Origin of the sequence: Lacisediminihabitans changchengi (assembly GCF_016634425.1) — a bacterium.
Taxonomy (GTDB): Bacteria; Actinomycetota; Actinomycetes; order Actinomycetales; family Microbacteriaceae; genus Lacisediminihabitans; species Lacisediminihabitans changchengi.
The window spans coordinates 1-55060 of the sequence record NZ_JAEPES010000004.1; the positions used below are offsets into that span (position 1 = coordinate 1).

Annotated in this window: 62 protein-coding genes and 1 tRNA gene; 28 read left to right on the forward strand and 35 right to left on the reverse strand. The window is 66.7% G+C overall.

The genetic code is table 11. The annotated features are described in order from the left end of the window. The first annotated feature begins 285 nt into the window (after positions 1-285). Positions 286-1350, forward strand: a complete 1065-nt coding sequence (locus IV501_RS11135; protein WP_200556419.1) for an IS110 family RNA-guided transposase — start codon at positions 286-288, stop codon at positions 1348-1350. An 11-nt stretch (positions 1351-1361) separates the two neighbouring features. On the opposite strand, the gene IV501_RS11140 is transcribed toward IV501_RS11135, so the two are convergent. Both IV501_RS11140 and IV501_RS11145 read right to left on the reverse strand, forming a co-directional pair. Then, the gene (locus IV501_RS11140; RefSeq protein ID WP_200556420.1) at positions 1362-1970 is read right to left on the reverse strand and encodes a hypothetical protein; all 609 of its coding nucleotides are present in this window, start codon (positions 1968-1970) and stop codon (positions 1362-1364) included. Between the two features lie 118 nt (positions 1971-2088). Further along, on the reverse strand, positions 2089-3162 hold the full coding sequence (locus IV501_RS11145) for an HNH endonuclease family protein (protein WP_307812255.1): 1074 nt from the start codon (positions 3160-3162) through the stop codon (positions 2089-2091). A 143-nt stretch (positions 3163-3305) separates the two neighbouring features. On the opposite strand from IV501_RS11145, the gene IV501_RS11150 reads away from it, so the two are divergent. Further along, positions 3306-5246, forward strand: a complete 1941-nt coding sequence (locus IV501_RS11150; RefSeq protein WP_200556422.1) for a cation:proton antiporter — start codon at positions 3306-3308, stop codon at positions 5244-5246. 137 nt (positions 5247-5383) lie between these two features. On the opposite strand, the gene IV501_RS11155 is transcribed toward IV501_RS11150, so the two are convergent. The 3 genes from IV501_RS11155 to IV501_RS11165 all read right to left on the reverse strand — a co-directional run bounded on the left by IV501_RS11155 (position 5384) and on the right by IV501_RS11165 (position 8404). Beyond that, positions 5384-6598, reverse strand: coding sequence for a Fic family protein (locus tag IV501_RS11155; RefSeq protein ID WP_200556423.1), 1215 nt, complete (start codon positions 6596-6598; stop codon positions 5384-5386). Positions 6599-6877: 279 nt separating this feature from the next. After that, a complete protein-coding gene (locus tag IV501_RS11160; protein ID WP_200556424.1) occupies positions 6878-7375 on the reverse strand; it encodes an HNH endonuclease in 498 nt (165 codons plus the stop codon). 321 nt (positions 7376-7696) lie between these two features. Beyond that, a complete protein-coding gene (locus tag IV501_RS11165) occupies positions 7697-8404 on the reverse strand; it encodes an iron-dependent transcriptional repressor DtxR (RefSeq protein WP_200556933.1) in 708 nt (235 codons plus the stop codon). 100 nt (positions 8405-8504) lie between these two features. Here IV501_RS11165 and serC point away from each other — a divergent pair, with 100 nt between their 5' ends. Both serC and IV501_RS11175 read left to right on the forward strand, forming a co-directional pair. Continuing rightward, positions 8505-9611, forward strand: a complete 1107-nt coding sequence (serC, locus tag IV501_RS11170) for a phosphoserine transaminase (RefSeq protein WP_200556425.1) — start codon at positions 8505-8507, stop codon at positions 9609-9611. Continuing rightward, entirely contained in the window at positions 9612-9854 is a 243-nt protein-coding gene (locus tag IV501_RS11175; RefSeq protein WP_200556426.1) for a DUF2530 domain-containing protein, read from the forward strand. On the opposite strand, the gene IV501_RS11180 is transcribed toward IV501_RS11175, so the two are convergent. Together IV501_RS11180 and IV501_RS11185 are read right to left on the reverse strand one after the other, a co-directional pair. After that, positions 9759-10517 (reverse strand): DUF3027 domain-containing protein, encoded by a 759-nt coding sequence (locus IV501_RS11180; RefSeq protein ID WP_234698506.1) that lies wholly within the window; start codon positions 10515-10517, stop codon positions 9759-9761. The two genes, IV501_RS11175 and IV501_RS11180, sit on opposite strands and share 96 nt — an antisense overlap. Continuing rightward, complete coding sequence (locus tag IV501_RS11185) at positions 10510-10890, reverse strand: cold-shock protein (protein ID WP_200556428.1); 381 nt, start codon at positions 10888-10890, stop codon at positions 10510-10512. Before IV501_RS11185 ends, IV501_RS11180 begins: the two co-directional genes overlap by 8 nt. Before the next feature lie 68 nt (positions 10891-10958). Here IV501_RS11185 and IV501_RS11190 point away from each other — a divergent pair, with 68 nt between their 5' ends. Then, positions 10959-11252, forward strand: a complete 294-nt coding sequence (locus tag IV501_RS11190; RefSeq protein ID WP_200556429.1) for a hypothetical protein — start codon at positions 10959-10961, stop codon at positions 11250-11252. A gap of 63 nt (positions 11253-11315) precedes the next feature. Beyond that, complete coding sequence (locus IV501_RS11195) at positions 11316-13202, forward strand: helicase-associated domain-containing protein (RefSeq protein WP_200556430.1); 1887 nt, start codon at positions 11316-11318, stop codon at positions 13200-13202. Between the two features lie 11 nt (positions 13203-13213). Here IV501_RS11195 and IV501_RS11200 read toward each other — a convergent pair whose 3' ends face one another. Genes IV501_RS11200 through IV501_RS11210 form a run of 3 tightly spaced genes read right to left on the reverse strand, consistent with a single transcriptional unit; the run spans position 13214 to position 14636 of the window. Continuing rightward, a complete protein-coding gene (locus tag IV501_RS11200) occupies positions 13214-13510 on the reverse strand; it encodes a hypothetical protein (protein WP_200556431.1) in 297 nt (98 codons plus the stop codon). Beyond that, the gene (locus IV501_RS11205; protein WP_200556432.1) at positions 13507-14094 is read right to left on the reverse strand and encodes an Asp23/Gls24 family envelope stress response protein; all 588 of its coding nucleotides are present in this window, start codon (positions 14092-14094) and stop codon (positions 13507-13509) included. Before IV501_RS11205 ends, IV501_RS11200 begins: the two co-directional genes overlap by 4 nt. Then, positions 14091-14636, reverse strand: coding sequence for an RNA polymerase sigma factor (locus IV501_RS11210; RefSeq protein WP_307812256.1), 546 nt, complete (start codon positions 14634-14636; stop codon positions 14091-14093). Before IV501_RS11210 ends, IV501_RS11205 begins: the two co-directional genes overlap by 4 nt. 134 nt (positions 14637-14770) lie before the next feature. Here IV501_RS11210 and IV501_RS11215 point away from each other — a divergent pair, with 134 nt between their 5' ends. From IV501_RS11215 to IV501_RS11240, 6 genes are read left to right on the forward strand one after another with little or no spacing between them, the layout of a single operon-like run. Next, a complete protein-coding gene (locus tag IV501_RS11215) occupies positions 14771-15226 on the forward strand; it encodes an Asp23/Gls24 family envelope stress response protein (RefSeq protein ID WP_200556434.1) in 456 nt (151 codons plus the stop codon). Further along, positions 15223-15411: a hypothetical protein gene (locus tag IV501_RS11220; protein WP_200556435.1), complete on the forward strand. Its 189-nt coding sequence runs from the start codon at positions 15223-15225 to the stop codon at positions 15409-15411. The genes IV501_RS11215 and IV501_RS11220 overlap by 4 nt, the downstream gene beginning before the upstream one ends. Next, positions 15411-15740: a hypothetical protein gene (locus tag IV501_RS11225; RefSeq protein WP_200556436.1), complete on the forward strand. Its 330-nt coding sequence runs from the start codon at positions 15411-15413 to the stop codon at positions 15738-15740. Before IV501_RS11220 ends, IV501_RS11225 begins: the two co-directional genes overlap by 1 nt. Further along, complete coding sequence (locus IV501_RS11230) at positions 15737-16297, forward strand: hypothetical protein (protein ID WP_200556437.1); 561 nt, start codon at positions 15737-15739, stop codon at positions 16295-16297. The genes IV501_RS11225 and IV501_RS11230 overlap by 4 nt, the downstream gene beginning before the upstream one ends. Continuing rightward, a complete protein-coding gene (locus tag IV501_RS11235; protein WP_200556438.1) occupies positions 16294-16815 on the forward strand; it encodes a hypothetical protein in 522 nt (173 codons plus the stop codon). The genes IV501_RS11230 and IV501_RS11235 overlap by 4 nt, the downstream gene beginning before the upstream one ends. Positions 16816-16866: 51 nt before the next feature. Further along, positions 16867-18579 carry a DNA repair helicase XPB gene (locus tag IV501_RS11240; protein WP_200556439.1) on the forward strand — a complete coding sequence of 571 codons (1713 nt, stop codon included), beginning with the start codon at positions 16867-16869 and terminating at the stop codon, positions 18577-18579. Here IV501_RS11240 and IV501_RS11245 read toward each other — a convergent pair whose 3' ends face one another. After that, the gene (locus IV501_RS11245) at positions 18580-19317 is read right to left on the reverse strand and encodes a pyrimidine reductase family protein (protein ID WP_200556440.1); all 738 of its coding nucleotides are present in this window, start codon (positions 19315-19317) and stop codon (positions 18580-18582) included. 2 nt (positions 19318-19319) lie between these two features. Then, on the reverse strand, positions 19320-20183 hold the full coding sequence (folP, locus tag IV501_RS11250) for a dihydropteroate synthase (RefSeq protein WP_200556441.1): 864 nt from the start codon (positions 20181-20183) through the stop codon (positions 19320-19322). A gap of 129 nt (positions 20184-20312) precedes the next feature. Here folP and IV501_RS11255 point away from each other — a divergent pair, with 129 nt between their 5' ends. From IV501_RS11255 to IV501_RS11265, 3 genes are all read left to right on the forward strand, one after another. Then, a complete protein-coding gene (locus IV501_RS11255; RefSeq protein ID WP_200556442.1) occupies positions 20313-21005 on the forward strand; it encodes a response regulator transcription factor in 693 nt (230 codons plus the stop codon). 111 nt (positions 21006-21116) lie between these two features. Continuing rightward, entirely contained in the window at positions 21117-22784 is a 1668-nt protein-coding gene (locus tag IV501_RS11260) for a sensor histidine kinase (protein WP_200556443.1), read from the forward strand. Between the two features lie 80 nt (positions 22785-22864). Beyond that, on the forward strand, positions 22865-23155 hold the full coding sequence (locus IV501_RS11265; protein ID WP_200556444.1) for a WXG100 family type VII secretion target: 291 nt from the start codon (positions 22865-22867) through the stop codon (positions 23153-23155). A gap of 139 nt (positions 23156-23294) precedes the next feature. Here the strand turns inward: IV501_RS11265 and groL are convergent, their stop codons facing one another. The 7 genes from groL to IV501_RS11300 form a co-directional block, all read right to left on the reverse strand. Further along, positions 23295-24923 (reverse strand): chaperonin GroEL, encoded by a 1629-nt coding sequence (gene groL / locus IV501_RS11270; protein WP_200556445.1) that lies wholly within the window; start codon positions 24921-24923, stop codon positions 23295-23297. 141 nt (positions 24924-25064) lie between these two features. Continuing rightward, complete coding sequence (locus tag IV501_RS11275; RefSeq protein ID WP_200556446.1) at positions 25065-26039, reverse strand: hypothetical protein; 975 nt, start codon at positions 26037-26039, stop codon at positions 25065-25067. Beyond that, positions 26036-26383 (reverse strand): GntR family transcriptional regulator, encoded by a 348-nt coding sequence (locus IV501_RS11280; protein ID WP_200556447.1) that lies wholly within the window; start codon positions 26381-26383, stop codon positions 26036-26038. Before IV501_RS11280 ends, IV501_RS11275 begins: the two co-directional genes overlap by 4 nt. Positions 26384-26535: 152 nt before the next feature. Then, the gene (locus IV501_RS11285) at positions 26536-26742 is read right to left on the reverse strand and encodes a cold-shock protein (protein WP_200556448.1); all 207 of its coding nucleotides are present in this window, start codon (positions 26740-26742) and stop codon (positions 26536-26538) included. A gap of 233 nt (positions 26743-26975) precedes the next feature. Then, complete coding sequence (locus tag IV501_RS11290; protein ID WP_200556449.1) at positions 26976-27530, reverse strand: LytR C-terminal domain-containing protein; 555 nt, start codon at positions 27528-27530, stop codon at positions 26976-26978. Between the two features lie 37 nt (positions 27531-27567). Continuing rightward, complete coding sequence (locus IV501_RS11295) at positions 27568-27873, reverse strand: DUF3263 domain-containing protein (RefSeq protein WP_307812258.1); 306 nt, start codon at positions 27871-27873, stop codon at positions 27568-27570. Positions 27874-27980: 107 nt separating this feature from the next. After that, positions 27981-28964, reverse strand: coding sequence for a DUF2332 domain-containing protein (locus tag IV501_RS11300; RefSeq protein WP_200556451.1), 984 nt, complete (start codon positions 28962-28964; stop codon positions 27981-27983). Positions 28965-29011: 47 nt separating this feature from the next. Here IV501_RS11300 and msrB point away from each other — a divergent pair, with 47 nt between their 5' ends. Continuing rightward, complete coding sequence (msrB, locus tag IV501_RS11305) at positions 29012-29443, forward strand: peptide-methionine (R)-S-oxide reductase MsrB (RefSeq protein WP_200556452.1); 432 nt, start codon at positions 29012-29014, stop codon at positions 29441-29443. 8 nt (positions 29444-29451) lie between these two features. Next, the gene (locus tag IV501_RS11310; RefSeq protein WP_200556453.1) at positions 29452-29997 is read left to right on the forward strand and encodes a nitroreductase family protein; all 546 of its coding nucleotides are present in this window, start codon (positions 29452-29454) and stop codon (positions 29995-29997) included. Here IV501_RS11310 and IV501_RS11315 read toward each other — a convergent pair. Further along, positions 29966-30949, reverse strand: a complete 984-nt coding sequence (locus IV501_RS11315) for a DMT family transporter (RefSeq protein ID WP_200556454.1) — start codon at positions 30947-30949, stop codon at positions 29966-29968. The genes IV501_RS11310 and IV501_RS11315 overlap by 32 nt on opposite strands. 61 nt (positions 30950-31010) lie before the next feature. Between IV501_RS11315 and IV501_RS11320 the strand changes: the two genes are divergently transcribed. Both IV501_RS11320 and IV501_RS11325 read left to right on the forward strand, forming a co-directional pair. Then, positions 31011-31087 (forward strand) — tRNA-Thr (locus IV501_RS11320). Between the two features lie 133 nt (positions 31088-31220). Then, positions 31221-31388, forward strand: coding sequence for a hypothetical protein (locus tag IV501_RS11325; protein WP_200556455.1), 168 nt, complete (start codon positions 31221-31223; stop codon positions 31386-31388). 84 nt (positions 31389-31472) lie between these two features. Here the strand turns inward: IV501_RS11325 and IV501_RS11330 are convergent, their stop codons facing one another. The 5 genes from IV501_RS11330 to IV501_RS11350 form a co-directional block, all read right to left on the reverse strand. Beyond that, complete coding sequence (locus IV501_RS11330) at positions 31473-31901, reverse strand: hypothetical protein (RefSeq protein ID WP_200556456.1); 429 nt, start codon at positions 31899-31901, stop codon at positions 31473-31475. A 207-nt stretch (positions 31902-32108) separates the two neighbouring features. Next, positions 32109-33104, reverse strand: coding sequence for a phage major capsid protein (locus IV501_RS11335; protein WP_200556457.1), 996 nt, complete (start codon positions 33102-33104; stop codon positions 32109-32111). A gap of 312 nt (positions 33105-33416) precedes the next feature. Continuing rightward, on the reverse strand, positions 33417-33755 hold the full coding sequence (locus tag IV501_RS11340) for a YciI family protein (RefSeq protein WP_200556458.1): 339 nt from the start codon (positions 33753-33755) through the stop codon (positions 33417-33419). 175 nt (positions 33756-33930) lie between these two features. After that, positions 33931-34104 (reverse strand): hypothetical protein, encoded by a 174-nt coding sequence (locus IV501_RS11345; protein ID WP_200556459.1) that lies wholly within the window; start codon positions 34102-34104, stop codon positions 33931-33933. Positions 34105-34513: 409 nt separating this feature from the next. After that, a complete protein-coding gene (locus IV501_RS11350) occupies positions 34514-35470 on the reverse strand; it encodes a DsbA family protein (protein ID WP_200556460.1) in 957 nt (318 codons plus the stop codon). Between the two features lie 242 nt (positions 35471-35712). Here IV501_RS11350 and IV501_RS11355 point away from each other — a divergent pair, with 242 nt between their 5' ends. Both IV501_RS11355 and IV501_RS11360 read left to right on the forward strand, forming a co-directional pair. After that, on the forward strand, positions 35713-36807 hold the full coding sequence (locus IV501_RS11355; RefSeq protein ID WP_200556461.1) for an ABC transporter ATP-binding protein: 1095 nt from the start codon (positions 35713-35715) through the stop codon (positions 36805-36807). A 161-nt stretch (positions 36808-36968) separates the two neighbouring features. Next, complete coding sequence (locus tag IV501_RS11360) at positions 36969-38249, forward strand: DUF4032 domain-containing protein (RefSeq protein WP_200556462.1); 1281 nt, start codon at positions 36969-36971, stop codon at positions 38247-38249. 58 nt (positions 38250-38307) lie between these two features. Here the strand turns inward: IV501_RS11360 and rlmB are convergent, their stop codons facing one another. The 4 genes from rlmB to IV501_RS11380 are packed head-to-tail and all read right to left on the reverse strand — an operon-like array spanning position 38308 to position 42543. Further along, positions 38308-39333, reverse strand: a complete 1026-nt coding sequence (rlmB, locus tag IV501_RS11365) for a 23S rRNA (guanosine(2251)-2'-O)-methyltransferase RlmB (RefSeq protein ID WP_200556463.1) — start codon at positions 39331-39333, stop codon at positions 38308-38310. Continuing rightward, positions 39333-40775: a cysteine--tRNA ligase gene (cysS, locus tag IV501_RS11370; RefSeq protein ID WP_200556464.1), complete on the reverse strand. Its 1443-nt coding sequence runs from the start codon at positions 40773-40775 to the stop codon at positions 39333-39335. The genes rlmB and cysS overlap by 1 nt, the downstream gene beginning before the upstream one ends. A 57-nt stretch (positions 40776-40832) precedes the next feature. Beyond that, positions 40833-42065, reverse strand: coding sequence for a 2-C-methyl-D-erythritol 4-phosphate cytidylyltransferase (ispD, locus tag IV501_RS11375; protein WP_200556465.1), 1233 nt, complete (start codon positions 42063-42065; stop codon positions 40833-40835). After that, a complete protein-coding gene (locus tag IV501_RS11380; protein ID WP_200556466.1) occupies positions 42046-42543 on the reverse strand; it encodes a CarD family transcriptional regulator in 498 nt (165 codons plus the stop codon). The genes ispD and IV501_RS11380 overlap by 20 nt, the downstream gene beginning before the upstream one ends. Positions 42544-42704: 161 nt before the next feature. Between IV501_RS11380 and IV501_RS11385 the strand changes: the two genes are divergently transcribed. Then, positions 42705-43262 (forward strand): hypothetical protein, encoded by a 558-nt coding sequence (locus IV501_RS11385; RefSeq protein ID WP_200556467.1) that lies wholly within the window; start codon positions 42705-42707, stop codon positions 43260-43262. Between the two features lie 143 nt (positions 43263-43405). On the opposite strand, the gene IV501_RS11390 is transcribed toward IV501_RS11385, so the two are convergent. Together IV501_RS11390 and IV501_RS11395 are read right to left on the reverse strand one after the other, a co-directional pair. Next, a complete protein-coding gene (locus IV501_RS11390; RefSeq protein ID WP_200556468.1) occupies positions 43406-44086 on the reverse strand; it encodes a winged helix-turn-helix domain-containing protein in 681 nt (226 codons plus the stop codon). Beyond that, entirely contained in the window at positions 44086-45252 is a 1167-nt protein-coding gene (locus tag IV501_RS11395; protein ID WP_200556469.1) for a sensor histidine kinase, read from the reverse strand. The genes IV501_RS11390 and IV501_RS11395 overlap by 1 nt, the downstream gene beginning before the upstream one ends. Before the next feature lie 167 nt (positions 45253-45419). Between IV501_RS11395 and phoU the strand changes: the two genes are divergently transcribed. Then, entirely contained in the window at positions 45420-46079 is a 660-nt protein-coding gene (gene phoU, locus IV501_RS11400) for a phosphate signaling complex protein PhoU (RefSeq protein WP_200556470.1), read from the forward strand. Between the two features lie 55 nt (positions 46080-46134). Here phoU and IV501_RS11405 read toward each other — a convergent pair whose 3' ends face one another. Further along, positions 46135-46878 carry a phosphoglyceromutase gene (locus IV501_RS11405; RefSeq protein ID WP_200556471.1) on the reverse strand — a complete coding sequence of 248 codons (744 nt, stop codon included), beginning with the start codon at positions 46876-46878 and terminating at the stop codon, positions 46135-46137. A 26-nt stretch (positions 46879-46904) separates the two neighbouring features. Here IV501_RS11405 and IV501_RS11410 point away from each other — a divergent pair, with 26 nt between their 5' ends. Continuing rightward, positions 46905-47690 (forward strand): class I SAM-dependent methyltransferase, encoded by a 786-nt coding sequence (locus IV501_RS11410; RefSeq protein WP_200556472.1) that lies wholly within the window; start codon positions 46905-46907, stop codon positions 47688-47690. A gap of 376 nt (positions 47691-48066) precedes the next feature. Here IV501_RS11410 and ygfZ read toward each other — a convergent pair whose 3' ends face one another. From ygfZ to IV501_RS11425, 3 genes are all read right to left on the reverse strand, one after another. After that, positions 48067-49104 (reverse strand): CAF17-like 4Fe-4S cluster assembly/insertion protein YgfZ, encoded by a 1038-nt coding sequence (ygfZ, locus tag IV501_RS11415; RefSeq protein WP_200556934.1) that lies wholly within the window; start codon positions 49102-49104, stop codon positions 48067-48069. 43 nt (positions 49105-49147) lie between these two features. Then, positions 49148-49762 carry a heme-binding beta-barrel domain-containing protein gene (locus IV501_RS11420; protein WP_200556473.1) on the reverse strand — a complete coding sequence of 205 codons (615 nt, stop codon included), beginning with the start codon at positions 49760-49762 and terminating at the stop codon, positions 49148-49150. Between the two features lie 138 nt (positions 49763-49900). Then, entirely contained in the window at positions 49901-50182 is a 282-nt protein-coding gene (locus IV501_RS11425) for a hypothetical protein (RefSeq protein WP_200556474.1), read from the reverse strand. Between the two features lie 77 nt (positions 50183-50259). Here IV501_RS11425 and IV501_RS11430 point away from each other — a divergent pair, with 77 nt between their 5' ends. Genes IV501_RS11430 through IV501_RS11445 form a run of 4 tightly spaced genes read left to right on the forward strand, consistent with a single transcriptional unit; the run spans position 50260 to position 54966 of the window. Continuing rightward, the gene (locus tag IV501_RS11430) at positions 50260-50952 is read left to right on the forward strand and encodes a response regulator transcription factor (protein WP_200556935.1); all 693 of its coding nucleotides are present in this window, start codon (positions 50260-50262) and stop codon (positions 50950-50952) included. Then, positions 50930-51781, forward strand: coding sequence for a mycothiol synthase (mshD, locus tag IV501_RS11435; protein WP_200556475.1), 852 nt, complete (start codon positions 50930-50932; stop codon positions 51779-51781). Before IV501_RS11430 ends, mshD begins: the two co-directional genes overlap by 23 nt. A 60-nt stretch (positions 51782-51841) precedes the next feature. Next, positions 51842-54016 (forward strand): RNA degradosome polyphosphate kinase, encoded by a 2175-nt coding sequence (locus IV501_RS11440; protein WP_200556476.1) that lies wholly within the window; start codon positions 51842-51844, stop codon positions 54014-54016. Further along, positions 54013-54966, forward strand: coding sequence for an NUDIX hydrolase (locus IV501_RS11445; RefSeq protein WP_307812260.1), 954 nt, complete (start codon positions 54013-54015; stop codon positions 54964-54966). Before IV501_RS11440 ends, IV501_RS11445 begins: the two co-directional genes overlap by 4 nt. Positions 54967-55060 lie beyond the last annotated feature (94 nt).

Here is a 55060-nt window from a genome sequence, read left to right on the forward strand (position 1 = left end):
CAACACTCGTAGGCTTCACTCGAGCCTCGGCTACGTCACACCCGCCGAATTCGAACAAGCCCACTACGCGACCCTCAACCGAGAGCCGCAACCCGCATAGGAGCGGCAGAAAACCTGAGGCGCTTCAATCTGGCGTCGGCGGCACGCTCAGATCGGGAGACCGAGCCGGGCGCTGGGACGTGACCTAATAGGACTTTGTCCGTCTGCACGACTACTCAATGTTGTGTCCGCCCGGCCCGGTGAGGCCATCCACCCGATCGTTACCGATCAGGAGGAGACATCATCATGCTATTGACTTCCACCCCCACCGACCAGGCCACCATGGTGGTTGCCGGAGTGGATACCCACCGCTCAACTCACCACGCCGCAGTCCTTGATAGGCAGGGCCGTCTGCGCGGTGAGCAACAATTCCCGGTCACCGCGGCGGGATACCAGGCGCTGCTTGCCTGGGTGGAATCGCATGGCACTATCGACCGGATCGGGGTGGAACTGACCGGCTCCTACGGGGCGGGACTGACCCGATATCTGATCGGTGCCGGAGTCAGCGTGGTGGAGGTGAACAGCACCGACCGGGCTACCCGGGCCAGGCGCGGGAAGACGGATCTCCTCGACTCGATCGCTGCAGCACAAAAAGTCCTCGCCGGGATGGCCACGGCAACACCGAAAGACACCACCGGAACAGTGGAAACGATCCGAATCCTGACCATGGTCCGCGATTCCGCGGTCCGCACCCGCACCCAGGCGTTGAACCAGCTCAAAGACCTCCGCATCACCGCCCCCGCGACACTGCGAGAAACCCTCGACGGGCTCCCCCTTCCCCAGCTCGCCCGCACCGCAGCAACCTTCACCCCCGACACGGCCACCACCCCCACCGAGCGGGCGACGATGACAGCGATGACACGCCTGGCCACCCGGATCATGAACCTGGACCACGAAATCCGCGACGCAGACCACGACTTGGAACCCCTCGTCGCCGCCACCGCACCCACCCTCGTCGCCGCTGCCGGGATCGGCACCCACACCGCCGCGAGGCTACTGATCTGCGCCGGCGGGAACCCCGACCGGGTCGGATCCTCCGCCGCGTTCACCCGCCTCTGCGGAGCCGCACCCATCCCCGCATCCTCCGGGAAAACCAACCGGATGCGACTGCACCGCGGCGGCGACCGCCAAGCCAACCGGGCACTCCACATGATCGTCATCGGACGGATGAAAAACCACACCCCAACAAAAACCTTCGTCGACCGCAAACTCGCCGAAGGCAAATCAAAACGCGACGCCATCCGAGCACTAAAAAAATACGTCGCCCGCGAAGTCTTCACCGCCCTCAAAAACGACCACAACCTCACTTGACATCCATAGGACTATCCGACGGATGTGATGGTCGTCGTCACGTCGACGATCTGCGGGGTTGACGGCGCGCTGGAGAAACCGAAGCGGACCGGGGGCCAAAGCGGAGCCAGAGAGCCCAGGTCGCGGTCTTGCCAGGTGGCCGCGGCATCCATGATCGTGCGAGCTCGGGTCACTCCGTAGAACTCGCGGCGGCCAGCGTTGGCGGAGCCTGCGGTTCGGACACTGGGGACTAGGAGGCGGGCGATCGGATCGATCGCGCGGAGCCAGGCGGTGTTGGTGGCGAAGGATGGCGGGACTATTCGGAGCAGGCGGCCCAGCGGGGAGATGCTGCCTACGCCGAAGGTGAGGCTGAGGCGTGGCGCGGTAAGGGTGACGCCGGCGGTGGTTCGGCGGAAGGTCACGGGCACGACTCGCACCTCGTCGAAGGTGTAGGTCGTGGCGATGAAGTCCGCGGTTTGGTCGGTCGGGGCTAGGAGGATGCGGTGACCGCCCGGCTCCTCGAGCATGACGTCGGCGAACGGGCCGAACGGGGTTGTTTCCCACATCCCTATTACTAACCGCACGCCTGAGGTGGTGCCCAGGCCGGCGATTCGGCCGGTGAAGGTGTGGCGTTGGGGCATGGGGTGCAGGGTACGCCGCCCTTCGACAAGCTCAGCCCTTCGACGAGCTCAGGGACCGGTCGGCGGTTTCGATACGCGTACGCCGTAGACGGCGTGCGCTACTCAACCAGCGGAGGCGTTAGGCGTTCCAGCGGTAATGACCGTGGGCGTCCGCGCCCTTACCGCCACACACGTAGGTCTTGCCGTTGGCAGCTACACCGGACTGGCCGACCAGCGCATCCGGGCAGAACGCCCCGGGCGACACTGCCGCTGGCGCGACCGGGGCCGCGACCACGACGGGGGCAGGGGTGAAGGTCGAGGTCATCGCCTGCGCGTCGGCGCAGCTGTCGAGCACGCGCGCCATGGCGTCGTGCTCGGCCTGGGTGACCCAGAGTCCGTAGGTCGCCTTCACCGAAACCTGGCGCGTGACGTAGTCACAGCGGAACGACTTCTTCGCCGGCAGCCAGGTCGCCGCGTCGCCGTCGCTTTTCTGCAGGTTCGAGTGCGCATCGACCGCGAGCAGGTTGAGCGGGTCGTTGGCGAGCGAGATCCGCTGCGCCTGCGTCAGTTGCTGCGCTCCGGTCTGCCAGGCATCACCGAGCGCGACGACGTGATCGATCTGCACAAACGCCGAGGTCGTGTTGCCGCGAACAAAGGAGATGGTCTGGTCGACGTACGGGTCGGCCAGCTCGCCGGTCATCACCCGGCACGGGCCGGAGCGCGTGATGGAGGTTAGGTCGCGAGCGAGGATGTCGTTGCGCGTGTCGCACCCGTTGTGGTCGACATCCAGCCAGGCGGCTCCGAACTGCGCGGTGCGGACATAGCCCGTCATCGGCGCGCGGCCCTTGATGGGCAGGGTGGCGAGGAGCGCCACCGTGGTCATCTTCGTGCCATCGGTGCTGGCGATCGCGACCGCGGCCGAGCCATCGGCGGCGACGGTGATGGTCGGGTCGCCCGGGTCGTCATCCGTGAACTTCGGCGTGGCCACGGTCGGGGTCGGAGACGGGGTGGGCGACGGGGACGCGGAGTGGGTGGCCCGCACATTCGAGGCGGCTGAGGTGTCGACATCCGTCGGCGGGGCGATCGCGCTGCCGAAGATGATCGCGACCAACGCTGCGACTGCGATCGCTGCCAGGCCGATTCGGGTCGAGAGCCGGAGGCCGAGGAACCACTTCTTGGCGGCGGCCCGGGGCGTCAACGCAGATTTGCTCACGGATGACGACGTTAGCGGTATGTCGGTGGATAACTTGAGCCCCATTGCAGGGGTGGAGGAGGGGAGGGTCTCGATACGCGTCCTCGCGCGGACGCTCGGGCTACTCGACCGGCGGTTGTGGCGGCGTTCGGTACCCTGGGCGGATGGAGAGCACCGAGCTCGTCACACTGGTCGTCGTCGCCGTGGTGCTGGTCATCGGGGTGGTCTCGTTCTTCGCCGGGCGCATCGGCGTCGCGGCACCCCTGGCGCTCACCGTCGTCGGCGTCGTCGTGGGGGCCATCCCCGCGATCCCGCACTTCGAGATCGAACCCTCGATCGTGCTCACGGTCGTGCTGCCGCCGCTGCTCTACGCGGCCGCGCGCAAGGTGCCGTTCGTCGACTTCCGGCGCAATCTGCGGGTCATCGGATTTCTCGCCATCGTGCTCGTCGTCGTCTCTGCCGTGCTGGTCGGCGTGCTCGTGCACCTGCTCTGGGCGACGGTGCCCCTCGCGCTGGCGATCGCACTCGGCGCCGTGGTCGCACCACCCGACGCCGTCGCCGCGACCAGCCTCGGCAAGCGGCTCGGCCTGCCGCCGCGCATCGTCACCATCCTCGAGGGCGAAGGTCTGGTCAACGACGCGACCGCCCTGGTGCTGCTGTCGACCATGCTCGCGATCGTCACCACCTCCGTGCAATCCCCCAGCGGCTGGATGATCGCCCTCACCTTCCTCTGGGCCGTCGTCGGCGCCGTGCTCATCGGCGGCATCCTCGGCGTCGTCGCCGTCACCCTCCGCAGCCGCGTCACCGACCCGGTTCTGGATGCCGCCATCTCCCTCGTCATCCCCTTCGTTGCCTACCTCGCTGGCGAGTTCGCCCACTCGTCCGGGGTGGTAGCGGTGGTCGTCGCCGGTATCGTCGTCGGCAATCAGGGTGCGTACCGCATCCGTGCGTCCTTCCGGCTCGCCGAATCGGGCACCTGGCGCATCGTCACCCTGCTGATCGAAAACGCGGTCTTCCTCTTCATGGGCTTTCAGCTGTGGCCGATCGTCGCGACGGTCGCGCGCGGGGATGAACTCCTCAGCACCCTCGGCGTCGCTGGCCTGGTGATCGTGCTGCTGGTCGGCATCCGTTTCGCTGCGATGCCGCCGTTGCTCTGGACGATCCGCCGCCGGTACCGCACGCGGGCGGCCCGGGCGGATGAGACCAAGGGTCGGTTCGACAACGTCACCGAAGAGGACTTTCAGCGGAGGGCCGCGAACTTTCGGCAACTGGGCATCACCCAGTCACCGGCGCACAGCGCCATACGCGGCCTGCGGGCCCGGTTCGGCATCGTCACCACGAGAGACAGGGCCGCGCGCGATCGCATCGCCGCCCAACTGGCGGAGCTCGAGAAGAACCCGCAACCGGTCGTCGAGGTCGACGAGACGACGCGGGCGCGGTTTTCGCGCACGTTCCAGAACTTTCGCAAGCGCCTCGACCAGCAGAACAACGACCTCACCGCCGAACGCGATCAGGCACTCGGATGGCGCGACGGCGTGATTCTCGGACTCTCCGGCATGCGCGGCGTCGTGACGGTCGCCGCGGTACAGACCATCCCGGAGGTGCAACCGATGCGCGAATCGCTGGTGCTCGTCGCCTTCGCGGTCGCCATCATCACCCTGGTCGTGCAGGGTCTGCTGCTGCCGCCGGTCGTACGCCGGCTGCGGCCGGCCGCCGACTCGACGAGTGGCGAGCGCACCGAGGTGTACGAGCTGCGCAAGCTGATGAAGGATGCGGGCGATGTAGCAGTGTCCGCCGCGGTGGCGGAGGCCGAGGCATCCGGAGTTCCGGTGCGACCGCAGGTGCTCGACGAGGTGAACGCCGCGGGCGACGCCTGGATCGGGCGGCTCGAGATCTGGGCGAAGGCCGATCTCACCGATCCGGCGAACGAGGTGGCGCAGTATCAGCAGCTGCGGCGGGTGCTGCTCGCCGCCGAGCGGGATGCTCTGCGCGACGCCTACGAGCGCGGGGCGTTCTCGTCGGAGGCGATCGATCGCCTGCGGGCCACGCTCGATGCGGACGAGATCTCGATCGACTCGGTCGACTCGGACGCCGCGGGGCGCTAGGCGCGGGTGGAACCCCGCTGATTGAGTAGCGCACGCCGTCTACGGCGTACGCGTATCGAAATCGAAGTCTCGAACCGCGTCCTCGCGGGGGCGCTCGGGCGCTACTCAACCGCCGGGGGGCGGCGCGGGGCGGTAGGTCAGCGGCCCCTCCTCGCCCGGGCGGCGAACCTATCGAGTGCCGTCAACACCTCGCGCGCCTCGTACGCCCGGTTTCGACTGCCGGAACCGATCTGGGTGAGGATACCGTCGTCGACCAGGCGGTCAATTCCGTTCTGCGCGTTCCGACTATCAATGCCCAGCTCGTGCGCAGCAAGCTTGGCGTCGATCACCGGCTGACGCTGCAGCACATCCAACAGGCGCCGGCCCGCGCTCCCCGTGCGCGCGCTCGTCGCTTCATCCCAGCGCGCCCGTACGTGCGTGAGGTCGGCAACGAGTTGCCGTCCATCGATGATGGCATCGGACGACGCCCGTGAGAAGGACTGGATTATCGGCTGCACGTTGCCCGCTCGATACTCCGTGAGTGCGGCGAAGTACCCACGGGTGTCTCGAAGTAGCCCGGCAGAGACAGGGACCGTCACGTTGTTCGTCACTCCGAGCCGCCGCAGCATTGCCTGAACGAGGGCGCGGCCGGTTCGTCCATTGCCGTCGGGGAAGGGGTGAATGGTCTCGAACTGTGCGTGAGCAATGGCGATCTGGGGTAGCGCCGGAAGGTCGGTGCGACGAGCGAACTCCACCAGATCGTCCATCAAATCACCGACGCGCTCGTGGTGCGGAGGAACGAACGATGCATTGTGTGGGCTGTTGCCGAATCCGCCGCCGATCCATACCTGCCGCGTGCGCCAGTGGGCCGTGTGTTCCGGTTGGTCCTCTCGCAGTATCTCGGCCTGCATGGCGATGATGGTGGATGCGTCGAGATCTTCGGCCATGCGAACCGCGGCTTCCATCGCCCGAACGTTGCCCACGATCAAACGCGAGTTCTGCCCCGCACCGCGCCCCAGTTCTGCCAAAGCGATGCTCTTTGCCGACGCTGTCAGCTGCTCGATCTCAGAACTTGCCGCGCTCTCACTTCGCAGGAGGATCGCCGAGAACGGAGCTGCGATGGAGCCCACTTCGCCATCGAATCGGCCGAGCCCGACCAGGGCGTCTTCTGCCTCGACCATCGTGTCTGCATCGAGGTGAGGCAGGGTGAGCTTCGCGATGAACGGAGGGATCGCTGCTTCGTATGGCCCTCGCGCACGAAGAGAAGCACGACGGGACTGTGCGTCGTCGGTCTCGCCATGCCACTCCCGCGGCTCCGAGGTCGTCGAAGGCCACGATGTAGGCACGCCGGAGTTCTTCTTATTCGTCGCCATCGAGAAATCATACCGATGGTTACTTTGATAAACATCGGTATGGCGATTTCTTATTCACACTTACGCGACCCGAACGGAAGGTGATGCGCGGGCGTCATCCGACCGCCCAAGGAGAGGTCCGCGATTTCGTGATGTCAGTTCGCGCTAACACCAGCCCGAACTGACAATACGAAAACGGAACTCTGCCCGGCAGACCCAGCCCTTCGGCAAGCTCAGGGACCGGTCGGCGGGTTTCGATACGCGTCCTCGCGCGGGCGCCCGGGCGCTACTCAACCGGCGTTACGCGGCGGGGGCCAGGAACTCTTCCCAGTGCGGCTCCGTGCGCTCCACCCCGCGCACCAGCCAGGACGTGCCGTGCGGGGCGCGCGGGCGGAAGCGCAGGTTCCAGCCCATCTCGCCGGGCGTGCGATCGCCCTTCACGTTGTTGCACTTCAGGCAGCAGGCCACCAGGTTCTCCCAGCTGTCCGCTCCCCCGCGTGACCTCGGCAGCACGTGGTCGATCGTGTTCGCCGCACCTCCGCAGTACCCGCAGCGGCTCGCATCCCGACGCAGCACGCCACGACGCGACACCGGAATCAGCCGCGACGACGGGATCTTCACGTACCGCGTGAGCAGAATCACCGACGGGCGGTCGTAGGAACCGCTCGACCCCCACACCGGATGCTCGGCATCCGCCGCGACAATCGTCGCCTTCTGATTCATCACGAGCACCAGCGCTCGCTTGAACGACACCACGGCAAGGGGCTCGAAGCCCGCATTGAGGACCAGCGTGCGCATTCTCATCCTTTCGACGAAGCCCGCACGGCTTGCGGGCTGATCGATGCACCTTGGGTTGCTGAAAGCAGGAGGTGGGGAACAAAAAAGGCACCGTCCGAATGGACAGTGCCTAGATGGTGCGCGCGGGTATGAAAACCGCGCAGTGTTCCCCGCGCCCTATGGCACAGTCGCAGCGCGCATCCGTGGTTTGGATGGTGCTTCGACTCGACATGGGGCTCTCCCGAAATACGACTCTCAGAATTGCAAGTACGGAAAGAGTAACCCACAAAGGCGGAACGGATGTCCGCGACAGCGAGCCTGTTACCCAGCGTTTACCGAAGGTTAGATCCCCACGTACACGTGGATGGCCACCTCGTTGGGCAGCTCTATGCCCTCGGGCGCCTCGGTGTCACCGTCGCCCTCGACCTGCACCAGCACGTACGACCCGGCGCGCGAGAAGCTCGCCTTGGCCCCGGGCATGACCCCGGCAGTGCGCAACTGCTCGAGCAGCTCCACCTCGTACTGCACCGGCTCGCCCAGGCGACGGATGGTGCCCTTCACCGGTCCGACCGCTCCGAGCACGTAGTTGACGATGTTCACGACGCCGTCGCTGAAGTTGCCGGCGCCGGCATCCCCCAGCTCCTCGAGCCCGGGGATCGGGTTGCCGTACGGACTCTGCGTCGGGTGCTCGAGCATCTCGATGATGCGGCGCTCAACCGACTCGCTCATCACGTGCTCCCAGCGGCATGCTTCCTCGTGCACGAGAGCCCAGTCGAGACCGATCACGTCGGCGAGCAGGCGCTCGGCCAGACGGTGCTTGCGCATCACGTGCACGGCCTTCGAGCGACCCTCGTCGGTCAGCGCGAGATGACGGTCGCCTTCGACCACGACCAGGCCATCGCGCTCCATGCGGGCGACGGTCTGCGACACGGTCGGGCCGGAGTGGCCGAGACGTTCGCTGATGCGTGCCCGCAGGGGGAAGATGTTCTCTTCCTCGAGCTCGTAGATGGTCCGCAGATACATCTCAGTGGTGTCGATGAGATCGGTAATTGTCGCCTCCTCGCGCGCCGAAAAGCATGTCAGGCTAGCCTAACCTGCGCCGACCATCCGCTCGCCGTAATGCGGGCGGCCGCGCTAATAGACTTTGCAGATGCCCGACGTGATCATCCCCAGCGAACTCCTGCCCCTCGACGGACGATTCGGCTGCGGCCCGTCCAAGGTGCGGCCCGAGCAGCTGGCATATCTCGCCGGTGCTGGCGCCGAGATCATGGGCACCTCGCACCGCCAGGCGCCCGTGAAGAACCTGGTCGGGCGCGTGCAGTCCGGGCTCGGCGAGCTGTTCCGCCTGCCCGACGGCTACGAGGTCGTCATCGGCAACGGCGGCTCGACCGCCTTCTGGGATGCCGCCGCCTTCGGCCTCATCAGCCAGCGCAGCGAGAACCTCACCTTCGGCGAGTTCGGCGCCAAGTTCGGCCAGGCCGCCGCGGCCCCCTTCCTCGAGGCACCGCACATCGTGAACGCCCCGGCCGGCTCGCGCAGCGAGGTCGAGATCCTCGACGGAATCGACGTCTACGCCTGGCCGCACAACGAGACCTCCACCGGCGTCATGGCCCCGGTTCGGAGAGTGGATGCCGACGCCCTCACCGTGATCGACGCGACCAGCGCCGCGGGCGGGGTCGACTTCGACGCCGCGCAGGCCGATGTCTACTACTTCGCACCGCAGAAGAACTTCGCCTCCGACGGCGGCCTCTGGTTCGGCCTGTTCTCCCCCGCCGCCATCGAGCGGGTCGAGCAGATCCACGCGAGCGATCGCTGGATTCCCGAGTTCCTCAGCCTCAAGAACGCCGTCGACAACTCGCGTCTCAAGCAGACGCTGAACACCCCGGCGATCGCCACGCTGCTGCTGCTCGAGAACCAGGTCGAGTGGATCAACGGCAACGGCGGGCTGGCCTGGGCCGACGCGCGCACCAAGGAGTCGTCATCCGTTCTGTACGACTGGGCGTCGTCGGTCGACTACGCGACGCCGTTCGTTACGAACCCCGACCACCGCTCGCAGGTCGTCGTCACCATCGACTTCGATGACAGCATCGACGCCGCCGCGATCGCGAAGACGCTGCGGGCCAACGGCGTGGTCGACACCGAGCCGTACCGCAAGCTCGGACGCAACCAGCTGCGCGTCGCCACCTTCACCGCGATCGAGCCGGATGACGTGCGCAAGCTGGTCAGCTGCATCGAGTATGTGGTCGGTGCACTCTAGATGAAGCTGTTCCTCAAAGACTCCGAGCGGCGCGCCGACCCGGAGCCGTTAGAGACGGATGACCGCAAGGCCGTACTCGTCGGCCTCGCGGCCTGGCTGGTCGCCTTCGTCGTGCTGCTCGTGGTGTTCGGCGGCACGATGATCGACTCAGGACGCGGCTGGCTTCTCTGGTGCTGCGTCGCCGGGCTCGTCATCGGAGTCATCGGCCTCGTCTATACCCAGATCACTCGACGACACCTCTAGCTCGTCGGAGTCGTCGTCTTCGAACTCGGTCTCGTCGTCGTCGATATCGTCGTCATCGATCGCGTCGATGTCAATGGCGTCGATGTCGATCGCATCGATGTCCACACCGTCGAGGTCGCCGCTGTGCAGGATGTCGCTGCCTAGCGCGTCATCATCGTCATCGTCATCGTCATCGTCGTCGTCGTCGTCATCGTCGCCATCAGCGCCGGCTTCGTCATCGAAGTCGTCGTCAGTCGACCCATCGAGGTCGTCCTCGGACTCGTCGTCGTCTTCTGCGGATGCGCCCGCGGCATCCTGAGCCGCCCGGTAGTCGGCAAGACGGTCGACCCACGGAATCCAGGCGGGAGACAGCAGCGCGGTCTCGCCGGGCGTGAGCTCGGTCTCGAGCACGCTCGCCTGTTCGCCGTCGAGGTGGGCCAGGCTGACCGTCCAGCGCCAGCCCGGGTAGCCCGAGAGCAGGGTGTCGAAGTAGACCGTGACCACGCCGTCGCCCCCGTCGGTCGAGCCTGCTGGCTCACCGATCGACTCTGCGCTGGTGATCTCCAGCAGCGCGCGGCGGGCGATCGTGATGTCGGCCTCGGAAGCGCCTCGAGGTTCCGAGGGAGTTACCTCTGCAGCGACATCCGCCGGCGTGGGGTCCTCAACGGGCGACGAATCAGGCATCGAGCTCATCCGCTACCTTGCGCAGCATCGCGGCGATCGTCTTGCCGTGCTTGCTGTCGGGGTAGCGTCCGCGCTTGAGGTTGCCCCCGATGCCGTCGAGCAACTTGACCAGATCTTCGATGATGATTGCCATGTCATCCGCCGGCTTGCGGCTCATCTTCTGGAGGCTCGGGGGTGCTTCGAGCACGCGCACCGAGAGTGCTTGGGCGCCGCGCTTGCCATCGGCGATGCCGAATTCGAGCTTGGTGCCGGCCTTGACCGTGGCACCCGCGGGGAGGGCATTGGCGTGCAGAAAGACCTCTTGACCGTCATCAGAACTGATGAAGCCGAAGCCCTTCTCCTCGTCGTAAAATTTGACCTTGCCGGTGGGCATGGCAGTACCTCTTTCGCTCGGTGCTCGTATCAAGCCTACGGGCACGCCGCTGCTCTAGTCTTGTGCCTGTGGCAAATGACACCCCAGTGACTGTTCATCGTAACGAACGCGCGCTCGCCTACATGATCGCGGCGATCATCGGTCTGTCGATCATCGCCATCATCGTGGTCATCGTGGTCTCGGGCGTCTTTCACGTGAAAGATCTGTGGGCGCCGATCGTGCTCTTCCCCGGCATCGCGCTGCCGATCGGGTTCGTGCTGATCGTGATTCTGCTCATCATCAGCACCCGCCGACGCTCGCGGGAGGCGCGGGAGGCAGAAGCCGCCGCCGCGCTCGGTAATACTAAGAAGAACAAGAAGTAGCGCGAACCCGGTAATGATGCCGGGCACGAGACCGGGCGAAGAACTGGGCCCGCAAAGGGGACGATGAGCACCACGCAGGCTCTCGCCACGCAAACCCTGTCGGTCGTGTTGCGCTCGCTCACTGACGCCGAGCTCGTGGCCACCATTCGGGCGCGCGAACTCGTGATCCACGGCAGCGGCTCGAACGCCATCCGCGACTACTTCGACCTCGCCGAGGCGTTCCTCCACCCCGACGCCATTCAGCAGACCCTCACCCGGCTCGACCGCACGACGCTCACGGTGTTGTCGGCCATAGCCTCCGGAGCTTCCAGCGCTGCGGATGTCGCGGCCCGGGTCACCTCCGACGGCGGAGAACCCCTGCCAGAGTCGACCGTGCTCGAGGTCGCGGAGCGTGCCCGCGCGCTCCTCCTCCTGGCACCCGACTCGCTGTCCCTCTACGAACCCGTGCGCGCCCAGCTCGCCGCCTGGCCGAGTTTCGGTCTGCCGAGCCTCGAGCAACTCGTCACCGCCGCCGCGCCCGCCGCGCTCGAACCGGTGCCGGATGTCGACCAGCGCATCATCGACCGCCTCGCCGCCGAACGCGCATTCACCGCCACCGCCGCCGTCACCGAGTTGCTGGCCGAGATCGAGCGGGAGCCTGCCCGCGAACTCGCCAAGGGCGGCGTCTCCCTGCCAGACACCAAGCGGCTCGCGAGCGGCATGTCGGTCGACCTCGAGTCGGTCGCGACGTTTGTCGACGTCGCCGAACGGGCCGAGCTGCTGGCGCGGGAGTCCGGGTACACGATGATCACCGAACTCGGGCGTTCGTGGTTGCTGCTGCCGACGGGCGCACGCTGGGGCGCGCTGGCTGGGGCCTGGCACGAACGGCTGCCCGCGGACATCCGTCGCCTGCTCGGTGAGCGCACCCACGCGCTCTGGGGCCAAGGGCTGCGCGGCTACATCGACTGGCTCTACCCGGCCGGCGGCGACTGGATGGACCAGCGCATTGCCAGCGGAACCCGAGACGCCGAGTTGCTCGGCATCACCGCGAACCAGGCGCCGAGCACGCCCGGCGCGCTGCTGCTGTCGGAGGGCGCGCCCGAGGCGATCGCCGCGATGGGCGCGCTGCTACCGCCCGAGGTTTCGCAGGTCTACCTGCAGCACGACCTCTCGGTGGTCGCGCCAGGGCCGCTGACGCCCGAGGTGGATGCTCGCCTCCGCGGCATCGCGGATGTCGAGAGCCGCGCGCTCGCCTCCACCTACCGCGTCAGCACCTCCAGCGTGAACCGGGCGATGGCCGCGGGTGAGAGCGAGCAGTCGATGCTCGACTTCTTGCGGTCCATCTCGCTCACCGGCATTCCGCAACCGCTCGCGTACCTGCTGCACGAGGCCGCGACGCGGTACGGGCAGGTGCGGGTCGGGGCACTCGATTCGCCAGATGCGCGTTCCTACGTCTCGTCGGATTCCTCGTCCGGCGGCGACGAGCACCTGCTCGGCACCATCGCCGTCGACCAGAACCTGTCGGCGCTGGGGTTTTGGCGCTCCGAGGGTCGGCTGCTGAGCCGCTTTACCTTCGATGTCGTGTTCTGGTCGCTGAGCGATGCCCGGTATCCGGTGGCGGCGGAGGATTCGTCCGGCGCGATCATCGCGCTTCGTCGGCAGCGCACGGCCCGGCCGGTGAGCACGGACACGACCGACCCGCTGGATGCTCTCATCGAGCGCCTGCGGATCGGTGGAGCCGCCGAGCCGCAGGAGGAGGGTCAGGCCTGGCTGCTGCGTCAGCTAGACATTGCGATCAAATCGAAGGTCGAGCTGACGGTCACGGTGAGGATGCCGGATGACTCCGAGGTGTCGTACGTGCTCGAGCCGACCAGCGTGTCGAGCGGGCGGGTACGGTTTCGCGACCGCAAGTCCGCCATCGAGCGCACGCTCCCGCTATCGAGCATCGCCTCCCTCGGCCCCGCCACGTAGGTCTCGAAGACTCAGGCCGACGTCACCCGGCTCACCCGCACGTGAATCTCCGCCGGGCCGTCGACCGCGGCCCGCACCGCGTCGGAGACCAGGCGCGCGGTCACCGGGGCCTGGGCATCCGCGTCTACACCGACACTCACCGTGATCATGAGGCCCGAATCATCCGAGCCGACCTCGATCAGCGACGTCTCCCCGGCCGTCAGCGCTCGCACCGACTGCACCAGCGCGGGCGAGGCGGCGAACAGCGTGACGACCCCGGGCACCTGCCGCACCACCGCATCCAGTTTCAGCGCCAGTTGCGAACTCATGACCCCTCCTCGCTGACCCACAGGTGAACATCCACGACGGTCACATCGATCGCCCCCACCCGTAGTTCGGTGTGCTTGAGCAGTTCGGTTCGCACCCGGTCTCGCACCGCCTGCGCCAGCTGGGTCACCGGCGCGCTCAGCACCACGCTGATCGTCAATGCCACCGTCACCTCCGCGCCCGGCACGGTCACGTCGCCCGATATCGAGCAGCTTCCGACCAGCACGCCCTCGACCGAATCCCCGGCGGCCCGCACCAGCTCGCGCACGGCACCCTCCGTGATCGAGAGCCGGGTGCCCGGGTCCGATACCGCGTACGGGATGTCGCGTCCCGCCCGCAACTCGCGCCCGATGGTTCCCAGCAGCGCGCCAACCCACCCGTCGTCGACCGGCGGGGCCTCCGCGGCATCCCGCACGACGAGCTGGCGAGACAACCCGGCCACCCGTTCGAGCGAGGCGAGCATCGCCTGACATTCCGGGTTGTTGTCGATCGCCGCAATGGCCGGCTGCCGACCGCGGTCGAGGTAGTCGCTCAGGTCGGCGAGCGAGAATCCCGAACCGCCGATGTCATCGTCGTCGTCAGTCATCGCCAGGCCTCCATTTCTCGCACCACCGTCACCCTGGCACGAGCGAGCTTGCCGCGCACCGTCGTCACACTCATCCCGAGCTGTTCCGCGATGTCCTCATACGAGTACCCGCCCATCTCCTTGAGCACCCAGCACTGCCGCTGCCCCTCCGGAAGCGTGTCGAGCACCGCCGCGAGGGCGTCGAGGCGGGATGACGCGATCGCCCGACCCTCCGGACCCGCGCTCGCATCCTCGTCCCGCTCCTGATCCAGCTCCACCGTCGGCTTGCGCGAACGGATGCGGTCGGTCGCCTTGCGGGAGACGATGCTGAACATCCAGGAACGTACCTTGCTCGTATCGTCGAGGGCGGGCAGTGCGCCCCACGCGGAGATCAGGGCCTCCTGAACCGCGTCATCCGCGTCGACCGCAGAGCCGGTAAGCCGGGTGGCGAATGCCTTCAGTGCCGGCGCCAATCGACGCACCAGCACACCGAAGGCGACCGTATCTCCGTCCGCGGATCGCGCCGCAAGCAGCCCGTCGGACGCAGCCTCGAGTGACGTCACGAGCCCCCTTCGCGCATCCGTCAAAAGCATCCGCCAAAAAAGTTCTGCGGAAAACCGTGACGTTTTACCCGTCACCCGCGTCTTCCCTTTCGAACGATACCCGCGGGTATCAACCCCAACGAAAGAGGAACATCATGGCTGAGAGAGTGCAGACCGGAACCACTACCGGAACCGCCAGCGCCACCACCGCATCCACCTTGGGCCTGTCCGGCGCGTCGGCCGGCAAGACCGTGATCGTCGATCCCGTCGTCGCCAAGATCGCCGGCATCGCTGCCCGCGACGTGCCCGGCGTCTACGCCCTCGGCGGCGGAACCGCCCGCGCATTCGGTGCAATCCGCGACGCGATGGGCAACACCGACCTCGCGCAGGGCGTCAAGGTCGAGGTCGGCGAGACCCAGGTCGCCGCCGACGTCACCATCGTCGTCGAGTATCCGACGCCGCTTCACCAGGTGGCTGCGGATGTCCGCGCCGCCGTCGCCGACTCCATCGAACGCCTCATCGGCATGGAGGTCGCCGAGATCAACGTCACCGTCAGCGACGTGCACATCCCCGGCGACGACGACACCGTCGAAGAGTCGCGCGTCTCATGAGCGGCTGGCTCATCGGAGCGATCGCCGGCGCAGTGCTGGCCATCGTCGGCCTCGCCTTCGGGTTCTGGGGCTTCCTGCTGGTGCTGGTCCTCGCGATCGTCGGCGGGCTTGTCGGCGCGATCATCAGCGGACGCCTCAACGTCGCCGCCGTGGTCGACGCCGCCCGCGGTCGCCGGAGCGCGTGATGTCCGACATCGTGCCTGGGCGAACGGATGTCGCGGCCCGCGCCCTCGAGCGCACCGTCGCCGCGACATCCGCCCGCCACCTGCGCGTGCCACTGCGCGACGTGCACGTCACGCTCACCGACGCGGCTGGGCTGCTCGCGATCTCCGTCGTCGCTCCGCTGCGATTGCCGCCGCTGAGCGGAGCCTCCGCCGTGCGGCTCATGAAGCGCGGAGACGATGCGCGCAGCGATATCCGCGTTGACGTCGAGGCGCAGACCGGGCGCACGGTCGGACCGATCGCGCTGCGACTCACCCGCGCCCTCGTGCTGCATGAGAAGAGAGTGAAATGACCTCCCTCTATCCCCGCATCTTGCGCCGTGAGACCCATCGATCCCGGTCGGTCGCGGTGTCGGTGGCGCTCGCGTTGTTCATTCTGGTGGCGGCATACGTCGGCCTGGAGTGCGGCCTCGCCGCCTTCGGGGCCGGCCCGCTGCTCGTCTCTCCGGCCGCCGCCATCGATTGGCTCGGCTCGAAGGAGATCATCGTCTACGTAGCCGCCGGGGTCGCCGCGGTGCTCGGCATTGCACTGCTTTTGCTGGCGATCCTTCCCGGCCGCCGCGCTCGCCACGCGGTGCCGAACGAACGGATGGCCGTGGTCGTCGACGACGGAGTGCTCGCCGGGGCGCTCGCTCGCGACGCCCGCCGCGTCGCCGACGTCGCCCCCGACCGGGTGCACGCCGACGTCTCGAAACGCCGGGCGCGGATCGTGATCACGCCGACCAGCGGAGTGCCGGTCGACGCCCCCGCGGCACAGGCGATCGCCGATGGGCTGCTCACCACGCTTGCGCCGAGGCCGTCCGTTCGCGCACGGGTTGTGGTTTCGACACGAGGGACGGTGGGAGCATGACGCGCAGTAACCGGATCTTGAACCGGGTAATCCTCGCGGTGCTCGGGCTGGTGTTGATCGCCGCGGCAGCCTATGTCGCTGGCGGCTCTGGGCTCGGGCTGCCGAACATCCCGAAGCCGTCGGTCGGCGTGCTGTGGGCGATAGTCGGGGGCGCCGTCGTCGTGATCGTGCTGTCGCTGATCTGGATTCTCAGCCGCGGCCGCGGGCGCATCCGTCACCTGATCGAAGCCGAGAGCGCCGACGGCTCGGTCACCATCGACGCGCTCCTCGTCGCCGATCTGGTCGGCGACGCGCTTGCCGACCAGCCCGACGTCGTCGCCGTCTCGTCGACCGGATTCCGGATGCGCCGGCGCTCGGTGCTCTCGCTGCGGGTCACCGCGCGGCGCGGGGCCGACCTGGCCCGGGTGATCCGTGCGGTCGACACCGCGGTCGAGCAGCTCGACGGCGTGCTCGAGCAGCAGCTCCCGGTGCTGCTGCACGTGACCGGCGCCGTGCGAGCGACGCGGCAGGTGCGCTGAGTGCCGGCGCTACTCGACTAACCCCGTGCACGCAGGTCTAGGCTGGGTCGGATGACCGGCGTCTCTGAAACCGCCCCCCTGCCCAGCACGTCCGCGCCCATCGGCGGCCCGCTGATCGTGCAGAGCGACCGCACCGTACTGCTCGAAGTCGCGCATCCGCAGGCCGAAGACGCGCGTCACGACCTCGCCGTCTTCGCCGAGCTGGAGCGGGCGCCCGAGCACATCCACACCTATCGCATCACCCGCCTCGGCCTGTGGAACGCCCGCGCCGCCGGACACACCGCCGAGAACATGCTCGAGACCCTGGAAAAGTACAGCAAGTTCCCGGTGCCGCAATCGGTAACCATCGACATCGCCGAGACCGTCAGCCGCTACGGCCGACTCGTGATCGAGCGTGACTCCGAGAACAAGCTGATCCTGCGGTCGACGGATGCTGCGGTGCTCAACGAGATCGTGCGGGCCAAGCGAATCGCGCCGCTCCTCTACGTTCCCGAAGACCTGCGAGGGCTCGGCAAGCTGCCCGACCGCTACGAGATCCAGGCCTGGGCCCGCGGACAGGTGAAGCAGGAGCTGGTGAAGCTGGGCTGGCCTGCGGAGGACCTCGCCGGGTACACCCCCGGCACCCCGCATCCGATCTCCCTCGACAATGCCGAGTGGAACCTCCGCCCGTACCAGAACGACGCGGTGGCGAGCTTCTACGACGGCGGTTCCGGGGTGGTCGTGCTGCCCTGTGGAGCCGGCAAGACGCTGGTCGGCGCCGGCGCGATGGCACAGGTGAAGACGACGACGCTCATCTTGGTGACCAACACGGTGTCGGCCCGGCAGTGGCGCGCGGAGCTGCTCAAGCGCACGACGCTGACCGAGGACGAGGTCGGCGAATACTCCGGCACCGTCAAAGACATCAAGCCGGTGACGATCGCGACCTACCAGATCCTCACGGCCAAGCGGAAGGGCGAGTACGCGCACCTCGCACTCCTCGACGCGCTGGACTGGGGCCTCGTGATCTACGACGAGGTGCACCTGCTTCCCGCGCCCGTGTTCAAGCTCACCGCCGACCTGCAGGCCCGCCGACGCCTCGGCCTCACCGCGACGCTCGTACGCGAAGACGGCCGCGAGGGCGACGTGTTCAGCCTGATCGGGCCGAAGCGCTTCGACGCCCCATGGAAAGAGATAGAGGCCCAAGGCTTCATCTCCCCCGCATCCTGCTACGAGGTGCGCATCGACCTGCCGCAGCAGGAGCGGCTCGAGTACGCGGCCTCCGCCGACGACGAGCGCTACCGCCTCGCCGCGACGGCACCAGCCAAGCTCGGTGTGGTCAAAGAACTGGTGAAGAAGCACCAGGGCGAGCGCATCCTGATCATCGGGCAGTACCTCGACCAGATCGACATGCTCGCCGAGGCTCTGGATGCGCCGCAGCTCACCGGGGCCACGCCGATCGACGAGCGGGAGCGTCTGTACCAGGCCTTCCGCGAGGGCTCGATCACGGTGCTCGTGGTGTCGAAGGTGGCGAACTTCTCGATCGACCTGCCCGAGGCGACGGTCGCGATCCAGGTCTCGGGGAGCTTCGGTTCACGCCAGGAGGAGGCTCAGCGCCTCGGCCGTCTACTGCGCCCGAAGGAGTCAGGACTCCCGGCCAACTTCTACACGCTCGTCGCCCGCGACACCGTCGATCAGGACTTCGCGCAGAACCGCCAACGCTTCCTCGCCGAGCAGGGCTACAGCTACACGATCCTCGACAGCGACGCGCTCGACACCGCCGCGTAGCTACCGCGCGCGGGTGTAGCGCAGCAAAAGCGTGCCATCGGAGTGCAGCACCCCGGCCAGCTCCATCGCCCGCGAGTCGCCCGTCGCCGAGTGCGCGATCCTTCCCGAGTCACCCGCCTCGAGCAGCGGGCTGAGCGTGAGGCACAGCTCGTCCACGACATCGGCGTCGAGCAGCGCCCCGAACAGCGACGGCCCACCCTCGCAGTGGATGCGCCCGAGCCCGCGAAAAGCCAGCTGCTGCACCATGGCCGCCGGGTCGAGCTCGCTTTCCCCGCAGATCAACACGTCGGCGACCTCCGCGAGCGCGGCGCGCGGGCCCATTGGCGACGAACCGGTGGTCACGACGATCGGCCGCACCGGGGCATCCGTGAAGATCGCGGATGTCGGGTCGAGGTCGAGCCGCCCGCTCACGATCGCGAACACCGGCTGCGCCTGCAGCCCGTGCGCCACCCGCCACGCGGCCGACTCGTCGTCGACCACCATCGGGCCGTAGCCCTCCGCCTTCACCGTGCCCGACGCGACGAGCACCATGTCGCAGAGTCGGCGCAGGATGTCGAAGACCCGATGGTCCGCGTCGCCCCCGAGCCCGGCGGACAACCCGTCGGCCGTCGCTGCCCCATCGATCGACGAGACGAAGTTGACCCGCAACCACGGACTCCCCGCGGCATAGTGCGCTGCGATCGCCTCGTCGTCGAGGTCGGCAACCGGCGACGGCAGCACTGCGTCGATCCGAACCATGGCTACTCCCTGTTGTGGATGGCGTACGCGGGTTCGCGCAGCCCGAGCACGGCCTCGGTCATCCGCGCCGCGGCGACGGCGGCACGCACGTCGTGCATGCGGATGATGCGCGCACCCTTCATGATGCAGATCACCGCCGCGGCGATCGACCCCTCGAGCCGCTCCCCCCGCGCACGGTCCAGGGTCTCGCCGATGAAGTCCTTGTTCGACACCGCCACGAGGGTGGGTAGGCCGATCGCGACGACCTCCTCGAGCCGGGCCGTGAGCTCGAGCGAGTGATAGGTGTTCTTGTTGAGGTCGTGTCCGGGGTCGACGATGAGACGCTCCAGCGGGATGCCCGCGGCGGTCGCGCGCGCCACGCGATTCTCGAGAAAGGCGATGACGTCGGCCGTGACATCCGTGTACTCGGGGCGGGGCGGTTCGCTGCGGGGTGGCGCGAGACTGTGCGTGAGAACGAGGGTGGCTGCACTGGCCGCGACCACCGGGGCCATGTCGACATCCCAGAGTCCGCTGGTGTCGTTGATCACGCCGGCCCCGGCCAGGATGCTCTGCCGCGCGACCTCCGCGCTGAAGGTGTCGACCGAGACCACGACATCGGATGCGGCGCGGATCGCCTCAACGACCGGGATCACCCGATCGAGCTCCTGCTGCACGCTTACCGCCGGGCCGCGGCCGAACGGGACGCCGCCGACATCCACCCAATCCGCTCCCGCGTCGACGGCGGCGAGCGACCTTTCTACCGCGGCATCCAGCGCAAAAGTCGAGCCGCGGTCGAAGAACGAGTCGGGCGTGCGGTTGACGATGGCCATGACGGCCACCTGGCGGTCGAAGTCGAAGCTCCGTGCGCCGATCGCGCGTGACGTCATCCGTCATCCTCTCGGGGTCAAGATCATTGTGCACCGTCGGGCCGGAAGGCGGACGAGGCAGATGATTCGCGCAGCCGCCCCCGACAACGCTCACAGCCTGCGCACAGTCGACGCGCAGATACTAATGCCATGAGTGACGGTCCCAAGATTCTCATCGTCGATGACGAGCCCAACATCCGCGATCTTCTCACCACGAGCCTGCGCTTCGCCGGCTTCGCGGTGCGGGCGGTCGGCAACGGCGCACAGGCCATCTCGGCAGTGCTCGAGGAAGAACCCGACCTCATCATCCTCGATGTGATGCTGCCCGACATGAACGGTTTCGGCGTGACCAAGCGCCTCCGTTCCAGCGGCTACACCTCCCCCATCCTCTTCCTCACGGCGAAGGACGACACCGAAGACAAGATCACCGGCCTCACCGTCGGTGGCGACGACTACGTGACCAAGCCGTTCAGCCTCGACGAGATCGTGGCCCGCATCAAGGCGATCCTGCGTCGCACGATGCAAGACGAAGAGGACGCGATCATCCGCGCCGGCGAACTGACCATGGACCAGGACACCCACGAGGTGACCATCGGCGACGAGCAGATCGAGCTCTCCCCCACCGAGTTCAAGCTGCTGCGCTACCTCATGCTCAACCCCAACCGGGTGCTCTCGAAGGCGCAGATCCTCGACCACGTCTGGGAGTACGACTTCAACGGGGACGCCGGCATCGTGGAGAGCTACATCTCCTACCTGAGACGCAAGCTCGACCAGTTCTCGCAGGAGCCGGTCATCCAGACCAAGCGCGGTTTCGGCTACATGCTCAAGGCCGCCCGAGTCTGACCACCCGAGTCTGAGCATTCGAGTCTGAGCATTCGGTCGAGCGGTGGGTCAGCGGATGTCCGGCTCGGTCCCGGCAATCCACCAGACTCCGAACGCTAGCCTGACCTTCTGATGGAAGACCACGTCACCAGCTGGTGGAGCACGATCTCGCTCCGCACGAAGATCACCGGCGTCACGGTGCTTCTGGTGACCCTCGGACTGATCGTGGCCGGCTTCGGCACCATGACCGTGCTCAAGGTCTACCTCAATGAGCAACTCGATTCGAGCCTTCAGCAGGCCGCGCAGGGCGTGACGTCCTTCACGCCGACCAGTGCCTCGACCTGCAATCAAAACGCGGCGCCGAGCCCGTATTTCTTCGCCGTGCTCAACATCGACGGCGACCTGCTCTGCCACAACATGGCCGGCCAGGATCAGCCCGACCTCGACGGCGCGGGTCTCTCACTGCCCCACGTTCTCTCCATGGAGGGCGAGGCGTTCACCGTGTGGAACTCGAGCCACACCAGCGAGTGGCGGGTCATCGCGCTGTCGAACAACATCAAGGGCTCGTCGCAGATCGTCAACTACGTGGTCGGCGTCAGCCTCGACTCCACGCAGGGCGTGATCAACCAGTTCATCGGTATCTTCCTCGGCTTTGGGCTCTCCATCGTCGTTCTGGGGGCCGCCCTCACCCGGCTACTGGTGACATCCACTTTCACACCGCTGCGCGAGGTGGAGGCCACCGCCGCCGCCATCGCCGACGGCGACTTCAGCCAGCGTCTTCCCGGCGCGACACCGAACACCGAGGTCGGGCGCCTCAACCGCTCGCTCAACACCATGCTCGGGCGCATCGACCGCGCTTTCGCCGATCGCGCCCGCACCATCGGGCAGATGCGGCGCTTCGTCGGCGACGCCAGTCACGAGTTGCGCACGCCCCTCGTCTCGGTGCGGGGATACGCGGAGCTGTATCGGATGGGGGCGCTCCAGACCCCCGAGGCCGTCGCGCAGGCGATGGAGCGGATCGAGAAGGAAGCCATCCGCATGGGTGAGCTCGTGCAAGACCTGCTCGAACTCGCCCGCATCGACGAGGCGAAGCCGCTGCAACTCGCGCCGGTCGACCTGCTGCCGATCGCCCGCGATGCTGCCCTCGACGCCATGGCCTCGGCGCCCAGCCGAGTGGTGACCGTCGTGGTCAGCCAGGCCGAGCTGGTGCCGCAGCCCGGCTCCGATCCCACCGATGAGCCCACCGCACCGGATGTCGCCTCGCGGTCCGCGACGACCCTCACCGGCCCGATCGCCTTCGCCGGTCGCCTGGTGCGCCGAGGACGCAAGACCCCCACTTCCGCAAAGGGAATCGCGCTCCCGCCCGAGGAGACCGTGCCCGCCGCTCCGCGCGAAGAACTCCACGCGGTGGTGTTGGCGGAAGAGAACAAGATCCGCCAGGTGGTCACCAACCTCATGGGCAATGCCATGCGCTTCACCCCCGACGATAGTCCGATCGAGATCGCGGTGAGCGTCGATGGCCAGCGCCGCGTCGCCATCCTCGACGTCATCGATCACGGAGACGGCATCCCGCCGCAGATCCGCGAGAAGATCTTCGAGCGCTTCTGGCGTGCCGACACGTCACGCACCCGCGAAACCGGGGGCAGTGGCCTCGGCCTCGCCATCGTGTCAGGCATCATCGCCAACCATCGCGGAACGGTCGAGGCGCTGGAGACGCACGGTGGCGGCGCGACCTTCCGGGTCGAGCTTCCCCTCCTCCCCGAGGACTACGTGCCGCCGGTCGTCCCCAGCTCGAACTGAGTCTCGCCGCCGTCATCCTCGTCGCACCTAGCGTTGCCCGCGACCCGGACGACGGCTCCGGGCGGGACTCGGAGGACATCATGACCAGGTATCAGGTCGACAGCGAAGCGGTCATCGCCGCGACGTCGAGCGCGCGGGCATCCGTCGGGCGTATCCAGGCCGAGGTGGGCACGCTGCACGGCCAGCTCACCGCGCTGGAGGGCTCGTGGTCGGGCCAGGCGGCCTCGGCCTTCCAGGCGATCGTCGCCGACTGGCGGGCGACCCAGCAGCGGGTAGAGGAGAGCCTCGCGGGCATCAGCCACGCACTCGGTCAGGCGGGCCAGCAATATGCCGAAATCGAGGCGGCCAACGCGCGACTCTTCGCGCGCTGACCACGCGGGGGTTTGTTATCCGCGCGGGGGTTACAACTCGCGCGCGGATAACGAAAAGCAGCGCGGTCGCGGGCTGCCGTTAACGCAGAAGGAGGGCAGCCCCTGATGGGACTGCCCTCCTGCGTAGTGCTGGTCGGACTTAGAAGTCCATGCCACCCGTGGGGTCGCCGGCCGGAGCCGGGTTCTTCTCGGGCTTCTCGGCGACGACGGCCTCGGTGGTGAGGAAGAGGCCGGCGATCGACGCTGCGTTGAGCAGCGCGGAACGGGTCACCTTCACCGGGTCGTTGATGCCGGCGGCCAGCATGTCGACGTACTCGCCGGTTGCGGCGTTGAGGCCGTGACCGGTGGGCAGGTTGCGCACCTTGTCGGCGACGACACCGGGCTCGAGACCGGCGTTGAGCGCGATCTGCTTGAGCGGGGCGTCGATGGCGACCTTGACGATGTTCGCGCCAGTCGCCTCGTCACCGACGAGGTTCTTGAGAGCGTCGGTCGCGAAGGCGGTCTCGCCGGCCTGGATGAGGGCGACGCCACCACCGGCGACGATGCCCTCTTCGACGGCGGCCTTCGCGTTGCGAACGGCGTCTTCGATGCGGTGCTTGCGCTCCTTGAGCTCGACCTCGGTCGCAGCGCCGGCCTTGATGACGGCGACGCCACCGGCGAGCTTCGCGAGACGCTCCTGGAGCTTCTCACGGTCGTAGTCGGAGTCGGTGTTCTCGATCTCGGCACGGATCTGCTTGACGCGACCGGCGATCAGGTCGGCGTCTCCGCCGCCCTCGACGATCGTGGTCTCGTCCTTGGTCACGATGACCTTGCGAGCGGTACCCAGCAGGTCGAGGGTCGCGTTCTCGAGCTTGAGACCGACCTCCTCGGAGATGACCTGGCCACCGGTGAGGATGGCGATGTCCTGCAGCTGAGCCTTGCGACGGTCGCCGAAGCCCGGAGCCTTGACGGCGATGGACTTGAAGATGCCACGGATCTTGTTGACGACGAGGGTCGCGAGAGCTTCACCATCCACGTCTTCCGCGATGATCAGCAGCTGCTTGCCCGACTGGATGACCTTGTCGACGATCGGCAGCAGGTCCTTGATGTTGGAGACCTTGGAGTTGACGATCAGGATGTAGGGGTCTTCGAAGACCGCTTCCTGACGCTCGGGGTCGGTGACGAAGTACTGCGACAGGTAGCCCTTGTCGAAGCGCATGCCCTCGGTGAGCTCGAGCTCGGTGCCGAAGGTGTTCGACTCCTCGACGGTGACGACACCCTCCTTGCCGACCTTGTCGATCGCCTCGGCGATGAGCGCGCCGATCTCGGGGTCGCCCGCAGAAATGGATGCGGTGGCCGCGATCTCTTCCTTGGTCTCGATCTCCTTGGCGCTGGCGATCAGAGCCTCGATGACAGCACCGACAGCCTTCTCGATGCCGCGCTTGAGGGTGATGGGGTCTGCACCGGCAGCGACGTTGCGGAGGCCTTCACGCACGAGAGCCTGGGCGAGGACGGTTGCGGTGGTGGTTCCGTCGCCAGCGACGTCGTCAGTCTTCTTGGCGACCTCCTTGACGAGCTCGGCACCGATCTTCTCGTACGGGTCGTCGAGCTCGATCTCCTTGGCGATCGACACACCGTCGTTCGTGATGGTGGGGGCGCCCCACTTCTTCTCGAGCACGACGTTGCGGCCGCGCGGGCCGAGGGTCACCTTGACGGCGTCGGCCAGGATGTTCAGGCCACGCTCGAGGCCACGACGGGCCTCTTCGTTGAAAGCAATGATCTTTGCCATGTGTGTTTTTCGTCCTTCCGGGACGCAGTAAAAGCAACAGCTATTGGCACTCGCTGGATGAGAGTGCTAAACGATTCTGGCACTCTCGAGTAGAGAGTGCAAGTGAGCAGCTGGGCCTGTCTGCGCGGCGGATTGGCGGGGTCAGCGGCGGATCAGCGCCTCCAACACCGACGCGGCATCGGAAGCGTGCGGGATTGTGATCGCCGTGGGCGCGCCGTTGGTCCTGCCGACCACCAGGCCCTCGGCTCGCCCAGTCACGTATGCCCGACCCGAACCCGAGAATCTCAGGCCCCAGCCACCCCAGCGAAGGGGGTCGATCGTCTCCACCGCCACTCCCGAGACATCTGCCAGCGGAATACGGAACAGCGGGACACGGAACAGAGACGACACCAGCCGAAGACCGCGGCCATCGATCGAGAGCGTCACATCGGCGAGCGAAATGACCGCAAGCCCGGCGATGATGGTCACCGCACCGGCGATCCAGACCTCCCCCGCCTCATTGGCAACACTCAGCACGAGAGCAAGCACGACGCCGCCGATCATCAGCACGACCCCGACCCAGAGGAATAGAACGCTCCCCGATCTCCCGATCCAGGCCACTCGGTCTCCCGGCCGCAAAGGCATCGGTGCCACCGAACGCTCCGACCGGTCGGGAACGCTACTGCCGTCGATGATCCAGAACACCACCGCTCCGAGCGGGACGGCGGCGACCAGCGCAAGCAGACCCCAGCCCAGCTCGGCGTGTTTCGGCTGGGATGCGGAAGCCGTGGCGCCGGCCGAGACCGCCCACGCGAGTGCCAGGATCGCGGCGACGAGCACGGACATCCCGACCCAGATGCGCGCGATGCCCCGGGAGCGAACCCGGAACAGAACAACCCAGCTGCCGACGGTGAGCGCGACGACGATCGCTGCGACGACGACGAAGCTGCTCCAGGTGCCCGAATAGCCGTCGGGGAAACCGAGAGATGACCAGTGCGAGGCGAGCGTCGGGCCGAGTGTCGGGCCGAGCGCGAGCGCTGCGGCCAGCAGTATGACGAGTGGAAGCACGGTGACAGCCAGCGCAAGCGCCCGGCGAGCGCCGAAAATCGATCGCCCGGTGGTTTCGTTGTCGGTCATGACATCCCCCTGATGATGGTGGCGAGCTCGGCGGAGTCGATCCCGAGCCTCCGCGCTTTCGTTACCAATGCGCTTGCCTCCGCATAAATCGACTGCGTCTGCCTCGCGTCACCGAGAACGATGGCGCCACGGCCGCGCCGCAACTCGATGAGGCCAGCGGCGCGGATAATGTCGTACGCCCGAAGCACGGTGTGCATGTTGATGCCAAGCGACGCGGCGAGCTCACGTGCCGCGGGAAGTCGCTCCCCCGCGGCCACCGCACCCTCGACGATCTGGCGTCGAAGCTGGGCCGCCACCTGAGTGGCGAGCGGCACCGCCGATTCGGGGTCGATCGTGATCAGCATGTTCTAGTTGTAATAGAACAATTCACACCCGTCAAGCCTCTTCCGACTCGCATCATTCAGGAGGTCGCGTGACTGGAGTGGGGACGCGGCGGGCCGTTAACGCAGCAACGCCGCCCGGCAGCCCGGACGGCGTTGTTGCGTTACTCGAAGACCTACTGCACGAGCCGCACAGATTCCGCCTGCGGGCCCTTGTTGCCGGTGCCGACCTCGAAGGTCACTTGCTGGCCCTCCTCGAGGACCTTGTAGCCACCCATGTCGATGGCGGAGTAGTGGACGAAGACGTCCTGCCCCCCACCCTCGACAGTGATGAATCCGTAGCCTTTTTCAGCGTTGAACCATTTGACGGTTCCGTTCGCCATTGATAACTCCCTGCTGTGTTCTGTACGGCACCGGCGATGCCCGCGATGCTCTTCAGCCACGAACCCGTCGGGACGGGTTCCCCTGGATCGACTGCGAGCAGCGTGACCCGGAGGGGGCGACTGATCCCAGATAGTAGCCGCGCGACGCGCCCGGGGAAATGGGTTTTGCGCCGTAGAACAACTCCGAAAGCCGATTGATGCGCGGATTAAACATCCGCGTAACACAGGGGCCGTTACGGCAGTGTGTAATCGCTTCCGAGCACCACCACGAGTGGTGACTGCGGGTATGCGTCAGAGAGCTGGATGGTTCCGACCTTGAGCGTCAGCACGAGCGCTTTCGCCGCCGCCTCGTTCGCCGGATCGCCGTAGAAGACCACGGTCTGCTTGATGTCGTGGGTGCTCGCGTTGGCGCGGGTCCCCTTCGGCTCCGCCGCACCACCCCAGCCCTGCGTGACCAGCTCGTCGCCGACCTTGTCGGCGAGTCCGGTCGTCGTGGTTCCGTTGAGAATGGTGATCGCGACAGCCGGGTCGAGCTTGGCTTCGACGGTGGGCGTCGGGGCGGGGGCGGGAGTCTCGCTCGCGGCGGGCGCGAAGAACGGGATGTCGGCGAGCTTGCCATTCACCACGGCGAGGCCGAACAGGCCGCCCGCGACCAGGATGCCCGTGGCCAGTGCGGCCCAGGCGAACGCGATCCAGCCGCGGCCCCTCTTGGCGGGCCCACGGTGCGCGCCGGTGCGCAGCAGATCGTCGGGCACGCTGTCGAAGCGGTCTTTCTGGTACGTCGCCATAGTTCTTCCGGGGTCTGTGTCGAAAAGGGGTGGGAGATCAGTGATCGGTGTCTGGGCGTCCGAGCAGGCGAGCCGATCTGGCCGCCGTCCGTGCATCCCGCATCCGGTGCAGCCGCCTGACCAGCATGGGGTCGAAGGCGATCGCCCCCGGCGCGTCGAGCACCGCGTTCAAAACCTGATAGTAACGGGCCGCCGAGAGTCCGAACTCCGCTCGAATCGCCTCCTCCTTCGCCCCGGCGTGCTGCCACCACTGCCGTTCGAAGATGAGGATGCGCTCGTCGCGTTCGCTCAGTCGAGAATCCCGGCCGGGGTCCGGTGCGTTCACGTCAGCCGCTGCAGCCACGTTCACCCTTCCCGTTGCCTGATCGTTATCCGTAGCGATCCTAGGGTCGACAGTCTGGGAGAGTTCGCAACCGATGCGGGGCGTCCCGCATCTGAGCCGGTCCAGCGTCAGAACCAGTCGAGCGTTTGGCCGTGCGGGCCGGTGAAGGCCAGCGGATGCTCGTCCAGTGCCAAGACGAAGCGCCCGGCCATCCCGGCCGGCGCCACCTCCGGCAACCTGGACTCCACGTCGGGCAGCGCACCGCGCCCCTCGAGGGAGATCCAGCGCGCATCCAGCGCGCGCACCTGCTCGGCGAATCGGGTGCGCTCCGCGGCGGTCAGGTAGACGAGCACCCCGCTCGTGATGATGACGAGGGTCGCGTCATCCGGAGCCTCCGCGGCGAGCGCCGCGACGGCCGTCACGGCATCGCCGGCGACCAGGTGCGGAGGATCGGTCTGTGCGATCTCGATGGCGGCGAGCAGACGTTCGCGGCGATCGTGCTGCTCCGGCCAGACCAGGGTCTCGAGCCAGCGCATGTCGTCGGGGTCGAGCACATCGAGCGGATGCAGATCGACGCCGGCCCGCCAGACGATCTCGGGCAGCGCTTCCGGGATGGGGACGGCGCCGGTCGTCGACGACTCGAGCACGAGCCGGCTGTCGCCGAGCACCGGTCCGTCGTCATAGGAGTAGGCGTAGCGGTCGGGGTAGAGGCAGAGGCCAGCACTCGCTCCGACCTCGAGCAGCGCGATCGGCCCGTCGATGAGGGCCAGCGCGGGCAGCAGTGACGCGCACCGGCGGGCTTCGTTGGTCTGGGTCATCCGGTGTTCCGCTTCGGCGGCGACCGCGGCGAAATTCTCGACCAGCCAGTCGCGAAACGGCCCGTATGCGCCGACGGGGGCGCCGAGCAGACGCGAGGTGGCGAAGATCAGGTTGGGCTGGCGCTTCTGCAGCGGCATCGTCATCAGCAGCGCCTGGATGCCCGGGTCGCCCGCCACGCCGAGCGCCCACTCCTCGTAGACGGCGGACTGGCCGCGCGCCTCCCCCTCGCCGAAACTGGTGTACCACTCTGTGAGGTCTCTGCCGTTCTGGGGTGCTGGCGCAGGTTTCGACACGGGGCCGAGTTTAATGGGAGGGTTCCCGCGGTTTTGAAAGGACCCCCATGTCTGCCAGCAACGATTCGACTCTTCCCGTCACCAAGACCGAGGAGGAGTGGAAGCAGGAGCTCGACCCGACCCGCTACTCGATCCTGCGCGAGGCCGCGACCGAGCGTCCGTGGTCTGGCGCGCTGCTCGACGAAAAGCGCGCCGGCGTCTACACCTGCGGCGCCTGCGGGGCGGAGCTCTTCGCCAGCGGCACCAAGTTCGACTCTGGCTCCGGCTGGCCGAGCTTCTACGAGTCGGTGAACCCCGACGCCGTGAAGTTGGTCACCGACACCAGCCTTGGAATGACCCGCACCGAGGTGCAGTGCGCCACCTGCGGCTCGCACCTCGGCCACCTCTTCGACGACGCCTACCAGACCCCCACCGGCGACCGGTACTGCATGAACTCGCTGTCGTTGGACTTTAAAGAAGCCTCGGTCGAGGGCGAGTAGCCACCCCGATGTCGGTTCTGGATGCGGTCAGCCGTCGCCGCTCGCACTCGAAGGTGACGGCGACCGCCCCCAGCCACGAGGAGTTACTGCCCCTGGTGGCCGCCGCGGGCACGGTCGCGGATCACGCCGCCCTGCGCCCGTGGCGCCTGATCGAGCTGCGCGACGACGCCCGCGTGCGGTTGGGTGAGGCGATGATGGTCGCCAGCGGGCTCGACGACGAGTCCGGTGCCAAGCTCGCCGGCAAGCCGCTGCGGGCATCCCTGTTGATCGCGGTGGTCGCGGTGCACCAGCCGAGCTTCAAGGTGGAGACCTGGGAACAGGATGCCACGGCCTCCGGCGTCGCCCACATGCTGTCGCTGCTGCTCACCGAGGCTGGCTGGGGTGTCATGTGGCGCACCGGACACCTCACCCGCACGCGGCCCGTGCGCGAGATGCATCACCTCGCCGAGAACGAAGAACTGCTCGGCTGGCTCTACGTCGGCGGGATTGCGGACGACGCGAAGGACGGCGCGAAGCGGTCGATCAACCCCGAGGAGTTCGTGACGGTGCTCTGATCGTCCCCGACGGCACCGCCGCCAGAGCGACCGCGCCGAGAGTGAGCAGCGTTCCGGCAAGCGTCGTCCAGGCGAATACGTGCCCGGGAATTGGCAGCAGCAGGTCGAGTACCACCGACGTGACGAGCTGGCCGGCTACCGAGCCGAGTCCAAGCAGCAGCACGCCGGTTGCGCGCACGACCACGACGGACAGGCCGATGAAAATCGTGCCGAGCAGACCGCCAAGGTAGAGCCACGGCTGCGATGGCAGCGCCGCGGGCAACCCGACGATCGACTCGTGAACGATCGCGGCGACTGCCAGCACGATGGTGCCCACCAGGAAGTTCATGAAGGTGGCGGTGAGGGCTGAGCGCGAGATGATCCGCACCTGACCGTTGACCGCCTGCTGGCCGCCGATGCCGAGTCCGGCGAGGAACGGGAGCAGCAGCATCCAGAGCGGGATGTCGCCGACGAGCTGCGACGACACGGCCCAGGTGACGGCGACCAGGGCCAGCACCGTGCCGACCAGGCGCGTGATGGTGACGGGCGCCGGGCCGGTCGCACCGAGCCCGCGGGCGTCGATGGCGAGACCGCTGATGGTCTGCCCGCAGACGATCGCGACCGTGAACAGGGCGACGCCAAGGGTCGCGCCCGTAAGCCCCTGCGAGAGCACGAAGAAACCGCCGGCCGCGCCACCGACGAGGTACCACCAGGGGGTGTCGCCCGCGCGCACGCTCGCGAACACGGTGCGAAGGCCCCGGCGGCCGGGCGCCCAGATCGCGAGAACGATAGCGAGAATGACCAGACCAGACCCGAAGGAGATCAGGGCCGCGAGGTAACCGTCGCTGAGCGCGCGGCCGAACTCCCCGTTGATGCGCGACTGCGTGGCCGTGAGGACTCCCACCAGCACGGCCCCAGCCACACCCAGAGCAACGGATGCCCGGCTCTCGCGATCGGGAGCGGGCGCGGTCATCCGTCCACGGTACCGGCGACGCGGCTCCCACCATGACGGACTGTAATATTGGTGCTCGTTCGCCTCTTTAGCTCAGTTGGCCAGAGCACCGCTCTTGTAAAGCGGGGGTCGTCGGTTCGAATCCGACAAGGGGCTCCATATAAACAAAGGGATCGGCGGCCATTGGCCCCGGTCCTTTTGTCCTTCGTGGGGAATTCGTGGGGAATTCCTCACCAGCAGTTGACTGCAATCCGCTGCGTGGGGACCATAGGTCATGGGGCGAGCTTGCCCTATGCGCGCTGACACTGCCATGATCGGAGACGTGCTCACCGTCATCTTCCTAATTGGCGCCGGACTGGCAGGATGCGTCCTCTTCGGCTGCATCTCTCTGTTCAAGAGCGCGAAGCTAGTTGTGCTGGAAAAGCCATCTGCCCCACTGGGCGACCAGACCAGCGACTAGAGGAACGCTCGCCCCTGTGGCCCAATGGAAGAGCGCTCGCGCCCTAAGCGATCGGCTGGTGGTTCGAGTCCCCCCAGGGGGCGCCTACCAGAACGCGGGGTAGCTCTCTGGGCCGAGCCATGAGTTCTGCGGGCGGAGCTTGGTGTTGACGATCGCCAGCGTGCCCTCGTCTCGAGCGGTGGCGGCGTCCTCTGCATCGGCCTGGGTGACGTAGCTCCGAGCCACCTCGAGCAGATCCTTGCCTTTGCCGAGGGTGTTAATGGCGAAGTCGTCGGCCTTGATCGACTGGCCAGCGATCGTCAACGAAAGTGCGAGCTGCTTCACCAGCACGGAGACGGCGCGGGTGACGCCTCCCCCGCTCAAGTCGAGCGCCGCCTGGATCGCGTCGTCGGAGAAGTAGGCGTAGTCACCCTGGCCGCCAGTAGTGGGCGTGGCCTCAGTGTCGCCAACGACAAGGCGCACTCGGCCGATGTCAGTAGTCGCGTCGAGGGGAGCCGTGCCTGCGTTTGCCATGCCGCCAGTGTATCCGTGCTCCCAGCAAACTCCCAGGAATGGATCAGGCCACCCGGCGGCATGTTCACGCCGGGTGGCCCGCTGCAAGGGTAGGAGGCCCGCTTGCTCTCTCAGGATACTCACAGCCACCATCCAGGACAAATAGTCGGCTAAATGAGGAAGAGCCCCCCGCCGGATTGGCGAGGGGCTCTTCTGTTCGGCTCGTTGTTACGGAGCCGGGGTGAGGGTCGGACGGACGATCGGTCCACCCGTTCCGTCGGAGTGCACGATGTGCAGCTCGGCCCAGAGGACCGCTCCGTCGATGTTCCGCAGGCGGTACGCCAGGGAGTCGGTCTCGAACGAGCCCTCGAAGGGGCTGATCGCGCCGGCACCAACGTACGAGCCCTGGAGGTTCTGCACACGCAGCTCCGGGGTCTCGTAACCGCGGAGCTTGAGGAACTCCAGCACGGGGCGGCGGGTCGACCCCGGAGCCGGTGCCAGGAACCACGAACCAGCCGGGATGCGGTCGTGCTCGACGAGCGTGACGTTCCCCAGCGCGGTGTTGTAGCGGCCACCGTCGAGGACGAATCCACCGTCGTTGGCACGGAGCACGGTGCGCGCCATCTGGAAGTCCCAGAAGCGCTTGGTGCCGATCGGCACGAACAGGTTGTAGCTGCTCGCCTCGCCGATCTTGTTGCCCTTGATCTTGCGCTGACCGCGCTCGTAGATCGCCTGCTCGACAGCCTCTGGGGAGAGCTGCGCGTTGGCCGGGATCTGCGTGCCGTCGGGGGCGGTGTCCGCGTGGAGCGCGCTGACTGCGGTGACGGAGAGGAGCGCGTCGAAGAACTCCGCGATCTTTCCGTCGACGGATACTGCGAGCAGCTCGGTGGGGATCTGCTCGAAGAAGCCAACGGTGTCGTTGACCTGCGCCTCCCAGGTCCAGTCGAAGCGGAGGCCGCGCTTGCGGAGCTTCTGGTAGAAGCTCTCCAGGCCACCGGTCATCGAGACCATCGGGAAGGTGCCACCTTCGGGGATGACGAGGGGCTCGCCGTGCTCGCCGAGACCGGCGCCGCGGAGGTTGCTCTCGTTGTACTCGGTGTCGGGGTCGGTGTTGTCGCCGTCGCCCCAGTAGAGCGAGTACAGGACCGTCGGGCGGAAGTCCTTGACGGTGCGGCTTCCGGCCCAGTTGCCCAGCTCGTGCACTGCCTTGTCATACTGCGGCACGAACTCGATGTTGATGGCGTGAGCCAGGTTTGCCCAGCGACCCGGTTCTCTCCAGCTACGCGCGGGGCATCATCCAGCGGCTCGGCATCCTTCGTGGGGAATTCGTGGGGAATTCCTTGCCAGCACGTAGCGGAATTTGACTGCAATTGGACGACCAGCGAACTCGCAAAACAGCGTGAATTCAGCCTTTTTGCCCAGTTGACTGCAATCGGATGCATGTGGATTTGGTGGCTAAAGCTCACTTGTAAAGCGGGGGTCGTCGGTTCGAATCCGACAAGGGGCTCCACGGGTCGGTGGTGAAACCGGCTGCCACTAGCTCGCCGGGTCGTACATGAACTCGCGCAACTCCTGGGCGCAGCGACAGGCGACCGCGATCTTCTGTGCCCACTCGACCGCATCCGCGCGCGATGGCAGCTCGAGCACGGTGAAGCCGCCCGTGAGGTCGCTGCCGGGATAGGTTCCCGAACTCACCGAGCCGTCTGCAGACACCAGCACGGGGGCGACATCCTCTGCGATCCCACCGCCGAAGACGTATACGCCGGCGGCTTTGGCCTCCTCGATGACGGCGTGAGATTCGATGCCTGCCAGTTCGAACTGCTCCGCCGACAGCACCATTGCTTCGCTCGGAAAGGAGATAAGGAATTTGGTCATGCCCGTTATGGTGCTCCGCGGGCGCGGGCAGTTGCAATAGCCCGCGAGCCCAGGATGTCGTCCACTCACGGCCCGACAGGCGAGAGGCCTTCCGGCCAAAAGTCACCCGGGCGACAAGTCGCTCGGGCAAGAAGTCTTCCGGGCTAGAAGTCACCCGGGCTAGAAGTCTTCCGGGCTAGAAGTCTTCGTCGCCCTCGATCTCTAGGTCGGCGATGGGCTCCAGGTCTTCCAACTCGCCGAGGGCGGCGAGCAATTGCCGGATGAGCCACTCCGATGTCGGAGTTTCGGCGGCGAGAACGTCGGCGAGTTGAGCGATGCGGTGGGTTGCTGAACCTCGAAGATCATCCATGCGTTCAGGTTAGGCGCGGTCGACGCCGCGTTCCATACCCCTGTGCGAGCAACTTTTGCGCCCCGGGCTCGCCGATTGTGCCGCGTCGTGCGCAGTGTGCCTGCTCGAGCGTGCGCAACCTGCACAAACGGGCACAAGTTCGGGCAGAACTAGTCGCGCGGCTCCCGGTCGACGGCGACCAAGAGCCGGATGCGCTCGACCAGTGGCGCGATCTGCCTCCACTGCTCGGTGCGAGTGCTCCATGCGAGGTGCTGCTCCCGCACTGCCGATCATCCTCGCGGCACTGGCATTATCGCGGCACTGGCATTATCGCGACTCCGGCGTCCGAGCGAGACAGGAGCCCGCGCGACTCCGGCGTCCGAGCGAGACAGGAGCCCGCGCGACACCGGCAGCGTCAGGCCGAGCGCTATTACGGGGTGGCAGTCGGCGAGGGCGTGGGCGTCGGCGAAGGCGTCGGGTCCTCGGCGAACGTGTCACCAGCAGCCTTCACGATCGCGGCCGCAAAGTCGCTCGACTTGCTGAGCGAGCCGGAGTATTTGACCCCGTTGACGATCACGGTCGGAGTGCCAGATACCTTCTTGACGTTCGAGTCGGCGATCGGGCCGGTGGTGGCCCGCGCCGTCGCCGAGTTCACCCACGACTTGAACGACACATCGCGGATGCAATCCGTGATCGACGAGATCGCGGTCGGCTGTGCCTGCTGAGCCAGCGCAATGATCTGGCGATCGGTGAGACCGGTCGAGTTCTCCTTGGGCTGGTGTGCGAACAGCAGCGCATTGAAGTCGAAGAAGCTGTTGGGCGAATAGTTCGCCACGCAGGCGGCGGCGTTCGCGGCTCTGGTCGAATACTTCGTGCCCTGGGAGAAGCGGTCGAAAATCGCGATCGGGTGGATCTCGAGCGTGGCGGCACCGCTGCTCACCCAGGTCTTCAACTGGGTCGCGTTCGCCTTCTCGAAGTCACCACAGATCGGGCACTGATAGTCCAGATACACCTGAATGGCGATGACGTCTTTCGCATTCTGCTTCGAGGGCGTCGGCTCCTCTTTTGGCGCCAGAGCCGGTGAAGTGACTACCGTGAATTTCTGCCCGATCTTGACTCCGTCGCTCTGCATGTTGCGCGGGCCCGGGGAGGGCTTCGGCACGCTTCCGACCACGACGGCCGACACGACCGCGACCACGGCGACGACCACGATGGCGACGCCGCCACGAATCAACCAGCGGTTGCGCCGGTCCTTCTTCTTGTGCGTGGCGCGCAGGCTCCGAGCCTTATCGCGAGCTAGGCGGCGACGTTCCTCAGGGGTGAGGCCGTCGTCATCCGTGCCGTCGATACCGGGCGTCGTGCCCTCGGCATCGTTTCCGTACGTCATCGAACCTCACTTGAATCGGGTGGAGTGCTGGGGGCGCCGTCCAATGATCTAGCGCCAAATCCTCTTGAAGAGTAAACGCGCTATCTGGGAAGTGTCTAAACGAATCCTGGACCGCTGAGAGCGAAGCATCCAAATAAAGGCTTGGTCCCCCCACCTTCGGGTGTCATAATGACGGGGCACTACCCATCCATTCACTACGGATCGTCCGGCACGTACCTGCCGGTGAAGGAGTTAGTACCACTATGGCATCTGTCACTTTTGACAAAGCTACCCGCCTCTACCCGGGCTCGACCCGCCCGGCTGTAGACGCTCTCGACCTGTCGGTCGCCGACGGCGAGTTCCTCGTTCTCGTCGGCCCGTCCGGTTGCGGAAAGTCCACCTCGCTGCGCATGCTCGCCGGCCTCGAAGAGGTCAACGACGGCAACATCCTCATCGGTGACCGCAACGTCACCGACGTGCCGCCGAAGGATCGCGACATCGCGATGGTCTTCCAGAATTATGCCCTCTACCCGCACATGACGGTCGCCGAGAACATGGGCTTCGCGCTCAAGATCGCCGGCGTCAACAAGGATGAGCGCGCCACCCGCGTTCTCGAAGCCGCGAAGCTCCTCGACCTGGAGCCCTACCTCGGCCGCAAGCCGAAGGCCCTCTCCGGTGGTCAGCGTCAGCGCGTCGCCATGGGCCGCGCCATCGTGCGCCAGCCGCAGGTGTTCCTCATGGACGAGCCGCTGTCGAACCTCGACGCCAAGCTCCGGGTTCAGACCCGCACCCAGATCGCGTCGCTCCAGCGCCGCCTCGGTGTCACCACGGTCTACGTCACCCACGACCAGACCGAGGCGCTCACCATGGGCGACCGCATCGCCGTGCTGAAGGATGGCGTGCTTCAGCAGGTCGGAACCCCGCGTGACCTCTACGCGAACCCGAAGAACGTCTTCGTCGCCGGATTCATTGGCTCCCCCGCCATGAACCTGTTCACGGCTGACCTCGTCGAGGGCGGGCTCAAGTTCGGCACCGCCGTCGCCGCGCTCGACCGCGCGACCATGGGTGCGACCAACAACACCAAGGTCACCATCGGTGTCCGGCCCGAAGACGTTCGCGTCTCGAACACGGGCGAGGGTCTACAGGTCGCCGTGGATGTCGTCGAGGAGCTCGGCGCCGACGGTTACCTCTACGGTCACACCGACATCGACGGGTCGCGCGTCGACATCGTCGCCCGCGTCGATGGCCGCCAGCACCCGACCGCCGGTGACACGGTCTTCATCACCCCGACCGCGTCGCACATCCACGCGTTCGACATCGAGACCGGCCTGCGCCTCAGCAAGGCTGTCGCCGACTAGTCGATCCGACATCCGATGATGCGGGCGGCGAGATTCTCGCCGCCCGCATCATCGTTTAACGCGTCTCAGATTTCAGATCACACTTTTCGTACGACACAATCGAGGGTGGAGGTCGGCACAGTTGCCGACATCGCACCACGGCATCCGATAGGCGTTTCACCATGAGCGGTTCACTCAACATCACCTCGGCCACGGTCGACCCGGCACTGCTCGATCTGCCCTGGAACCTGCCGCTCGACGTGTGGCCGGAGAGCGTCATCGCCTCGCTGCCCAAGGGCATCTCGCGCCACCTCGTGCGATTCGTGCACCTGAGCGGCTATGTGATCGCGATCAAGGAGACCTCGGCCGAACTCGCCCGCCGCGAATACGACATGCTGCGCACCCTGCAGAAGCTCGACGTTCCCTGCGTGGAGCCGGTTGCCGTGATCACCAACCGCACCACCGACGACGGCGAAGTCCTCAACGCGGTGCTCGTCACCCGGCACCTCAAGTTCTCGCTCCCGTACCGCGCGCTGTACTCGCAGACGCTGCGCCCCGATACCGCAACGCGTCTGGTCGACGCCCTGGCCGTGCTGCTCGTACGTCTGCACATCATCGGCTTCTTCTGGGGTGACGTCTCACTGTCGAACACCCTGTTCCGCCGGGATGCCGGTGCGTTCGCGGCCTACCTGGTCGATGCGGAGACCGGTCAGCTCTACAACGGCCTCTCCAACGGCCAGCGCGAGAACGACCTCGAGATCGCCCGGGTCAACATCGCCGGCGAACTGCTCGACCTCGCCGCGGGCGGTCGTCTCGACGAGGAGGCCGACCCGGTCGAGGTGAGCAACGGAATCGTCGCCGCCTACCGCAGTCTGTGGAAAGAGCTCACCGGCTCAGAATCGTTCTCCTCCTCCGAGCGCTGGCGCATCAACGAACGGGTCGAGCGCCTCAACAACCTCGGCTTCGATATCGAAGAGCTCGCGATCAGAACGGATGACGAGGGCAGTAAGGTGCGCATCCAGCCCAAGGTGGTGGACGCCGGTCATCACCAGCGCCGCCTTCTCCGGCTGACCGGCCTCGACGCACAGGAGAACCAGGCCCGTCGATTGCTCAATGACCTCGACTCCTACACGGCGACGTACAAGAAGAAGGGCGTCGACGAGGAGATGGCGGCCCACGACTGGCTGGCACGGGTGTTCGAGCCGGTCATCCGCGCTATTCCGCGCGATCTGAAGGGTCGACTCGAGCCGGCAGAGATCTTCCACCAGCTGCTCGACCACCGCTGGTACCTGTCGCAGAACGAGAACCGGGATGTCCCGCTCGCCGAGGCAGTGACCTCCTACGTCGACTCGGTGCTACGCCACCGCCGCGACGAGGCGACGATAATCGATCCGCTCACCAGCGCGATCACGCTCCCGACCCAGGTCGTCGACGACGAGGGCGACTGGCGCTCGAAGGTCTAGCCACCGCTTTGTGAGTAGCGCGCGACGAAGGAGCCCGCGTATCGAAACGCGGGAACCGCTACTTCTTCGCGCGCTGCTTCGCGATCTCGTAGAGGGTGACGCTGGCGGCGATTCCGGCGTTGAGCGACTCGGTCGCCGCGCTGATCGGGATCGAGACGACAGCATCACAGGTCTCGGTGACCAGACGCGAGAGGCCTTTGCCCTCACTACCGACGACGACGACGAGCGGCTCCTTGGCCCAGGTGAGGTCGGGCAGCGGGGTGTCCCCGTCCCCGGCCAGCCCGAGCACGAACACGCCGCGCTCCTTGAACGCCTTGAGCGTCTGGGTGAGGTTCGACGCCATGGCTACAGGGGTGCGGGCTGCTGCGCCGGCAGAAGTCTTCCAGGCGGCGGCGGTGAGACCGACCGAACGACGCTGCGGCACGATCACACCCTGGCCACCGAACGCGGCGACCGAACGGATGATCGCCCCCAGGTTGCGCGGATCGGTGACGCCATCGAGCGCCACCAGCAGCGGCACCTTGCCCTGAGAGACGATCTTGTCGAGCAGGTCGGTCGGGTGCGCGTACTCGTACGGCGGCACCTTGAGCGCGACGCCCTGGTGCACGGAGTCGAAACCGCCGAGGCGGTCGAGCTCCGGGCGCATGACCTCGAGGATCGGCAGGCCGCGCTTGGTGGCGATCTGCATGATCTCCTTGACGCGGTCGTCGTACTCGATGCGGGTGGCGATGTAGAGCGCGGTCACCGGGATCTTGGCGCGGAGGGCCTCGAGAACGGAGTTGCGACCGGTGACGACCTCGAACTCATCCGTCTGCTTGGGACGCTGTGGGCGGGACTGCTGCTGGGGGCGTTGCGGCGCACCGGTGCTGCTGGACGGCCGGCGGGCGTTGCCGCCAGCGGCGACGAAGCGCTCCTTGGCTGCCTTTGCCTTGCCTGCGGGGTGGTACGGGCGGTCCTCCGCCTTCGGCGTGGGCTTCTTGCCCTCGAGCGCCTGGCGACCCTGGCCGCCCGATCCGACCTGCGGGCCCTTGCGGGCCTTGCGCACGGCTCCGGCTCGGGGCTTGTTCGCTCCACTGCTCTTCATTAGTCAAGACTCCAATGTGACCCCGTCGGGGTGTCTTCGATCTGGATGCCGGCTGCGGCAAGTTCATCGCGAATGCGATCGGCGGAGGAGAAATCCCGCGCCTTGCGTGCCGTATCCCTGTCTTCGATCAACTTCTCGACGAGAGTCGCGAGCGCTACGCTCGCCGGATCATTCGCGGCAGTCTGCCAGTCTAGGGCCAAAGGATTGATCCCCAGCACCTCGGTCATCGCGATGACCGCGCCCTGGATGCTGGCGGCCTCCCCCAGATCTTCGTCATCGAGTGCCGCGTTGCCGGCCCTCACCGTCTCATGCAGCACGGCGATGGCTTGCGGAATCGCGAGGTCGTCGTCCATCGCCTCGGCGAACTCCTCGGGAACGCGTTGCACCGATCCGCTCTCGAACCGCGTGCCTTCGAGACGCCGACGCGCACGGTCGAGGAAGACCTCGATGCGGTCGAGAGCCGCCTCCGCCTCGATCAGGGCACCGTCGTGGTAATCGATCGTCGAGCGGTAGTGAGCGGAGCCGAGGTAGTAGCGCACGACCAGCGGCCTGGCCTTCTCGAGAAACTCCGCGGCGAACAGGGAGTTACCCAGCGACTTCGACATCTTCTGACCGTTGACGTTGACCAGCCCGTTGTGCACCCAGTGATTGGCGAACCCGTAGCCAGCCGCCGTCGACTGGGCAAGCTCGTTCTCGTGGTGCGGAAAGCGCAGGTCGAGACCGCCACCGTGGATGTCGAAGTGCGTGCCGAGGTAGCGCGCCGACATGGCCGAGCACTCGATGTGCCAGCCTGGGCGCCCCGGGCCCCACGGCGAGGGGAACGACGCCGAGTCCGGCTCTTCGGGCTTGTAGCCCTTCCACAGGGCGAAGTCGCGGGCGTCCCGCTTGCCGCGAGTCTCGACATCCGCCGACGCCGCCATGTCTGCCGGGTTCTGGTGGGTGAGCTCGCCGTAGGCGGGCCACGACGCGACGTCGAAGTAGACGTCGCCACTGTTCTTGCCATCGGCACCGGCATCGTCGGCGACGTAGGCGTGACCGCGCTCGATCAGACGCTCGATGATCTGCTGCATCTGGGGGATGCTGGCGGTCGCTCGCGGCTCGTAGGTCGGCGGCAGGATTCCGATTCGGGCGTACGCGCTAGAGAACTCCAGCTCGAATCGGTACGCGAGGGCCCACCACTGCTCGCCGCTGTCTGTCGTCGGCGAGGCGTTCGCGAGGATCTTGTCGTCGATGTCGGTGACGTTGCGAACCAGGGTCACATTCAGCCCGCGGTAGGTGAGCCAGCGACGCCACTGGTCGTAGACCAGGGCCGAGCGCAGGTGGCCGATGTGCGGAGAGGACTGCACCGTCGGCCCGCAGACGTAGATGCCGACGTGGCCCTCCACGATCGGCACGAGGTCGGCCAGGGCGGCGGTCTTGGTGTCGTAGAGGCGCACAGTCACGGTGCCCAGCTTAACGATCCTGAAGAGGCGTTACCGGGTCCGGCCTCACCCACCGAATCAGGGCACCCGCTGAACGAGCGCCGTCGCGATCACCGCGATGCCCTCGCCGCGCCCGGTAAACCCGAGAAAGTCGGATGTCGTCGCCGAGATGCTCACCGGCGCTGCGACGAGAGTGCTCAGCCGGGCTTCGATCTCGGCGCGTCGCGGCCCGATGCGCGGCGAATTGCCGACGACCTGCACCGACACGTTCTGCGTCTGGTAGCCGGCATCCGCCAGCATGGCCACTGTCGAGGTGAGGAAGACATCGCCGTGCGCGTTGGCGAAGCGCGGGTCGGCCGTGCCGAAGCGCGACCCGATGTCGCCGAGCCCCGCCGCAGACAGCAGCGCGTCGCAGACCGCGTGCGCGACCACGTCGCCGTCGCTGTGCCCAGACAGACCGCGTTCGCCCGGCCAGTAGACACCGCCGAGCCAGAGCGGGCTCGCGTCGTCGAAGGCGTGGACATCGATGCCGAGGCCGCTGCGCAGATCGCCAACCGAGGTGGAGGTCACGGTCGGCGCGGCGAGCACCTCGGCCCGGCGGAGGTCCCACGGGGTCGTGATCTTGAACGCGTCGGCATCGCCGATCACGAGGGTCACCGGGTGGTTCGCCGCCGCGAACACGGCGGCGTCATCGGTGAAGTCTTCGGTGGCCGCTGCGTAGGCGGCGACGAGGTCGGCGGCCGGAAAACCCTGCGGTGTCTGCACCGCCGCGAGTTGCGACCTGTCCACGGTTTCGGCGACCAGCGTCTGGCCGTCTGGGGCGGCATCCGTGCGTTTGATGGTGTCTGTCACCGGAAGCCCGGGAACCACGCCCGCATCACTCGAGCGCACCGCGGCGATCACCCGTTCGAACTGTTCGGTCGGGGTGAACGCCCGGGCGGCGTCGTGCACGAGCACGATCTGTACGCTCGTCGCGAGCGCGGCGAGCCCCGCCGCGACCGACTCCTGCCGAGTGCTGCCGCCCGCGACGACCGTGACATAGGCGGAGGCCACGCCAGCAACCCCGCGCGCGATCTGCCGGGCACGGGTCACCAGCTCCGCCGGCGCCACCACGATCACCTGGGCGGGCTCGCTGAGGCCGAACACCGCCTGCAGGCTGTGGGCCAGGATGCTGCGTCCCGCCACTTCGACGAACGCCTTGGGTGACGACTGCGCAAGTCTCGTCCCGCTGCCAGCCGCCACCACGATGATGGCGACGCTCGGCGAGTCGGGAACGTCGCCGACGCCGCCCTCAGGAGGCAAGGATCTCATCGAGAACGCTTGACGCCTTCTCTTCGTCGGTCTTCTCGGCCAGGGCAAGTTCAGAGATCAGGATTTGCCGCGCCGAGGCGAGCATGCGCTTCTCCCCCGCAGACACTCCCTTGTCGTGGTCGCGGCGCCACAGGTCGCGCACGACCTCCGCCACCTTGATCACGTCACCCGAGGCGAGCTTCTCGCCATTGGCTTTGTAGCGGCGCGACCAGTTCGACGGCTCCTCGGTGAAGGGGGTGCGCAGCACGTCGAAGACCCGTTCGACTCCACCGTGGTCGATCACGTCGCGCACGCCGACCAGATCGACGTTCTCGGCAGGCACCTCGATGATGAGCTCACCCGACGACGACTCGTTCTGGCTGATGCGCAGCTTGAGGTAGAGCTTCTCTTCGCCCTTGATCGTGCGATTCTTCACCTCGACGATGGTTGCCGCACCATGACGGGGATACACGACGGTTTCGCCGACTTCGAAAAGCATGGGATTGCTCCGTTCGCAAGAGCACCGATTTTATCACAGGGGCCCCGCGCGGGCCGGGCCGCGGAACGATCGGCGCCATCTCGGTAGGCTAAACTCCAAGCAGGTTTCCCGCGTGTATATCCGCGGAATCGAGGCCTTCGTACCGCGTTCTGGAGGGTTCTGTGAGAACACGTATTGCCGCATCCGTCGCCCTGGCGGCAGCGCTCGCCTTGGGTGTGAGCGGATGCACGTTCATCTCGCCGCAGTCGACCCTCAAGGCCTACGACCCGAGCGATGGTGTCGATGCCACCGTCGCCAACCTCGATGTACGCAACGCCCTCCTGCTGAGCAACAACGGCCAGGAGGCCAGCTTCGTCGTCAGCTTCATCAACAACGGCGACACGCCGATCGACTTCACCGTGCAGTACACGGGTACAGGCGGCAAGGTGACCTCCCACTTCACCGTTGACGGCAACGCGGTGAAGAGCTTCGGTGACACCGAAGAGAAGCAGCTGGTGCTGCAGGGCATCAACACCAAGGCCGGCGCACTGTTCCCGGTCTTCGTCACCTACGGTTCGCACACCGGCAAGCAGCTGCTCGTCCCCGTACTCGGCACCTCGTGGTCGCAGTACAAGGATCTCGCGCCGACCAAGTCGCCGACGCCCAAGCCGCGGCCCACGAACATCCCGGGCCTTACCGAGAGCCCGATGCCGACCGCGAGCAGCGCCCCCAGCAACTAGCGCCGGTACGCAGAACTTCTGCGTCTCCACGTAACAAATGCACCCGGGCGACCGGGTGCATTTGTTACGTTCGGGCGCATTTCTTCGCGCGTCGTTCGCCCGGCGCCAACCGAACGGGGCCAGGCGAACAACGCAGCGCCGGCCTAAGCCTCGAAGCGGTAGCCCAGGCCGCGCACGGTGACCAGCATCGTCGGGTCTGACGGGGTCTCCTCGATCTTCGAGCGGATGCGCTTGATGTGCACGTCGAGCGTCTTGGTGTCACCGAAATAGTCGGCGCCCCAGACCCGGTCGATCAGCTGGCCACGGGTGAGTACGCGACCCGAGTTGCGCAGCAGCAGCTCGAGCAGCTCGAACTCCTTGAGCGGCATAGCCGTCTCGGTGCCGCGGACGGCGACGGTGTGACGCTCGACGTCCATGCGCACGTCGCCGGCCTCGAGGATGGCGACCTCTTCTTCCTCGTCCTCGACGCGGCGGCGCAGTACGGCGCGGATGCGGGCCAGCAGCTCGCGCGTCGAGTATGGCTTGGTCACGTAGTCATCGGCGCCGAGTTCCAGGCCGACCACCACATCCACTTCACTGTCTTTGGCCGTGAGCATGATGATCGGCACCTGCGAGCGGGTGCGGATGTCGCGGCAGACCTCGGTGCCCGAGATGCCGGGGAGCATGAGGTCGAGCAGGATGAGGTCGCTCCCGTTGCGATCGAACTCGGCGATGGCGCTCGGGCCGTCGGGGGCGATCGTGGTTTCGTAGCCCTCTCGCCCGAGCAGGAAGGCGAGCGGCTCGCTCAGCGAGGACTCGTCTTCGACGATGAGAATGCGGGTCATCAGGCTTCCTTAAGTGTTGCGATGGCAGGGGGAGAGACGGGAGCGCGGGATGCTTCGGGCAGCCGGATCGTGAAGGTGGAACCGTTGCCGGGTTGTGACCACACCCGCACGTCGCCGCCGTGGTTTTGCGCCACGTGCTTGACGATGCTGAGCCCGAGGCCCGATCCGCCGGTGTGACGAGAGCGTGCCGGGTCGATGCGGTAGAACCGCTCGAAGACACGATCGCGATCTTCTTCGGGGATGCCGATGCCCTGGTCGGTCACCGCGATCTCCACGATGCCGTCGGAGTTGTTCACCCCGATACCGATCCGCGAACCCTCGGGCGAGTACTGGATGGCGTTGGCGACCAGATTGTGCAGCGCAACGGCCAGCAGTGACTCGTCGCCGTAGACCTCGGCATGCTTGTCGCCGCCGCGCGCGATCTCGATGCGGTGCGATTCTGCAGCCACGCGATTCTGATCGACGGCGAGAGTGACCACGTGGTCGATCTCGACGACGTCCGGCTTGGACAGGGCGTCTGCGGCCTGCAGTCTGGAGAGCTCGATGATCTCCTGGGTGATCCGCGCCAGACGCTCGGACTCCTTGGTGAGACGCTGCGCGAAGCGACGCACCGTGTCGGGATCGTCGGAGGCCGCCTGCAGCGCCTCGGCGAGCAACCCGACCGCACCGATCGGGGTCTTCAGTTCGTGACTGATGTTGGCGACGAAGTCGCGCCGCACGTCGTCGAGACGATACGACTCGGTGCGATCTTCGGCGAGCAGCAGGATGTACCGGGCGCCGAGTCGGGCGATCCGTACGAACAGGTGGATGTTCGCCTCGCCGAACGGACCGCGGGCCAGCTCCAGCTCTTGCGTGGCCGCGTCGCCGGTTCGTCGAACCCGATCGACCAGCGCGACCAGCTCGGGATGCACGAGCGCCTGATTCCAGACCAGCCCCAGCGAGAGGGCTCCCGGACTCGCCTTCACGACGTTGTTGCTCGGGTCGAGAACGACACCGGCGGACTCGAGCGCGTCGATCACCTGGTCGACGCCGTCGGGAACGGCGGTGCTCGCGACATCCATCGCCCGCTGACCGCGTCGCATGGAGAGCAGCAAAATGAGAACGACCCCTGCGCCGACGATGAGGCCGAACGCCAAGGCGAGCGGCACCAGCCAGGCGGAGTCCATAGCCACTAGATTAGTTACATCTCCCGGCCGGTCTTCGCTGTCGAAGAGCCGCGGCCCGCTACTTCGGGAGATGTTCACGGGCACGGCATCCGTTGTTTACCTTCGCGGAGCAGTGTGGCTCATAACTATGCGGGTTTCCATGGCCCGCGGCGAAAGGGAACGACAACATGCGCGAGGTTTTCCAGCAGGAACTGGCGGAGGTGCAGGAGCGCCTCGTCGAGATCGCCGGTCTGGTCGCCGTCGCGATCGAGAACGCCACGAAGGCCTTCAACGAGTCCAATGTCTCCCTCGCGGAGGTCGTCATCGACGAGGACGCGAAGATCGATGAGGCCGCCATCGCGCTCGACGAACTGGCCATCAACATCCTCGCCCGGCAGCAGCCGGTCGCCCGCGACCTGCGCATCGTCGTCAGCGCACTGCGCATCAGCGCCTCTCTCGAGCGGATGGGCGACATGGCCGAGCACATCGCTCAGCTGGCCCGCTACCGCTTCCCCGACAAGGTCGTGCCGAAGTCGCTGCGTCCGACCTTCCTCGAGCTCGGTCGCCTCGACGTGCAGATCGCGAACAAGCTGACCGACCTGCTGCGCACCGAGGACGTGACCCTCGCCGAGGAGATCCGCAACGATGACGACCAGATCGACGCGCTGCACCTGAGCGTGTTCGACAAGGTGCTCAGCGAGACCTGGAAGGGCGCTGCGGTCGACACGGTCGACTCCACCCTGGCCTCGCGCTACCACGAGCGTTTCGCCGACCACGCGGTGTCGATCGCCAAGAAGGTGCAGTACCTCGGCACCGGCGAGTGGGTCGCCTCCGCCGTCATCGAGTAACTTCGGCGTTAATCGACGAACGGGCACCCTCGGGTGCCCGTTCGTGGTTAAGACGCTACTTCTTGCCCTGGTTCGCCACGGCAGCCGCGCCGGCAGCGGCGGCCTCGGGGTCGAGGTAGACGGCGGGCTCGACCGGGTAGAAGTCGTCGCCGAGCGTGTAGACCAGGGGAATTCCGGTCGGGATGTTCAGCTCGGCGATGTCGGCATCGGAGATGCCGTCGAGGTGCTTGACCAGCGCGCGCAGCGAGTTGCCGTGGGCGGTGACCAGCACCGTCTTGCCGGTGGCGAGATCGGGCTTGATGTCCGACTCCCAGTAGGGAAGCATCCGGTCGATGACGAGTTTGAGAGATTCGGTGCGCGGCAGGTCGTCGCCGAGCCCGGCGTAGCGCACGTCGTTGGCCTGGGAGAACTCGCTGTCATCGCTGAGCGGGGGCGGCGGAACGTCGAACGAGCGGCGCCAGGTCATGAACTGCTCCTGGCCGTACTTTTCGAGTGTTTCGGCCTTGTCGAGGCCCTGCAGCGCACCGTAGTGACGTTCGTTGAGGCGCCAGCTGCGCTTCACGTCGATCCAGTCGCGGTCGGCGCCGGCCAGCGCGATGTCGGCGGTGTGGATCGCCCGCTTGAGTACCGAGGTGTACTGGATGTCGGGCAGGATGCCAGACTCCGCGAGCAACTCGCCGGCCCGCGTGGCCTCCGCACGCCCCTGATCACTCAGGTCGACGTCGACCCATCCGGTGAAGAGGTTCTTCTGGTTCCATTCGGAATTGCCATGGCGCAGCAGGATGAGCGTGTAAGTCATGCTCCAAATCTAGTTGACTTAGACGCATGCCTATCGGTTCGATCACCCGCGGGACGACGGGCACCAACCGTCTGCGCCGGGTCGACCGGTGGATCGCGCAGTTGCCGGCTTTCCGTCGGGCGGCGAACCCGCTCGTCGTCGACCTCGGTTTCGGCGCTTCGGCGACGACGACCCTCGAACTGCAGCAGCGGCTTGGCCGCGTGCGCCCGGACGTGCAGGTGCTGGGCCTCGAGATCGATCCCGCGCGCGTGAAGCTGGCGGCTGCGTCCGAGCGTCCCGGGCTCACCTTCGGGCTCGGCGGGTTCGAGGTGCCGACTCCGGGCGATCGGCCGGCCACGATCATCCGTGCCTTCAACGTGCTGCGCCAGTACGACGAGAGCGCCGTGCCCGACGCCTGGCACCGCATGGTCTCTCGGCTCGACGCGGACGGGCTGCTGGTCGAGGGCACCTGTAACGAGGTCGGCCGCGTCGCCAGCTGGGTGGATGTCGCGGCGTCCGGTCCGCGGACGTTCACGATCAGCCTCCGCCTCGCCGCCCTGCAACTGCCGTCGATCGTGGCCGAGCGTCTGCCCAAGGTGCTGATCCATCGCAACATCCCCGGCGAGCGCATTCACACTTTCCTCACCGACCTCGATCGGCAATGGCAGGTGCACGCGCCGCTGTCGGTCTACGGTCCATCGCAGCGCTGGATCGCGGTCGCCGCGGGGATGCGCGACCTCGGCTGGCCTGTGCGCGGCGGCAAGTCCCGCTGGAAGCTCGGCGAACTCACGGTCGACTGGGCTGCGGTGGAGCCGCTGGGCTTCGCCTGGTAGCGGGCCGCACGCACCTTGGCGCCCCTGTTCTCGCGCGGTCGGCGCCGACCTCGCGCTGTGGCACTCACGCACTGTCGGCACGGCCCTCGCGCTGTCGGTACGACTATCGCGCTGTCGGTACGACCGCGTCATCCCCAGCACTACCGTTATGCACGCTCTCCTGTACAACGGGAATGTTCGGGATGCGGCGGTCGGCTCTTGGACGGATCGGCAGCGACGACGTTGGCCGCGCGGATTCCGACCTCGACGCCACGGCGTTTCGCTCGATGAGGCCTGACAGGAAAATCGCCAGTCACGAAAATCGCCAGTCACGAAAATCGCCAGTCACGAAAATCATCAAAGACAAAAACCGACAGGTAGCCCAGGGCAGGGCAGATTAGCGCTGCACTGCGCCAAGACGCGGCAGTCGGGGCACGTCGGCCTCGGCTCCCGCAGAGGGTGGCACGACGATCTCCTGTGCCGCCGGCACCAAAATGCCCTGCGAGCGCACCGCAAGCTCCGCGGTCGGATCGGCAGACCGCTTGATCACGGCCAGCGCGATCGGGCCAAGCTCGTAGTGCAAACCGACGGAGGTCACCCGACCCACCACATTCTCACCAAGGACCACCTCGTCACCGGGCGACGGCAACACGGCATCCGAACCGTCGAGATGCAGCATGACCAGCCGCCGGGGCGGATGCCCGAGGTTGTGCACCTTGGCCACCGTCTCCTGACCGCGGTAGCAGCCTTTTGACAGATGGACCGCGGAGCGCAGCCAGTCGAGTTCGTGCGGGATCGACTTCTCGTCGGCCTCGGTCGCAAAGCGCGGACGCCAGGCGGCGATGCGGAGCGCCTCGAGGGCAAGGAGCCCCGCGGCCGGCAGCTCGATCGACCCGAGCGAGGCGCGGTCGACGAGAATCTCGCTATAGGTCCACTCGCTGTAGTCATGGTCGGCGGCGGTCGCGTACTGGTGGCCGCCCACAGCCACCGAACTCCACGGGTCGTGCCACACCAGCGGAACACCGTTCGGGGCTGCGGCCGCGAGATCGGCGCTACCGAAGGTGCCGACGGTCGCGAACTCCGAGGTGCGATCGCGCGGATCGACCCGCAACATGAATCGCATCTTCGTCAGCCAGTCGAGCAGGCCGGGAGCCTCGGCCGCCTCGATCAGAAGCCACAGCTCCGTGCCGTCGTCGAGCAGACGAACCGCGTACTCGACGTGCCCGGTCGGGTCGAGCAGCAGAGTCTCGCTGGACTCCCCCGGCGCGAGTCGCTTCACGCTCTGGCTTGTGAGCGAATCGATCCAGCTCAGCCGGTCGTCGCCCGAGATGGAAAGCACGGCGCGGTGCGAGAGGTCGACGATCCGATCACCGGATGCCAACGGGCGCTGTTCGGCGAGAGGATTGCCGTAGTGCGCCGGGACGCCGGCATCCATCCCCGCGCCGTCGACGGCACCAGGACGCGTGAGAAAAGGAGAGTTACTCAAGGCGCGCGAGCCGCCCCGAAGCGTGCGTCGCGAGCTCCTGGCCGAGGGCGGCGATGTCCCAGGCCCAGAGCAGGTGATTCTCGACCAACCCGTAGAGCCGGGTCGAAGCCGAATGCTCCTTCGCGTTGGTGGAGCGCATCACCGCGTCGGTTCCGAGATCGATGCGCGGCCCCTTGACCTGCCCGATATAGAGCTCGCTCACCCCCGTGGGATGCAGAACCGACGCCTCGATGTCGAAGCCCTGGTTGCTGTTGCGCAGCGCCTCGACCGACTGGGTGGTGGTGAACGGTCGCGCACCGACCCCGGGCAACATTCCCGGACCCGGATCGCCCTCGATCTGCTTGCGCGCCAAGCGCCAATAGCCGACCTCGGTGGCGAGGGGTGTGCGAGCCTCATCCGTCAGCCAGGTGTACGAGGTGTAGTTGAGGTACGGAAGCCCATCGTGGCTGAAGCTGATGCGCTGACCGAACTCGACATTGCGCGTCTCGGAGGTACCGTCTGGGGCGGTGATCTCGTAGTTGACGAGCCCGGACCCCTCCCAGACGCCGATCAGCCACGACAGCGGAACGAGTTCAGAGGGAACGTTCGTGTCGATCTCGATGACCATGCCGCCGCCTAGCGCTGACCGCGGAACAGGTTGAAGAGCACCACCACAGAGACGTAGCCGATTGCGAGCGTGGCCAGAATGAGCAGGCCGACGAAGAAGATTTCCAGGCCGAGATACATGGGTCGATTCTATGCCGCTCTATGGCGCAAGCAGAGGGACAACGGTAGTCGCGAGCCCCAAGATCACCACGGAACCGCTCAGGCTGACAATCACCCGATTCACCAGGCCGACCTTCTGGTCGAGGCCGAGTTGGATCACGAAGGTCCCGAGCACACCCACGATGAGCACGATCGGCATCCAGACGAGGCGCTGGCCGCCCGACGCGAGAAGCAGCACCAGAAGCGCCCCAACCGCCACCACCGCCCACACCGGGATCGCGCTCAGCGGGAACCTGCGGATGACGGGTTGGTCAATGCTCACGAATCAATTGTGCCCTACCGGTCGTGCCCGCCCGCGAAAAGTGCCTTTAGACTGTGGGCACAGATTGGGAGGCACCATTGGCGCAGTTGTTGATCCTGACTTCTGCCACGGGCAGCGAGGTCTTACCGGCGCTGGGCCTACTCAGTCACCGCACACGCCAGATCGCCGCCGAGCCCGCCTCCCTGATCACCGCGCCGAGCTGTGACCTCATCCTCGTCGATGCCCGCTCCGATCTCGCCAGCGCGAAGTCGCTGTGCAAGATCCTCACCACCACCGGCGTGAACGTTCCGCTGATGCTCATCCTCACCGAGGGCGGACTGACCGCCGTCAGCGCCGACTGGGGGGCGGATGACGTCGTGCTCGAGTCCGCCGGACCCGCCGAGGTCGACGCCCGCATCCGTCTCGCCGTCGGTCGCCAGGCACTCGACAAGACCAGCACCAAGATCAACGCCTCCGGTGTCGTCATCGACGAGGCGAGCTACTCCGCGAAGGTGCACGGGCGCCCGCTCGACCTCACCTTCAAGGAATTCGAGCTGCTGCGGTTTCTCGCCACCCATCCCTCGCGGGTCTTCACGCGCGAGCAACTGCTCAGCGAGGTATGGGGCTACGACTACTTCGGCGGCACGAGAACCGTCGATGTGCACGTTCGGCGTCTGCGCGCCAAGCTGGGCGACTTGGAGTCGCTGATCGGCACCGTGCGCAACGTCGGCTACCGCTTCAACGTCTACGAAGACGACCCCGAGCGCCTTGCGACGGCAGTCAATTCCTGATCTCGATGCCGTCGTAGCCCGAGCGAAGGCCGTCGACGGACAGCCCCCGTTCTCCGATCAGGCACTGGTCGACCTGCGGTCCGGCACGCGGTCGCTGCTGCAACTCGACTCTGCGCACGCGATCGTCGGGCAGGGTGAGGCCGAATTCGTCGTGGAACCGGATGCCCGCGGCCGAGGTCTCGGCACCGCGATGCTTACGCGGCTGCTCGCCGACATCACCACCGGCGATGGTCACCCCGAACTGCTCGTGTGGGCGCATGGCGACCACCCCGCGGCCCGTGCCCTGGCGGCGAGCCACGGCCTGGAGCCGATCCGCGAGCTGCTCCAGCTACGCCGTCCGGTCCCTGAGCTTGTCGAAGGGCCGGCGCCGCACGGTCCGGGCCTTTCGACGAGCCCAGGGACCGTCCGGGCCTTCCGTGTCGGGGTCGACGAGGACGACTGGGTCGCGCTCAACGCCCGCGCCTTCGCCCATCACCCCGAGCAGGGTTCGGTCACCCGCGCCGACCTCGAAGAACTCGAGCGCGAACTCTGGTTCGACGCCGACGACTTCCTGATCCTCGACGATGGCACCACCATGGTCGGTTATTGCTGGCTGAAGGTCGAAGACGGGATCGGCGAGTTCTACGTGGTCGGGGTGGACCCGGCGCATCAGGGCGGTGGGGCGGGGCGAGCGCTGATGGCCGCCGGGTTCGCGCGACTCGCGGCACGCGGCATCCGCACCGCCGCTCTGTACGTGGACGCCGACAACGTCGCCGCGGTCAAGCTGTACCGCTCGCTCGGTTTCGAGCAGTACTCGATCGACATCCAGTACCGCTATAGAGCCCTCTGAGGGCCCTGGTTCACGTGGCGTTCACCAGCGACCGTTCCCCGCGAGTGGTTGGATGGTGCAATGGACAACGAGACCTACCTGGCCGACGCAGGACTCGGAACCGACAGCCTCGACGACGACTACGAAGCTGAGTGGGTCGACGACGGAACGCTGCCGCCCGACCGCTACCTCGATCGCGAGCTGAGCTGGCTCGCGTTCAATACGCGCGTGCTCGAACTGGCCGAAGATCCTGAGCAGCCACTGCTCGAGCGTGCGAACTTCCTCGCCATCTTCGCGAGCAACCTCGACGAGTTCTTCATGGTTCGCATCGCGGGGCTGAAGCGGCGCATCCTCACCGGCCTCGCCGTGCCGACCAACGTGGGCACGGCGCCGACGGTGGTGCTCTCTGAAATCCAGGCCCGCGCCCACGAACTGCAGCTGCGCCACGCCGCCGCCTTCCGCGACCTGGTCAAACCCGACCTCGACGACGCCGGCATCCACATCGAGACGTGGGCCGACCTCGAGCAGTCCGACCGCGAAGCGCTCGACGTGATCTTCGCCAACCAGATCTTCCCGGTGCTCATGCCGCTCGCGGTCGACCCCGCGCATCCGTTCCCCTACATCTCCGGGCTCTCGCTCAACCTGTCGGTGCGGGTGCGCAACCCGAAGACCGGCAAAGAGGAGTTCGCGCGCCTCAAGGTGCCGCCGATGCTCCCCCGGTTCGTCAAGCTGCCCAACGACGGCAGCGGCATCCTGCGATTCATCCCGCTCGAAGACCTCATCTCCAACCATCTCGGCGATCTGTTTCCGGGCATGCAGGTGCTCGACCACCACGAGTTCCGCGTCACCAGGAACGAGGATGTCGAGGTCGAGGAAGACGAGTCGGAGAACCTCATCCAGACCCTCGAGCGCGAACTGCTTCGGCGCCGCTTCGGGCCCCCGATCCGCCTCGAGATCACCGACGACATGGACGAGCTCACCCTCACCCTGCTGGTGCGCGAGCTCGATATCACCGAGTCAGAGGTCTACCGCCTTCCGGCCCCGCTCGACCTCGGCGGGCTGTTCGAGCTCACCAAGATCGATCGCCCCGAACTCAAGTACCGCAAGCACGTCCCGACCACGGCGGTGCAGCTACTGCCTGCCGAGCCGAACGCGACCCCGGACATCTTCCGCTCGATCGCGCGCCAGGACATCCTGTTGCACCACCCGTACGAGTCGTTCGCGACGAGTGTGCAGGCCTTCCTCGAGCAGGCCGCTGCCGACCCCAACGTGTTGGCCATCAAGCAGACGCTCTACCGCACCTCGGGTGACAGCCCCATCGTCGAGGCACTGATCGCCGCGGCCGAGGCCGGCAAGCAGGTGCTCGCACTGGTGGAGATCAAGGCGCGCTTCGACGAGTCGGCGAACATCGTCTGGGCCCGCAAACTCGAAAAGGCCGGCGTGCACGTCGTCTACGGCCTGGTCGGCCTCAAGACTCACTGCAAGCTCGCGCTGGTGGTGCGTAACGAGGGCGGTCGCCTGCGGCACTACAGCCACATCGGCACCGGCAACTACAACCCGAAGACCAGCCGCATCTACGAAGACCTGGGGCTCCTCACCGCGAGCGACACCGTGGGCAAAGACCTCACGCGCCTCTTCAACGAGCTCTCTGGCTACGCCATCGAGAAGAAGTTCAAGCGACTGCTGGTAGCCCCGCGACTGCTGCGCAAGGGGCTGATCAAGCGCATCCAGATCGAGGCAGATAACGCGCGCAACGGGCTGCCATCCGGCATCCGGATCAAGCTGAACTCCATCGTCGACGAGGCGATCATCGACGCGCTGTACCGGGCGAGCGAGGCCGGCGTGCCGATCGAACTGCTGGTGCGGGGCATCTGTGTGATGAAGCCGGGGCTCCCCGGGATGAGCGAGAACATCACCATCCGTTCCGTGCTCGGTCGCTACCTCGAGCATTCGCGCATCTTCTCCTTCGCCAACAACGGCGACCCGCAGGTGTACATCGGCAGCGCCGACATGATGCACCGCAACCTCGACCGTCGCGTCGAGGCATTGGTGCGGCTCACCGCTCCCGACCATCTGCGCGAGATCTCCGACCTGTTCGACCTCGCGATGTCAGACGAGACCTCATCATGGGCACTCGACGGGGACGGCAACTGGACCAGGCACGACCACGACGCCGAGGGGCGGCCGCTGCGCGATCTGCAAAACACGCTGCAGAAGTCGATCTCCGGTCGCAAGCGTGGCGGAGTGGCGCGGTGAGCATTTCGGCGACCGCCTCCCCGGTCGTCGCGGCCGGTGCGGTCTGCTGGCGGATCGTCGACGGCAAGACCGTGGTGCTGATCGTGCGACGCGGAGATCGAGCCGACGTCGGCCTGCCCAAGGGCAAGGTCGACCCGGGCGAGACGCCCCCGCAGACCGCGGTGCGCGAGCTCAAGGAGGAGACCGGGCTCTCGGTCACGCTCGGGGCGCCGCTCCAGACTATCCAGTACACGATGCCGGGCGGCAAAGAGAAGGTGGTCCACTTCTGGGCTGCAGAGGTCTCGGATGCTGCGGTAGCGGCATCCAGCTTCTTTCCGAACGCGGAGATCGCCGCCGTTCAGTGGCTCCCGATCGCCAAGGCACGAGCAGCACTCAGCTACGACCGGGACCGGGACGTGCTCGACGAGTTCGAGGCCAGAGTCACGGCCGGACGCGTACGCACCTTCCCGATCATCGCGCTACGGCACGGCAAAGCCATCCCTCGCCCGGGCTGGGACGGGCCGGATGCCACCAGACCGCTGATGCACCGCGGCCGCGCGCAAGCCATCAGCGTCGCCCCGGCGATCGCCGCGTGGACGCCGCGCAAACTGATCAGCAGCACCGCCCTGCGCTGCCTGAGCACGATAGAACCGACCGCCGCGGTCACCGGACTAGCGATCTCGCTCAAAGAAGCGATCAGTCAGGATGCTTTTGCCGACGACGAGAGCGGAATGCTGAAGCTGGTGGAGAGGCGCCTGGCGAAGCGCAAGCCGGTAGTGCTCTGCAGCCACGGCCCGGTCATCCCGCACATAGTCAACGAGATCGCGAAAGCCACGGGCGAACCGGACAATCGCGCGCTGCGTCGAGCGGGGGAACTCGCCACCGGCGAGTACATCGTGCTGCACGTGTCGCTCGACCACCCGCACGACGGGTTGGTCGCCTTCGAGACACACGCTCCTCATCCTGGCTGACCGGATTCGGGCCAGGTGGGGCGACATCGGCCCGTTTAGTGTGGTGTTCCATTCCCGTTAACCCACCGTTCACCTTTCGGCGCGACTCTGGTTA

Coding starts and splice junctions, on each gene's coding strand:
- IV501_RS11135 (WP_200556419.1), top strand. CDS start 286: ATGCTATTGACTTCCACCCCCACCGACCAGGCCACCATGGTGGTTGCC.
- IV501_RS11140 (WP_200556420.1), bottom strand. CDS start 1,970: ATGCCCCAACGCCACACCTTCACCGGCCGAATCGCCGGCCTGGGCACC.
- IV501_RS11150 (WP_200556422.1), top strand. CDS start 3,306: ATGGAGAGCACCGAGCTCGTCACACTGGTCGTCGTCGCCGTGGTGCTG.
- IV501_RS11155 (WP_200556423.1), bottom strand. CDS start 6,598: ATGGCGACGAATAAGAAGAACTCCGGCGTGCCTACATCGTGGCCTTCG.
- IV501_RS11160 (WP_200556424.1), bottom strand. CDS start 7,375: ATGCGCACGCTGGTCCTCAATGCGGGCTTCGAGCCCCTTGCCGTGGTG.
- serC (WP_200556425.1), top strand. CDS start 8,505: ATGCCCGACGTGATCATCCCCAGCGAACTCCTGCCCCTCGACGGACGA.
- IV501_RS11175 (WP_200556426.1), top strand. CDS start 9,612: ATGAAGCTGTTCCTCAAAGACTCCGAGCGGCGCGCCGACCCGGAGCCG.
- IV501_RS11180 (WP_234698506.1), bottom strand. CDS start 10,517: ATGCCTGATTCGTCGCCCGTTGAGGACCCCACGCCGGCGGATGTCGCT.
- IV501_RS11185 (WP_200556428.1), bottom strand. CDS start 10,890: ATGCCCACCGGCAAGGTCAAATTTTACGACGAGGAGAAGGGCTTCGGC.
- IV501_RS11195 (WP_200556430.1), top strand. CDS start 11,316: ATGAGCACCACGCAGGCTCTCGCCACGCAAACCCTGTCGGTCGTGTTG.
- IV501_RS11200 (WP_200556431.1), bottom strand. CDS start 13,510: ATGAGTTCGCAACTGGCGCTGAAACTGGATGCGGTGGTGCGGCAGGTG.
- IV501_RS11205 (WP_200556432.1), bottom strand. CDS start 14,094: ATGACTGACGACGACGATGACATCGGCGGTTCGGGATTCTCGCTCGCC.
- IV501_RS11215 (WP_200556434.1), top strand. CDS start 14,771: ATGGCTGAGAGAGTGCAGACCGGAACCACTACCGGAACCGCCAGCGCC.
- IV501_RS11220 (WP_200556435.1), top strand. CDS start 15,223: ATGAGCGGCTGGCTCATCGGAGCGATCGCCGGCGCAGTGCTGGCCATC.
- IV501_RS11225 (WP_200556436.1), top strand. CDS start 15,411: ATGTCCGACATCGTGCCTGGGCGAACGGATGTCGCGGCCCGCGCCCTC.
- IV501_RS11230 (WP_200556437.1), top strand. CDS start 15,737: ATGACCTCCCTCTATCCCCGCATCTTGCGCCGTGAGACCCATCGATCC.
- IV501_RS11235 (WP_200556438.1), top strand. CDS start 16,294: ATGACGCGCAGTAACCGGATCTTGAACCGGGTAATCCTCGCGGTGCTC.
- IV501_RS11240 (WP_200556439.1), top strand. CDS start 16,867: ATGACCGGCGTCTCTGAAACCGCCCCCCTGCCCAGCACGTCCGCGCCC.
- IV501_RS11245 (WP_200556440.1), bottom strand. CDS start 19,317: ATGGTTCGGATCGACGCAGTGCTGCCGTCGCCGGTTGCCGACCTCGAC.
- folP (WP_200556441.1), bottom strand. CDS start 20,183: ATGACGTCACGCGCGATCGGCGCACGGAGCTTCGACTTCGACCGCCAG.
- IV501_RS11255 (WP_200556442.1), top strand. CDS start 20,313: ATGAGTGACGGTCCCAAGATTCTCATCGTCGATGACGAGCCCAACATC.
- IV501_RS11260 (WP_200556443.1), top strand. CDS start 21,117: ATGGAAGACCACGTCACCAGCTGGTGGAGCACGATCTCGCTCCGCACG.
- IV501_RS11265 (WP_200556444.1), top strand. CDS start 22,865: ATGACCAGGTATCAGGTCGACAGCGAAGCGGTCATCGCCGCGACGTCG.
- groL (WP_200556445.1), bottom strand. CDS start 24,923: ATGGCAAAGATCATTGCTTTCAACGAAGAGGCCCGTCGTGGCCTCGAG.
- IV501_RS11275 (WP_200556446.1), bottom strand. CDS start 26,039: ATGACCGACAACGAAACCACCGGGCGATCGATTTTCGGCGCTCGCCGG.
- IV501_RS11280 (WP_200556447.1), bottom strand. CDS start 26,383: ATGCTGATCACGATCGACCCCGAATCGGCGGTGCCGCTCGCCACTCAG.
- IV501_RS11285 (WP_200556448.1), bottom strand. CDS start 26,742: ATGGCGAACGGAACCGTCAAATGGTTCAACGCTGAAAAAGGCTACGGA.
- IV501_RS11290 (WP_200556449.1), bottom strand. CDS start 27,530: ATGGCGACGTACCAGAAAGACCGCTTCGACAGCGTGCCCGACGATCTG.
- msrB (WP_200556452.1), top strand. CDS start 29,012: ATGTCTGCCAGCAACGATTCGACTCTTCCCGTCACCAAGACCGAGGAG.
- IV501_RS11310 (WP_200556453.1), top strand. CDS start 29,452: ATGTCGGTTCTGGATGCGGTCAGCCGTCGCCGCTCGCACTCGAAGGTG.
- IV501_RS11315 (WP_200556454.1), bottom strand. CDS start 30,949: ATGACCGCGCCCGCTCCCGATCGCGAGAGCCGGGCATCCGTTGCTCTG.
- IV501_RS11325 (WP_200556455.1), top strand. CDS start 31,221: ATGCGCGCTGACACTGCCATGATCGGAGACGTGCTCACCGTCATCTTC.
- IV501_RS11330 (WP_200556456.1), bottom strand. CDS start 31,901: ATGGCAAACGCAGGCACGGCTCCCCTCGACGCGACTACTGACATCGGC.
- IV501_RS11340 (WP_200556458.1), bottom strand. CDS start 33,755: ATGACCAAATTCCTTATCTCCTTTCCGAGCGAAGCAATGGTGCTGTCG.
- IV501_RS11345 (WP_200556459.1), bottom strand. CDS start 34,104: ATGGATGATCTTCGAGGTTCAGCAACCCACCGCATCGCTCAACTCGCC.
- IV501_RS11350 (WP_200556460.1), bottom strand. CDS start 35,470: ATGACGTACGGAAACGATGCCGAGGGCACGACGCCCGGTATCGACGGC.
- IV501_RS11355 (WP_200556461.1), top strand. CDS start 35,713: ATGGCATCTGTCACTTTTGACAAAGCTACCCGCCTCTACCCGGGCTCG.
- IV501_RS11360 (WP_200556462.1), top strand. CDS start 36,969: ATGAGCGGTTCACTCAACATCACCTCGGCCACGGTCGACCCGGCACTG.
- rlmB (WP_200556463.1), bottom strand. CDS start 39,333: ATGAAGAGCAGTGGAGCGAACAAGCCCCGAGCCGGAGCCGTGCGCAAG.
- ispD (WP_200556465.1), bottom strand. CDS start 42,065: ATGAGATCCTTGCCTCCTGAGGGCGGCGTCGGCGACGTTCCCGACTCG.
- IV501_RS11380 (WP_200556466.1), bottom strand. CDS start 42,543: ATGCTTTTCGAAGTCGGCGAAACCGTCGTGTATCCCCGTCATGGTGCG.
- IV501_RS11390 (WP_200556468.1), bottom strand. CDS start 44,086: ATGACCCGCATTCTCATCGTCGAAGACGAGTCCTCGCTGAGCGAGCCG.
- IV501_RS11395 (WP_200556469.1), bottom strand. CDS start 45,252: ATGGACTCCGCCTGGCTGGTGCCGCTCGCCTTGGCGTTCGGCCTCATC.
- phoU (WP_200556470.1), top strand. CDS start 45,420: ATGCGCGAGGTTTTCCAGCAGGAACTGGCGGAGGTGCAGGAGCGCCTC.
- IV501_RS11405 (WP_200556471.1), bottom strand. CDS start 46,878: ATGACTTACACGCTCATCCTGCTGCGCCATGGCAATTCCGAATGGAAC.
- IV501_RS11410 (WP_200556472.1), top strand. CDS start 46,905: ATGCCTATCGGTTCGATCACCCGCGGGACGACGGGCACCAACCGTCTG.
- ygfZ (WP_200556934.1), bottom strand. CDS start 49,104: ATGGATGCCGGCGTCCCGGCGCACTACGGCAATCCTCTCGCCGAACAG.
- IV501_RS11420 (WP_200556473.1), bottom strand. CDS start 49,762: ATGGTCATCGAGATCGACACGAACGTTCCCTCTGAACTCGTTCCGCTG.
- IV501_RS11440 (WP_200556476.1), top strand. CDS start 51,842: ATGGACAACGAGACCTACCTGGCCGACGCAGGACTCGGAACCGACAGC.